At 60.5% G+C, this 57,671-nt stretch carries 55 protein-coding genes, 1 tRNA gene and 1 CRISPR repeat array (1 of these 57 running past the window's edge); of the genes, 20 read left to right on the forward strand and 36 right to left on the reverse strand.

The features are described from left to right. On the reverse strand, positions 1–338 hold a 338-nt coding region (locus DWQ09_06420), incomplete at its 3' end, for a transposase (GenBank protein KAA3628926.1). Positions 339–719: 381 nt separating this feature from the next. Here DWQ09_06420 and DWQ09_06425 point away from each other — a divergent pair. Both DWQ09_06425 and DWQ09_06430 read left to right on the forward strand, forming a co-directional pair. Next, positions 720–1,760: a protease SohB gene (locus tag DWQ09_06425; protein ID KAA3628850.1), complete on the forward strand. Its 1,041-nt coding sequence runs from the start codon at positions 720–722 to the stop codon at positions 1,758–1,760. Between the two features lie 19 nt (positions 1,761–1,779). Then, a complete protein-coding gene (locus DWQ09_06430) occupies positions 1,780–2,199 on the forward strand; it encodes an SgcJ/EcaC family oxidoreductase (protein ID KAA3628851.1) in 420 nt (139 codons plus the stop codon). A 16-nt stretch (positions 2,200–2,215) separates the two neighbouring features. Here the strand turns inward: DWQ09_06430 and DWQ09_06435 are convergent, their stop codons facing one another. Further along, on the reverse strand, positions 2,216–3,304 hold the full coding sequence (locus tag DWQ09_06435) for a DUF1207 domain-containing protein (GenBank protein ID KAA3628852.1): 1,089 nt from the start codon (positions 3,302–3,304) through the stop codon (positions 2,216–2,218). 464 nt (positions 3,305–3,768) lie between these two features. On the opposite strand from DWQ09_06435, the gene DWQ09_06440 reads away from it, so the two are divergent. After that, complete coding sequence (locus DWQ09_06440) at positions 3,769–7,848, forward strand: PAS domain S-box protein (GenBank protein KAA3628853.1); 4,080 nt, start codon at positions 3,769–3,771, stop codon at positions 7,846–7,848. A 123-nt stretch (positions 7,849–7,971) separates the two neighbouring features. Here DWQ09_06440 and DWQ09_06445 read toward each other — a convergent pair whose 3' ends face one another. The 5 genes from DWQ09_06445 to DWQ09_06465 all read right to left on the reverse strand — a co-directional run bounded on the left by DWQ09_06445 (position 7,972) and on the right by DWQ09_06465 (position 12,122). Beyond that, positions 7,972–9,204, reverse strand: a complete 1,233-nt coding sequence (locus DWQ09_06445) for an HD-GYP domain-containing protein (GenBank protein ID KAA3628854.1) — start codon at positions 9,202–9,204, stop codon at positions 7,972–7,974. A 148-nt stretch (positions 9,205–9,352) separates the two neighbouring features. Next, a tRNA-Thr gene (locus DWQ09_06450) sits at positions 9,353–9,428 on the reverse strand. Between the two features lie 98 nt (positions 9,429–9,526). Then, entirely contained in the window at positions 9,527–10,381 is an 855-nt protein-coding gene (locus DWQ09_06455) for a hypothetical protein (protein KAA3628855.1), read from the reverse strand. Continuing rightward, entirely contained in the window at positions 10,378–11,145 is a 768-nt protein-coding gene (locus DWQ09_06460) for a type III pantothenate kinase (protein ID KAA3628856.1), read from the reverse strand. Before DWQ09_06460 ends, DWQ09_06455 begins: the two co-directional genes overlap by 4 nt. Then, the gene (locus DWQ09_06465; GenBank protein ID KAA3628857.1) at positions 11,142–12,122 is read right to left on the reverse strand and encodes a bifunctional biotin--[acetyl-CoA-carboxylase] ligase/biotin operon repressor BirA; all 981 of its coding nucleotides are present in this window, start codon (positions 12,120–12,122) and stop codon (positions 11,142–11,144) included. The genes DWQ09_06460 and DWQ09_06465 overlap by 4 nt, the downstream gene beginning before the upstream one ends. A gap of 171 nt (positions 12,123–12,293) precedes the next feature. Between DWQ09_06465 and DWQ09_06470 the strand changes: the two genes are divergently transcribed. After that, positions 12,294–12,881: a TIGR04211 family SH3 domain-containing protein gene (locus DWQ09_06470; protein KAA3628858.1), complete on the forward strand. Its 588-nt coding sequence runs from the start codon at positions 12,294–12,296 to the stop codon at positions 12,879–12,881. Between the two features lie 4 nt (positions 12,882–12,885). On the opposite strand, the gene DWQ09_06475 is transcribed toward DWQ09_06470, so the two are convergent. Continuing rightward, positions 12,886–15,399, reverse strand: a complete 2,514-nt coding sequence (locus tag DWQ09_06475; GenBank protein ID KAA3628859.1) for a hypothetical protein — start codon at positions 15,397–15,399, stop codon at positions 12,886–12,888. On the opposite strand from DWQ09_06475, the gene DWQ09_06480 reads away from it, so the two are divergent. The 6 genes from DWQ09_06480 (at position 15,076) to DWQ09_06505 (ending at position 18,023) form a co-directional block, all read left to right on the forward strand. Then, positions 15,076–15,645 (forward strand): hypothetical protein, encoded by a 570-nt coding sequence (locus DWQ09_06480; GenBank protein ID KAA3628927.1) that lies wholly within the window; start codon positions 15,076–15,078, stop codon positions 15,643–15,645. The two genes, DWQ09_06475 and DWQ09_06480, sit on opposite strands and share 324 nt — an antisense overlap. 10 nt (positions 15,646–15,655) lie before the next feature. Further along, positions 15,656–16,147 (forward strand): hypothetical protein, encoded by a 492-nt coding sequence (locus DWQ09_06485; GenBank protein ID KAA3628860.1) that lies wholly within the window; start codon positions 15,656–15,658, stop codon positions 16,145–16,147. Between the two features lie 3 nt (positions 16,148–16,150). Continuing rightward, a complete protein-coding gene (locus DWQ09_06490) occupies positions 16,151–16,501 on the forward strand; it encodes a nucleotide pyrophosphohydrolase (protein ID KAA3628861.1) in 351 nt (116 codons plus the stop codon). 155 nt (positions 16,502–16,656) lie between these two features. Further along, positions 16,657–16,845, forward strand: coding sequence for a 23S rRNA (adenine(2030)-N(6))-methyltransferase RlmJ (locus DWQ09_06495; protein KAA3628862.1), 189 nt, complete (start codon positions 16,657–16,659; stop codon positions 16,843–16,845). Between the two features lie 250 nt (positions 16,846–17,095). Then, entirely contained in the window at positions 17,096–17,452 is a 357-nt protein-coding gene (locus tag DWQ09_06500; protein ID KAA3628863.1) for a hypothetical protein, read from the forward strand. A 196-nt stretch (positions 17,453–17,648) separates the two neighbouring features. Continuing rightward, complete coding sequence (locus DWQ09_06505; protein ID KAA3628864.1) at positions 17,649–18,023, forward strand: hypothetical protein; 375 nt, start codon at positions 17,649–17,651, stop codon at positions 18,021–18,023. An 80-nt stretch (positions 18,024–18,103) separates the two neighbouring features. Next, positions 18,104–21,280: direct repeats of the CRISPR family, unit length 37 nt; unit sequence GTTTCAATCCGCACCCGCTCGTGAGAGCGGGTGATGC. Positions 21,281–21,458: 178 nt separating this feature from the next. Here the strand turns inward: DWQ09_06505 and cas2 are convergent. Further along, positions 21,459–21,749: a CRISPR-associated endonuclease Cas2 gene (cas2, locus tag DWQ09_06510; GenBank protein KAA3628865.1), complete on the reverse strand. Its 291-nt coding sequence runs from the start codon at positions 21,747–21,749 to the stop codon at positions 21,459–21,461. A gap of 9 nt (positions 21,750–21,758) precedes the next feature. After that, a complete protein-coding gene (cas1c, locus tag DWQ09_06515) occupies positions 21,759–22,793 on the reverse strand; it encodes a type I-C CRISPR-associated endonuclease Cas1 (protein KAA3628866.1) in 1,035 nt (344 codons plus the stop codon). A 35-nt stretch (positions 22,794–22,828) separates the two neighbouring features. Here cas1c and DWQ09_06520 point away from each other — a divergent pair, with 35 nt between their 5' ends. Then, entirely contained in the window at positions 22,829–23,140 is a 312-nt protein-coding gene (locus DWQ09_06520; GenBank protein ID KAA3628867.1) for a type II toxin-antitoxin system prevent-host-death family antitoxin, read from the forward strand. After that, a complete protein-coding gene (locus DWQ09_06525; GenBank protein KAA3628868.1) occupies positions 23,073–23,525 on the forward strand; it encodes a putative toxin-antitoxin system toxin component, PIN family in 453 nt (150 codons plus the stop codon). Before DWQ09_06520 ends, DWQ09_06525 begins: the two co-directional genes overlap by 68 nt. Here the strand turns inward: DWQ09_06525 and cas4 are convergent. From cas4 to DWQ09_06630, 21 genes are all read right to left on the reverse strand, one after another. Then, a complete protein-coding gene (gene cas4 / locus DWQ09_06530) occupies positions 23,515–24,153 on the reverse strand; it encodes a CRISPR-associated protein Cas4 (protein KAA3628869.1) in 639 nt (212 codons plus the stop codon). The genes DWQ09_06525 and cas4 overlap by 11 nt on opposite strands. A 2-nt stretch (positions 24,154–24,155) precedes the next feature. After that, positions 24,156–25,040: a type I-C CRISPR-associated protein Cas7/Csd2 gene (gene cas7c / locus DWQ09_06535; GenBank protein ID KAA3628870.1), complete on the reverse strand. Its 885-nt coding sequence runs from the start codon at positions 25,038–25,040 to the stop codon at positions 24,156–24,158. Continuing rightward, positions 25,037–26,785: a type I-C CRISPR-associated protein Cas8c/Csd1 gene (gene cas8c, locus DWQ09_06540; protein ID KAA3628871.1), complete on the reverse strand. Its 1,749-nt coding sequence runs from the start codon at positions 26,783–26,785 to the stop codon at positions 25,037–25,039. The genes cas7c and cas8c overlap by 4 nt, the downstream gene beginning before the upstream one ends. Further along, positions 26,782–27,447 carry a type I-C CRISPR-associated protein Cas5 gene (gene cas5c / locus DWQ09_06545; protein ID KAA3628872.1) on the reverse strand — a complete coding sequence of 222 codons (666 nt, stop codon included), beginning with the start codon at positions 27,445–27,447 and terminating at the stop codon, positions 26,782–26,784. Before cas5c ends, cas8c begins: the two co-directional genes overlap by 4 nt. Before the next feature lie 9 nt (positions 27,448–27,456). Continuing rightward, entirely contained in the window at positions 27,457–29,739 is a 2,283-nt protein-coding gene (locus DWQ09_06550; GenBank protein KAA3628873.1) for a CRISPR-associated endonuclease Cas3'', read from the reverse strand. 2 nt (positions 29,740–29,741) lie between these two features. Continuing rightward, complete coding sequence (locus DWQ09_06555; protein ID KAA3628874.1) at positions 29,742–29,963, reverse strand: hypothetical protein; 222 nt, start codon at positions 29,961–29,963, stop codon at positions 29,742–29,744. Between the two features lie 193 nt (positions 29,964–30,156). Continuing rightward, the gene (locus DWQ09_06560; GenBank protein ID KAA3628928.1) at positions 30,157–31,122 is read right to left on the reverse strand and encodes a hypothetical protein; all 966 of its coding nucleotides are present in this window, start codon (positions 31,120–31,122) and stop codon (positions 30,157–30,159) included. Positions 31,123–31,790: 668 nt separating this feature from the next. Further along, positions 31,791–32,762: a WYL domain-containing protein gene (locus tag DWQ09_06565; protein KAA3628875.1), complete on the reverse strand. Its 972-nt coding sequence runs from the start codon at positions 32,760–32,762 to the stop codon at positions 31,791–31,793. 65 nt (positions 32,763–32,827) lie between these two features. Continuing rightward, positions 32,828–33,232, reverse strand: a complete 405-nt coding sequence (locus DWQ09_06570) for a phosphatidylglycerophosphatase A (GenBank protein ID KAA3628929.1) — start codon at positions 33,230–33,232, stop codon at positions 32,828–32,830. A 74-nt stretch (positions 33,233–33,306) separates the two neighbouring features. Then, positions 33,307–34,287 carry a thiamine-phosphate kinase gene (gene thiL, locus DWQ09_06575; protein ID KAA3628876.1) on the reverse strand — a complete coding sequence of 327 codons (981 nt, stop codon included), beginning with the start codon at positions 34,285–34,287 and terminating at the stop codon, positions 33,307–33,309. A 131-nt stretch (positions 34,288–34,418) separates the two neighbouring features. Continuing rightward, on the reverse strand, positions 34,419–34,850 hold the full coding sequence (locus DWQ09_06580; GenBank protein KAA3628877.1) for a transcription antitermination factor NusB: 432 nt from the start codon (positions 34,848–34,850) through the stop codon (positions 34,419–34,421). Next, positions 34,847–35,320 (reverse strand): 6,7-dimethyl-8-ribityllumazine synthase, encoded by a 474-nt coding sequence (locus DWQ09_06585; GenBank protein ID KAA3628878.1) that lies wholly within the window; start codon positions 35,318–35,320, stop codon positions 34,847–34,849. Before DWQ09_06585 ends, DWQ09_06580 begins: the two co-directional genes overlap by 4 nt. 228 nt (positions 35,321–35,548) lie before the next feature. Beyond that, complete coding sequence (ribB, locus tag DWQ09_06590) at positions 35,549–36,667, reverse strand: 3,4-dihydroxy-2-butanone-4-phosphate synthase (GenBank protein ID KAA3628879.1); 1,119 nt, start codon at positions 36,665–36,667, stop codon at positions 35,549–35,551. Between the two features lie 55 nt (positions 36,668–36,722). Next, complete coding sequence (locus DWQ09_06595; protein ID KAA3628880.1) at positions 36,723–37,385, reverse strand: riboflavin synthase; 663 nt, start codon at positions 37,383–37,385, stop codon at positions 36,723–36,725. Positions 37,386–37,417: 32 nt separating this feature from the next. Continuing rightward, entirely contained in the window at positions 37,418–38,521 is a 1,104-nt protein-coding gene (gene ribD / locus DWQ09_06600) for a bifunctional diaminohydroxyphosphoribosylaminopyrimidine deaminase/5-amino-6-(5-phosphoribosylamino)uracil reductase RibD (GenBank protein ID KAA3628881.1), read from the reverse strand. Then, entirely contained in the window at positions 38,518–39,030 is a 513-nt protein-coding gene (gene nrdR, locus DWQ09_06605) for a transcriptional regulator NrdR (protein KAA3628882.1), read from the reverse strand. Before nrdR ends, ribD begins: the two co-directional genes overlap by 4 nt. A gap of 64 nt (positions 39,031–39,094) precedes the next feature. Then, a complete protein-coding gene (locus DWQ09_06610; GenBank protein ID KAA3628883.1) occupies positions 39,095–40,348 on the reverse strand; it encodes a serine hydroxymethyltransferase in 1,254 nt (417 codons plus the stop codon). 163 nt (positions 40,349–40,511) lie between these two features. Continuing rightward, positions 40,512–41,468, reverse strand: coding sequence for an acetoin utilization protein AcuC (locus DWQ09_06615; GenBank protein ID KAA3628884.1), 957 nt, complete (start codon positions 41,466–41,468; stop codon positions 40,512–40,514). Between the two features lie 161 nt (positions 41,469–41,629). Further along, positions 41,630–42,259, reverse strand: a complete 630-nt coding sequence (locus tag DWQ09_06620; GenBank protein ID KAA3628885.1) for a hypothetical protein — start codon at positions 42,257–42,259, stop codon at positions 41,630–41,632. A 60-nt stretch (positions 42,260–42,319) separates the two neighbouring features. After that, positions 42,320–42,547 (reverse strand): hypothetical protein, encoded by a 228-nt coding sequence (locus DWQ09_06625; protein ID KAA3628886.1) that lies wholly within the window; start codon positions 42,545–42,547, stop codon positions 42,320–42,322. Then, on the reverse strand, positions 42,544–43,500 hold the full coding sequence (locus DWQ09_06630; GenBank protein ID KAA3628887.1) for a cation transporter: 957 nt from the start codon (positions 43,498–43,500) through the stop codon (positions 42,544–42,546). The genes DWQ09_06625 and DWQ09_06630 overlap by 4 nt, the downstream gene beginning before the upstream one ends. A gap of 339 nt (positions 43,501–43,839) precedes the next feature. Between DWQ09_06630 and DWQ09_06635 the strand changes: the two genes are divergently transcribed. Further along, a complete protein-coding gene (locus tag DWQ09_06635) occupies positions 43,840–45,357 on the forward strand; it encodes an AAA family ATPase (protein ID KAA3628888.1) in 1,518 nt (505 codons plus the stop codon). Between the two features lie 168 nt (positions 45,358–45,525). Here the strand turns inward: DWQ09_06635 and DWQ09_06640 are convergent, their stop codons facing one another. Further along, a complete protein-coding gene (locus tag DWQ09_06640) occupies positions 45,526–46,458 on the reverse strand; it encodes an EamA family transporter (protein KAA3628889.1) in 933 nt (310 codons plus the stop codon). Beyond that, complete coding sequence (locus DWQ09_06645; protein ID KAA3628890.1) at positions 46,455–47,273, reverse strand: alpha/beta fold hydrolase; 819 nt, start codon at positions 47,271–47,273, stop codon at positions 46,455–46,457. The genes DWQ09_06640 and DWQ09_06645 overlap by 4 nt, the downstream gene beginning before the upstream one ends. An 823-nt stretch (positions 47,274–48,096) precedes the next feature. On the opposite strand from DWQ09_06645, the gene DWQ09_06650 reads away from it, so the two are divergent. The 7 genes from DWQ09_06650 (at position 48,097) to recQ (ending at position 55,023) form a co-directional block, all read left to right on the forward strand. Continuing rightward, positions 48,097–48,924 carry a hypothetical protein gene (locus DWQ09_06650; protein KAA3628891.1) on the forward strand — a complete coding sequence of 276 codons (828 nt, stop codon included), beginning with the start codon at positions 48,097–48,099 and terminating at the stop codon, positions 48,922–48,924. 226 nt (positions 48,925–49,150) lie between these two features. Next, the gene (locus DWQ09_06655; protein ID KAA3628892.1) at positions 49,151–49,573 is read left to right on the forward strand and encodes an SseB family protein; all 423 of its coding nucleotides are present in this window, start codon (positions 49,151–49,153) and stop codon (positions 49,571–49,573) included. Positions 49,574–49,748: 175 nt separating this feature from the next. Then, complete coding sequence (locus DWQ09_06660) at positions 49,749–50,699, forward strand: alpha/beta hydrolase (protein ID KAA3628893.1); 951 nt, start codon at positions 49,749–49,751, stop codon at positions 50,697–50,699. 350 nt (positions 50,700–51,049) lie between these two features. Further along, a complete protein-coding gene (locus tag DWQ09_06665; protein KAA3628930.1) occupies positions 51,050–51,511 on the forward strand; it encodes a polymer-forming cytoskeletal protein in 462 nt (153 codons plus the stop codon). A gap of 123 nt (positions 51,512–51,634) precedes the next feature. Next, on the forward strand, positions 51,635–52,276 hold the full coding sequence (locus DWQ09_06670) for a hypothetical protein (protein ID KAA3628894.1): 642 nt from the start codon (positions 51,635–51,637) through the stop codon (positions 52,274–52,276). 191 nt (positions 52,277–52,467) lie between these two features. After that, positions 52,468–52,674, forward strand: a complete 207-nt coding sequence (locus DWQ09_06675; protein ID KAA3628895.1) for a LapA family protein — start codon at positions 52,468–52,470, stop codon at positions 52,672–52,674. A gap of 228 nt (positions 52,675–52,902) precedes the next feature. Continuing rightward, entirely contained in the window at positions 52,903–55,023 is a 2,121-nt protein-coding gene (recQ, locus tag DWQ09_06680; protein KAA3628896.1) for a DNA helicase RecQ, read from the forward strand. Positions 55,024–55,123: 100 nt separating this feature from the next. On the opposite strand, the gene DWQ09_06685 is transcribed toward recQ, so the two are convergent. The 3 genes from DWQ09_06685 to DWQ09_06695 all read right to left on the reverse strand — a co-directional run. Next, positions 55,124–56,104 carry a DMSO reductase gene (locus tag DWQ09_06685; GenBank protein ID KAA3628897.1) on the reverse strand — a complete coding sequence of 327 codons (981 nt, stop codon included), beginning with the start codon at positions 56,102–56,104 and terminating at the stop codon, positions 55,124–55,126. A 279-nt stretch (positions 56,105–56,383) separates the two neighbouring features. Continuing rightward, entirely contained in the window at positions 56,384–57,115 is a 732-nt protein-coding gene (locus DWQ09_06690) for a 4Fe-4S dicluster domain-containing protein (GenBank protein ID KAA3628898.1), read from the reverse strand. A gap of 382 nt (positions 57,116–57,497) precedes the next feature. Continuing rightward, positions 57,498–57,671, reverse strand: the end of a protein-coding gene (locus tag DWQ09_06695; protein ID KAA3628899.1) for a formate dehydrogenase. 2,697 nt of this gene lie beyond the right edge of the window; the window shows 174 of its 2,871 coding nt (coding positions 2,698–2,871); its start codon lies beyond the right edge, outside the window; its stop codon occupies positions 57,498–57,500.

Consider the following 57,671-nt stretch of genomic DNA (forward strand, 5'->3'; position numbering starts at 1 on the left):
TCCAGCAGATGACGAAAATTGAGAATCGTCGTCTCGTCGGGAACCGGCTCACGCCCAAGGTCAATGCCGGCGAAAAGACACATGGAGCGAGATTCATACAACGCTTCCTCGGCGCCTGGATCCGACAGGTTGAACCAGTGTTGGAGGAAGTAGATGCGCAACATCCGTTCCAGTTCAATGGGTGGGCGCCCGTTTCCCGCTTTGGGGTAGTGGGGTTTGATGAGCTCACAAAGCTGATCCCATGGAACCACAGCATCCATCTCCGAGAGAAATTTCTCTCGCCGGGTTGGTTTTCGAAATTGCTCAAATTCCCCCGCGGCAAACGTTTGCTGCTTCATCGTTTTCTACCGGTTCCAAATAATGCGTGTATTGTCGCAAACTTTGGGACTTAATCAGAGATGCCCTATCTCAGAATCCCGCGCGAGCTGTGCCGGTCGCTCGTGGTTTCAGCGCCAGGCGCGGCGAGCGTGGTTGGGTCATTCCCAATGAGCGAGCCGCAACACCGCGCTGGAGCCACGAGTGGCCGGCCCTTCGGGTTGGCCCCAGAGGTGCGCTGGCGGTGTTCTCGACTTGCCAATAGCGGTTGCTATTGGCTGCGCCTTCGGGCCTACCCAGCGCACCTCTGGGGCTCAACACAGCACGCGGGGGATTCTGAGATAGGTTCTAGGGAGACAGGGAGTACTGATAAACTGCCACCTTCGACTCAATGGAGCTATTGAATGGAGTTTTTAAGCGAGTACGGAATGTTCCTGGCCAAGGCGGTGACGATACTGGCGGTAGTACTCGCCGCCACCGCCGGCGTTGTGGCGCTGTCCAGTCGGGGCGCGCCCGGTCGCGCCAAGGAACACCTCGAGGTCAAAAGCTTGAACGACAAGTACCGGGAGACTGCACAAGCCCTGCGCTCGGCGATGCTGCCACCCCCATTGGCCAAGAGGGCGGCCAAGGAGGAGAAGAAGCGACTCAAGGCGGAGGCGAAGCAGCTCAAACACCAGCCCGAAACGGGGCGCCATCGGCTCTTTGTACTCGACTTCCACGGTGATATTCGCGCTTCCGCGGTCAATGCCCTGCGCGAAGAGATTTCCGCGGTTCTGGCCGTGGCGACCGCGGAGGATGAAGTTCTGGTCCGCCTGGAAAGCGCAGGCGGGATGGTACATGCCTATGGTCTGGCCGCGTCGCAACTGCAACGCATCAGACAACGCAACATCCCGCTGACCATTGCAGTGGACAAGGTCGCGGCAAGCGGTGGCTACATGATGGCCTGTGTCGCCACACGCATACTGGCCGCACCGTTTGCCGTACTCGGCTCAATCGGTGTCATCACGCAGCTGCCGAACTTCCATCGCCTGCTGAAAAAGAACAATATCGATTTTGAGCAGATCACCGCCGGCGATTTCAAGCGCACCTTGACCCTCTTCGGTGAGAATACGGAGGTGGCCCGGCAGAAACTTCGCGACGAGGTCGAGGATGTGCACGCTCTGTTCAAGGCTTACGTCATCGAAAATCGTCCGCAACTCGATATTGAGCGGGTTGCCACCGGCGAGCATTGGCATGGCATTCGCGCTCTGGACCTCAAGCTGATCGATGAGCTGCGCACCAGCGATGACTACTTGATGAATGCCAGCGGAGAACGCGATCTTTTCGAGGTTCGCTTCGTCGCCAAGAAGCCGCTGCTGACCCGGCTCCTGGCCGCCGGTACGCAGCTAAGACAATCGAGCACGCGCTTCTGGCAATCCGATCAAGAGCCGCCTTCACTGATGTAGCCCGAGGAGATTGGACGCGATGTATCCGACAGCGAACGATGCCGAGCAGGCCTTCTATGAAGCCTTTGAAACCGGCAATCTGGAAGTGATGATGCAGGTCTGGGCGGCAGATGAGACGATTGCCTGCATCCACCCGCTCCAGCGTCCCTTGAGCGGTGTCGATGAAATCCGCACCGGCTGGGAGCAGATTTTCGCTGGAGAACCGCCCATGGAGTTTCGTGTCAGTCGCCTGCACCGCACCCAGAGCGAAGATGTGGCCATCCATATCGTCGAAGAGAATATCCTGGTCGGCAAGGAGCGCGAACCCCACGCACCGGTGCTGGCCACCAACATCTATCGTCGCGAAGAGGACGGCTGGCGGCTGATGCTTCACCACTCATCGCCGGCACCGCGTACGACAACCCCACCGCTACCCGATATGAGCAGTCGCTTGCACTGACGATCGGTTCTCACGCCTAAAAACCGAGATAGATACCGGTACCGAAGTAACGGAGGCGATTGTTGTAGAACTGGCCATGGGGCGAAAAGCCGTTGTACGCCTCCCATAGCCAGCGCAGATTACGGCGTCCCGGGCCGCCCTTGCCGAACTCCCAGCCCACCTTGAGACTGGTGCTGACCGACCAGTCATGCTCCTCGTAGCTCTTCATATCCAAGCCACCGATCCAGCGGCCCGAACCCAGGACAGGCTTCACTCCACGATACTCAGCACCGAGATGCAGCATGGCGGGTTCCAGATCGGCAGGCTCGCGATGCACCAGATACTCACCGCCGGCGTAGCCCCGCCACTGGTTCCAATCGTAGGAGAACACTGCTTCCAGCGCTTCGTAGCTGAGATTCACCCGATCGGGGTTGGTATTGAGCAAAAACTCATCGCCCAGATGCGAACTCTGGTGATAGAGCCGCAGGCGCATCGAGAAATCTCCGCGCCGGTAGGTGATGGGCAGACCGATCATGTAATCGGCGTTGATCAAATCAAACGACGGAGCGTCGAGATTGAACTGTGCCAATAGCCCACCCGCCACGCTCACCTGCAGCGCATCGCCGCGCCGTATGCCCTCCTTGCGGTAGAGGCCAAAGCTCTCGCCGTAGCCCACGGCCGCGATATTGACCGTATCGGCGCGTGTCGTGTAGCGCCGCACACTGACAAAAAACCGGGGTTCTTTCGGATCGGCGATCAACGGCCAGAAGGGGTCACCGGCCGGCAGCGCCACAGACTCGGGGCCCACACCCAGCGTCTCCGCCACGGTGACCTCGGCCTGACTCGGCGCCGCGGGCGATCGCGCAATGTTGAGTCCCTCCATGCCGGGCAAATCGCGCAGTACGCGTTCAGCTTCGCGCTGTTTTGCATCATCACCGCGGTATAGGTGCAGCGTCACCAGGCCCCTTTGCACCTGAACATCGAAATCGCTGCGCACCCACCCGAGTTCACGCTCCAGGATGGCACCGATGTAGCCCTGGAGATACAGATCATCGCGTTCGGCCGCCTGGAGTGGATACACCACCGTCATCAACACCACCCAGACAAAACTCCGTAACTTGATCACAACTGGTCCTCATAAGCTCTGTACAATCGTTACCCGCGCAAATTGCGCAGCGGCTGGTCCGGCAGTATAGAACAGGCGCGCCTTTTCCCGTGCCAACCCCGCTAGACCCCGGGATTCTACCGCTCTGCGCAGATAATGCGATGCTTCGCTGGTTTCACGGTCAGCGGAACTCGGTATGGTTTGCCGGACGGGCCAGCTTATGCTGGTGCGCGTAACGATAAAAATAGAAGGACGAGTCCCTGTTCCTGGCCTCTCCCGAAGCGAGTAACGTCAGCGGTCATGCACTGGCCATCGAAGGTGGCTATCTTGCTGCAGGGGTCCAAAGTGCGGCACCCGTCCCGAAAGACCCTGAACCCAGTGTCGAGCCTCGGACATCCCCTTTTGCACCACTTTGGATTACGAACTACTATTTGGAACAAATTATGGAGTGGAAGTCGCACGCGTTGTGCGCTTAGCTGATAACAATGCAGACATCGGTGGAACAGCAGGAGCTTCTCGCCGCGCTTCGTAATTCACGCGGTCAGTTAGGTCCGTTGCAGCGCGTTTTGGACGCCGTGCCGACACTGATCTCCTATCTCGACCGCGATCTTCACTACCGCTTTGTCAATCAAGCTTACGCCACATGGTTCCGACGCGAGCGCGACGAGATCCTCGATCGTCCGCTGCGGGAGCTCATCGGCGAGAAAACATTCACCGCAATCAAGTACCACATAGCTCGCGTTCTGAAGGGGGAAGAGGTGCGATTCGAGCAGCAGCGCACCGAGCCGGATGGCAAGCTGCATTGGCTCGACACCCATTACCTCCCGGATTTCGATACCACAGGCGGCGTCCGTGGCTACTACGCGTTGATGTCGGATATCACGCCGATCCATGAAACCGAGCAGACCCTCCACAAGGTTGCGGCAGGCCTGTCAGTGCCCACCAGCGGTGCGTTCTTCGAGGAACTGGTCCGCCACATTGCACAAGCGTTCAACCTCGACTTCGCCTATGTCGGCCGCTATCTGCCCGACACTGACGAGGTCGCAACCGAGGCTTATTGGGCGCACGGTGCAGTGGCGCCCAACTTTCGTTATCCGCTGGCAGGCACTCCCTGCCAAACCGTGGTGGGAGGTTCGCTGTGCATCTATCCGCACGATGTGCAGGCGTTGTTTCCCAATGACGATCAGTTGCGACAACTCGATATTCAAGCCTATGCCGCAATTCCGCTCAAAGACTTCAACGAGACGCCTTTGGGGCTGCTTGCGATCATGGACACGCGCCCGTTCACCAACCCGGAAGAGATCACCGATATTCTGCGGATATTCGCCAGTCGTGCCGCGGCCGAATTCGAACGTGTGGATGCCACGACCGCGCTGCGTGAAACAGAGGCAAAGCTGCAGGCGGCGACAAAGAACATACCCGGGCTGGTGGTCTTTCAACGCCTCCAGGACCCGCAGGGAAATATCCGCTACGCCTATATGAGCGAGGGCATCCGACAGATGTTCGGCATCTCTCCGGAAGAGGCGATGCGCAACAGTTCGATCATTATCGATCACATCTATCCGTACGATCGCGAGCGTTTTCTCGATTCTCTGAAGAAAGCCACCGATGAGGCCACGCACTGGCACGAAGAATTCCGCATCACCACCGTCGAAGGACGGGTCAAATGGGTCGAGGCCCAGGCACACGCCCGACGACTGGCGGATGGCTCGATACTTTGGGACGGAGTCACCATCGACATCAGTCAGCGCAAACAGCAGGAAGAACAGCTCCGCGACTACCAGCTGCGCCTCGAAAAAGCGCACGAGATCGCCGGCATCGGCAGCTGGGAGTACGACTACAGCACGAATCATGTCGAGTGGTCACAGGGTGTACGCGCCATCTACGGCGTCGATCAGAGCTACCCGGCGGGACCCGCCGAACTCCTGGCAATCACTCATCCCGATGACCGCCCGGCACTGGAAAACGCCATACAGGGCGCCATTCAGGATAAGCGATCCTACGATGTCGAATATCGCGTGCTGCATGCCAATGGTGCGATACGCCATGTGCACTCGCGCGCCGAGGTGGTGCGCGATAGCTACGGCAATGTTCAGCGTTTGATCGGTATTGCTCAGGACGTAACCCTGCAGCGCACCGCGCAGGCCGGTCTTGAGGAGAGCGAGCGTTTCCTCACCACGGTGTTTGAGAATCTGCCCGCCATGATTTTTGTTAAAGGCGCCGGCGATCTCAAGTTCGTTCACGTCAACCGCAAAAGCGAGGAGGTGATGGGCTACTCCCGCGAGCAACTGATTGGAAAGACCAATCAGGACTTATTCTCCGGCGAAGAGGCCGACTCTTTCGATGCCACCGATCGCCAGGTCGTGCAGAGCGGCGAGTTGCTCGATATTCCCGAAGAGTCTCTGGAGACGCCTCACCTGGGCAGGCGTCTGCTTCACACCAAAAAAATCCCCATACTCGACAAGGCGGGAAATCCGGAGTTCATACTGGGCATCGCCGAAGACATCACCGAGCGCAAAACCAGCGAAGCGCTGACCAGTCGCCTGGGACGTATCCTCGAGGCCTCTGCCAACGAACTCTACGTATTCGACGCTCAGTCGTTGCGTTTTCTGCTTGTCAATCGCGGCGCGCGCGACAATCTGGGTTATTCCATAGAGGAGCTGCGGGCACTAACACCCCTCGACATCAAGCCCCATTACGATAGCGAGCGCTTCGAAAAACTCATTGCACCGCTGCGTTCCGAGGAGACACGCGAAATCTTCTTCAACACCTCCCACGAGCGCAAAGACGGATCTCTCTACCCGGTGGAGATCAAGCTCCAGTTCTTCGCCAACGAGCAGCCACCGGTTTATCTCGCGGTTGTGCAGGATGCGACCGAGCGCCACCGCACCGAAGCGGAGATGCGCCTGGCCGCCAGTGTCTTCTCCAACACCACCGAAGGCATCATGATTACGGAGGCCAATGGAACCATCCTGCGCGTCAACCAGGCTTTCACCGCCATTACCGGCTTTAGCGAGGAAGAAGCCGTGGGGCGCACGCCCGCGATCCTGCAATCGCATCGGCACGACGAGAGCTTTTACCGAAATATGTGGATCTCTCTCTCAGCGCATGGCTTTTGGCGTGGCGAAATCTGGAACCGGCGCAAGGACGGTGGAGTCCATCCGGTTTGGCAAAACATTTCCGCTGTATACAACGAACAGGGCAGCGTTGAGCAGTACATCAGCGTTTTCTCCGATATCTCCGAGAAAAAGATTTCTGAAGAGCGCATCCGGCACCTGGCACATTTTGATGTACTGACCGAACTACCCAACCGATTGCTGTTCATGGAACGTTTTGAGCACACGCTAAAACGCGCCAAGCGCGACAAGTCGCGTGTTGCCTTGCTATTTCTCGACCTCGATCGTTTCAAACACATCAATGACAGCCTTGGCCATCCGATCGGAGATAGCGTGTTGCAGATTGTGGCCCGGCGGCTAAGGGATTGTTTGCGTGAAGAAGATACCGTCGCGCGTCTCGGAGGTGATGAATTCACCGTTATCCTCGAACAGATCAAGAGCCCGCGCGATGCAGGAATAGTTGCCACTAAACTCATCGAGACCTTCTCCGACCCGATCGTAGTCGATGCACACGAGCTACACATCACCACCAGTATCGGCATCAGCATCTTTCCCCAGGACGGCGAGGAGATGACCACCATGATCCGCAATGCTGATGCGGCGATGTATCGCGCCAAAGAGTTGGGGCGAAGCCACTACAACTTCTATACCAGCGACCTGACCCGCAGCGCCCACGAGAGAGTTCAGATGGAGGCCCAACTGCGCCGTGCCCTGGATAACAATGAGCTCTATCTTTGCTACCAACCCCAGTACATTCTGGCGACCGGCCAATTGATGGGCATCGAAGCGCTGCTGCGTTGGAATCACCCCGCAATGGGCATGGTGTCACCCCTGCGATTCATTCCTGTCGCCGAAGATAGCGGCCTCATAGTGCCGATCGGCGCATGGGTGTTAAACGAAGCATGCCGCCAGCTCAAGGAGTGGCATGATGCCGAAATCGCACAATGCAGCGTTTCCGTCAATCTCTCCGGCCAGCAACTGCAGCGCGGCAATCTTGCAGCCACCGTCACGGAGGTTCTAGCCGACACCGGGTTGCCTGCGCGTTTTCTCGATCTGGAGATCACTGAAACATATGTAATGAGTGAGGGCATCGATACGATCAAAGTCATCAGGGCATTGCGCGAACTCGGTGTCAGCATATCCATCGATGACTTCGGCACGGGTTACTCTTCGCTGGCCTACCTCAAGCAACTACCGATTGACCGTCTCAAGATTGATCAATCATTCGTACGCGACATTCCCAATGACACCAACGACGAAGCCATCGCCCGCGCCGTGATCGCTCTGGGCAGAAGCATGAAGCTCAAAGTACTGGCCGAGGGCGTGGAAACCGAAGCGCAACGCGAGTTTTTGGCGAACGAGGGTTGCGACGAGGTACAGGGATTTCTGTTCAGCCGGCCACTGCCCGCCGATGAGATGGCGGTGCTGCTACGCAGCCTGCGGCCATGACCGACTGACACGCTCCACTGCGTATCGCGTGGAGGATCGTGTCAGCGGAAGGTGCTCACTCCGTTCCCCCAGGGCTGTTCGGCGCCGCCGGATCGCGTTGGTTGATGGCCGGACGTGAAGCGCTCAAATCTTCGATGCCAGTATCACCCGGGTCTTGATTCCCCACTTATCCGCCTCCTCATGACCGACGATACGATCGGTTCGGGTATCGGAGGCACGCGACAGGTCGATATCCCGGGGCGTGATGAACTGCTTTTTGCGCATGTCGTATACCACTCTCACCACCGGTTGCAGCATGTTCTTGTCGCTGGCCTCCACGACGACGGCAAGCCGTCCGCTCTCTAGACGCACCACGGTCCCCACCGGATAGATACCCACGCATTGAATGAACTGTTGGGTAAGCAGTGGGTTGAAGTGATATTTGCTCCACTCCAACATGCGTCCCAGCGCGTCGGTCGGATGCATTCCCGTGTGGTAGCAGCGATCGGAGGTGATAGCATCGTAGACATCAACGATGGCGGACATCTGCCCGAACTGGCTGATCTCATCGCCTTTCAACTTGCGTGGGTAGCCGGTGCCGTCCCAGCGCTCATGGTGTTCGTAGGCAACAGCGATCGAAATCGGATCGATATCCGGAGACTCGGTAAGCAGATTGGCGGAGAGGGTCACGTGACCGCGCATCACCGCAAACTCCTCATCAGTGAGCTTGCCCGGTTTGTTGAGGATCTCCTCCGGCACTTTCATCTTGCCGATATCGTGCAGCATCGCACCGATGCCGATTCGGGTGATGGTGTCATGATCCAGGCCGATCGTTTTGGCAAATGCCACCATCAACACACACAGATTGACTGAATGTTGGAAGGTGTATTGGTCGGCTTCGCGGATCCGGCCGAGACTGATGAGCGCATCCTTGTTGCGAAAGACCGAATCCACCATCTCGCCCACAACAGGCTCGACACGGGCCACCTCGATCTGTCGGCCGAGACGCACATTCTGCATCAGATCGGTAGCCACCCGACGTGCCTCATCCTGTACTCTGGACGCTTTCTCCCGCTCTTCCGCAGCGCTGACCTTGATCGGTTTCAAGGCCGCTTTCGCAGCCTTGTCGGCCAAGCGCTCCAGGTCGGCCTGGCGTGCCTCGGCCGCTTCGCTCTCGGTGGGTGCGTGAATCAGGTCCAGGCCCTTCGAAGTGTCGATATACAATTCGTGGATGCCGATTGCGCGAACCTTCTCCACGACTTTAAGACTATCGACCTTGAACCGTTTGCTGGCAAACGGATGATCCATCCATCCGCAGTTGAGATCGTGAATGTACATCCCCGGCCGAAGCTCGCCGGCCGAAATCTTCTTGATCATGTAAGCATTCTCAGGTCGCGTTCAAATCCTAATATCAGACCGATTCAGGTCAGCGCTGCCCGACCGCGGCCCGCGACGCCAGGTCACTCTGCAATTGGCCACTACAGTGTAACGCCCGGTCAAACAAAGGGGCGATTCCAGGGGAAGTTGGTGCCGGCAGAGGGACTTGAACCCCCAACCTACTGATTACAAATCAGTTGCACTGCCAGTTGTGCTATGCCGGCATAGTTATGATTTTACCTGTCGGCGCTGCAAGTGACGATCTAAATAGTGATCATAGCCAAGCCGCCGAGGTGAGCCGAGATTCTAAGTGCTGCCCCCATCAGGGGCAAGAACGGGCCTCATATCGGGCCTCGGGATAACGCCTGGTGAGCGTGGCCGCCAGCTCCCGGGACATGCGATCGGTGTTCCTTCGACCCAGTTCCAGCCAGTGTATCGCCGACGCACGCTCCTGGCTGTAGATCTTCACGGCGTAGCCGCGTCGCTCCATCTGAGCGACCAAACGCAGTGCCGACTCCTGCTGACTGAATACGCCGAGCGAAATGGCATTGTTAAACGCGCCACCCATGATAAAGCTGTCGATGCCCTTGGCCTTCAACTCGCGCAGGCGTTCCAACGCGGCCGCCCGGGAGTCCGCGGCCGGCAGATAGGCGATGTAGCGGGCATCACGGGTCTCACCCTCCGTTGCCAAAGTGGCGTAGACATTCTGACCGGCAAGAAAACGCGCCGCAGCCCGAGCACGATCCTCGTCGCTGAAGGGGCCAAACCGGGTACATTCCGCGGTGACGGCCGGTGCGACGACAGGTTCCGGCTCAGGAGATGGCGTGGGTGCAGAAACGGGGGGAGGTGCCGGTGCCGGCGCCGGCGTTGGTTCGGGCTCGGGCTCGGGCTGCTCAGGCGGAACAGGTGCCTCTGCAACCTTCGCTGGCGTCACCTCGGGCTCAGTCGTAAGGGGTTGGCTCTCCGATTGAGGCACGGCCGGAGTTGCAGCCTCGGCAAGCTGTGCCGGCGGGCTCGTCGGTAGAGCGCGTTGCTCACCCACCAGTACCAGCGGTGCGACCCCCGCCACAGTAGCCGGCAGGGGTGCCGGCGCTCCCTGGTTCACCGCGGGCTGGGTCGAATCCCAAAGGAACAGAATCAGGTTGGCCAGCAACAGAATTCCGAATAGCCACCTCATGCGACATTGACCCCTTGCCCGGTACGCACTATCACCGCCAATCCCTCCAATACCAGATCGGGCTCCAACCGATAGTCGCCTCTCAACAATGGCCGCATGCGCACGGCATCGCCGCCGGTGAGCAAACGCAGCGAGGTGGCACCGAGTTGTTCATCGAACTGATCGCAGACGCGATCGATAAACGCCGCAAGACAGTAGTGTATGCCGTGCCCGACCGCCTGCGCCGTGTCATGGCCCAGCAGTTCCGCGGGGATGGCATCCAGCCCGGCGCCGGCATCCAGGTTGATATCGCCACCCGTCAACGAACGGTGCATGGTACCGAGACCCGGCGCGATCAATCCACCCAGGTGTTCGCCGGCACCATTGAGCGCGTCAATGGTCACCGCACTGCCGCAATCGACGATACTCACCGCACCGGGAAACCGGTCGTGAGCCGCCAGCAACGCAACCCACCGGTCCACACCCAGACGCTCGGGCCGCCGATAGCCGTTGGTCACCCCGGCCAGTTTCGCCTGTGGCGTCACAAACTCCACGCGTGTGCCCCATTGCTGCTGCGCCCATGCGTCCAGCGCGACCTGCACCTCCGAGCGCGCAACGCTTGCCGCCACGATGCGCTTCGGCAGCTCCAGCGCCGACCAGGCGTTGCGCAGTGAAGCCGAAAAATCCGCATCACGATGTGTAATGGAACCACCGGGGCAGAGTCCATCGGCCGTCAACCGCATCCACTTGAGTCGCGTATTGCCGAGGTCGAGCAGCAGGATCACGACCGCCTCCGCAAGCTCACATCACCGGCGTGAAAGGTGCGGATACCGCCCGCGTGACGCACACGCAGCGCCCCGGTCTCATCGATCCCCACCCCCTCGCCATCGATCGCGCCACCCGGCGTATGGACGGTCACCGGTTGTTCGCACAAGGCATCCAGGCGCCGCCAGGGCTGCAGATAGGACTGCAGCCCGGTTTGACCGAAGGCGTCGAGACCGCACAACAGCGTATCGATCATGGTGGCTGCCAGCAGGTTGCGTGAAACCGTCGCGCCACAACCGGCGCTATGGAGATCGGTCCACGCCTGATCGATGGGCGCCCCCGCGCCGGGCGGCATACGCACATTGATGCCGATGCCCACCACCACGTAACACGGTCCTCCCGCCTCGCCAGCCATCTCGACCAGGATGCCGCCCAGTTTGGCGCCGCGCCACAGCAGATCGTTGGGCCACTTCAGTTTCACCTCGGCAACTCCCAGCGATTCCAGCACCTGCGCCGCCATGACTCCCACGGCGAGACTCAAACCCTGTGCCGCCTGCGGTCCGCCAGCAAAACGCCAGAGCACCGACAGATAGAGATTGCCGGCAAACGGCGAGACCCAGGTCCGACCGCGGCGACCGCGACCCGCCTGTTGCGCCTCCGCCAGGCAGACGCTGCCGCACGGCGCGCCCGCGGCGCCCTGCTCCATGAGAAATCGATTCGTGGAATCGGTGGCTTCGAACAGATGCAGCCCCGACAGCAGATTTCGGGCACGTTCGGAAAGTGTTTCGGTGATAAGGCGTTCATCGAGCAGTTCAAGCGGATCGGTAAGCCGGTAGCCGCGACCGGTCACGGCGTCCACAGCCACCCCCATCTCCGCAAGCCCCCGCAGCGCCTTCCACACGGCGGCGCGACTGACGCCCAGCTGTCGGCCCAGCGTTTCGCCGGAATGAAAACGGCCGTCCTGGAGAATGCGCAGAATACGGTGGCGGGTGGTCATCGCGCTATTGTAGCAAGCGAATAGCCGATACCACCTTCCCGGCGCATCGACATTGCACGCTGCGCAGGATTCAGGCCGGTTATTGTGAAGCATCTCCGAGTGCAACGACACTTGCATGCTAGTATATCGGCCGATCCCAATCCCCGATCCGAAAAGAAAACAGGGACCGAGATGAAACGCGCACTACTCCTGATAGCTTGTTGCTGGCCGCTGCTGGCACTCTCCGAAACCGTGTGGGTCAACGACATTATCTACCTCGGCATTCGACCTGAACGCGACAGCGGCAAGCCGGTAGCGGTGGTGAAATCCGGCACGGTGCTCGAAGTTCTGGAGCGCGAAAAGCGCAACCTGCGCGTTCGCACACCCGATGGCGTCGAAGGCTGGGTCAGCGTCACCTACATCAGTGACGAGATGCCGGCGCGCCAGCAATTGGCGGCGATGGAAGAGCGCTACGCCAAACTAAGCAGCGAGATGGAACGGGTCAACGGCGAGATGGGCAAGGTCAACGAGGCCAACACCACCCTGAGCGCCAATCTGATGAACCTCACCGCAGAACGCGACCAACTGCAGCAGAAGATCGCGGAGCTGACACAGGAGATCGAAGCGCTGCGACCGCAGCCTTCCGAGGCCACAGATGCCCGGCTCGAACTCTTCTACTGGGTCGGGGGAAGCGCAGCCCTGCTGCTGATCGCCTTCGGAAGTGGCGCATCCTGGTATCGTACACGGGTCATGAAACGCCTGGGCGGACTGCGTATCTAGACCATCAATTGACCGCTGACATTTCGCGACTCATACGCTGCGCCTCAACGAGCTGCGTCGGCGACATACGCCGCGCCACGATGTCGCGGTAGTTACCGGCCAGGGTATCGCCACGCGCAGCGGCAAGATTCCACCACAAATGCGCCTTGACGTAGTCGGGTTTCGTACCCAGCCCCGAAAAATAGATCCGCCCCAGTTCCTGCTGCGCGGGCTGCCAATTCTGGCGCGCAGCGCGCTCCAGCCAATTTGCCGCCATGGCGTAGTCCTGCGGGAGCCCCTGCCCGTCAAGATGGAGTTTTGCCAAACGGTATTGAGCCGCCGGATCGCTCGCTTCCGCCGCCTTTCTCAGCCAACGTGCCGCGGCAACATAGTCTCGCGCCACTCTTCCATCATCGGCATAGAGCTCGCCCAATCTGCGCTGTGCAGCCGTCGAACCGTTGCCGGCGGCACGCTCGTACCAGCGCATGGCCTCAGGAACATCCTCGGGCAGACCATCGCCACGATCATAGAGCTGCGCAAGCAGATACTGTGCCTGGACCACGCCGCGCCGGCCGGCCTCCCGATACCAGCGCGCCGCCTCGGGCGTAAAGCGTGCCACCCCATCACCGCCGGCATAAGCCTCGCCCATGCGCAGCTGCGCTTCGGCATTGCCCTGCTCCGCCGCCTGCCGATACCAGACCACCGCCTCGCGCGCATCTTGCGGCACCCCGTAACCGAGTCGATAGTAGTCGCCCAAACGACGCTGATAATCCGGTGCGCCCGCTTCCGCCATGCGCCGCACCCAACGCACCGCTTCCGCCGGATTCTGCAGCGGGCCGGAGGGTCCATAGAGTTGGATCAGTCGCTCCCGTGCGTAGGGATCGCCCGCCTCAGCCCGGCGCTCGTACCAGCGCGCCGCCTGGGCGTCATCCCGCACCGCGGTGTCCCCCATCGAAAGCAGATCGGCCAGCCGCACCTGCGCGTCCAGCAAATCGGTATCGGCAACACTCAGATACCAGCTCCGTGCCTGGGCCGCATCGCGCTCAACCCCTGACCCTTGTTCGTAGGCGCGCCCCAGGTAATATCGGGCCAGCGCTACGGACTCATCGCCCGCGGCCAGTTTGCGCAGGATCTTCAGCGCCTCATCGTAACGACCGGCATCAAAAGCCGTGATCGCCTGTTCCGTCGTTTTCGCCTGTTTCGCGGAACGTTCGGCCAGCGCATCCAGTGCCGCACGCCGCTCGGCAAGCAGATCCCGCACCGGAGTCTGCGGACTGTCGCTCCGCGCACGGCGTTGCAACTCCTGCCGCACCTCCCCGCGCAGCTCGGCGACGGCCTCGGCACGGATCTGTTCGCGCACTTCGCCGCGCACATTGACCAGGGCCTCGCGACGAATGCGCTCTTCCTCATCGCGCAGCGCCTGCGCTATGGTCGCCTTGCGTGCGGCCTCCAGTTCCTGTTTGAACTCGCGCTGGCGACGCTGCTCGCGCTCCGCGCTCTGTCGCTCCAGATTGCGCACCTCGCGCTTGCGTTCCAGTTCGCGCTTCAGCGCCACCGCCTCGGCGGTCTGCTTGGCCTGGGTGACACCCTCTTCAAATCCCTCGCGGCGCGCCTGCGCCTGAACCTTTTCGAGGACCCTGATCTGCTGCTTGGCAACCACGTCGTCAATCTCTTCCTGAAGACGTTGCAGATCCTTCTTGGCGGCCTCGCTGCCGTTGGCTGCGGCGCGGGCGTACCAGAACACCGCCTGCATCGGATTCTCTTCCAGGCCCTGCCCCTTCTCCAGGGCCTGCGCCAACCGGTACTGGGCGTCGGGTTCATTGCTCTCGGCGGCGCGGGTATACCAACCCAACGCCTGCTCGCCGTCATAAACCACGTACTGGCCCTTCTCGTACATCAGTCCCAATCGGTACTGCGACCGTGCATCGCCCAGCTTGGCGAGTCCCTCCCAGATCTCGAAAGCCTGTTTATACTCACGCCTTTCGTAGGCCGCCAAGGCATCCTCAAAGGTTGGAGGAGGCGTAGGCACGGCTGCCTGCGATGCGGGCGCGCCAGCGGCCGGCACGGCATCGGGCATGGGTGGCCGGTGTGGCTCGTCCTCAGCGGCAATCGCGCTCTGTGCTACCAACAACACTGCGAGGGCCAAGGTGAGGTTCGTACGCATCATCTTCTCGGGCGAACTTTTTAAAAGCCGCACCGCTCCAAGGAACCGGTTATGTTTACGTTTATCGGGCAAGGGGGAGAACTCTTGAGTACCACGCTGCGCCGCGCCGTGTTGGCTGTCGTATTGAGCTCGCTCGCGGGCTGCGCGAGCCCGTTGCCAAAATCCCTGCAACAGGACCTTCCCCAAGCACCCGATCTGCACACAGTGTTGCGCGTGCCCCCTGCCCATATCGGCGAGCGAGTGCGCTGGGGCGGTGTCATCATCAAGGTCGAGAATCTCGCAACAGGAAGCCAGGTCGAGATCCTGGCGCGGCCCCTCGATGCAGCGGGGCGCCCCACTGTTACGGGGGCTGCACTGGGGCGCTTTATCGCGCACACCCGCGAATTCCTCGATCCGCTGATCTACACCGCCGACAGCGAAATCACGCTCACCGGCACCTTGAGTGCTCCATCGTCACGAGAGATCGGGAACTTCCTCTACACCTATCCGGTAGTGGCAACCGAGGCGCTGCATCTGTGGAGCCCACGCCCGATCCGCCGCGACCCGCCCTACTGGGATGACCCATGGTATCCTTGGGGCTACCCCTATCCGTGGTGGCGGCATCCGTATCACCCCTACTGACGAGTAACCCATAGTGAGCGCGCGTCCCCTTTCCCTGCTGTTGGCCGGCCTGCTGATTACCGCCTGTGCGGCTACGCCCAAACTCGATACCCAGGGCATCGACAAGAGCTTGTCGCCCGATCTCGCCACCGAGACCCTGGATCTCTCCAGCGGCAGACGCGTGCACTGGGGGGGTGTGATCGTCAGCAGTCGCAATCAGGCGGACGAGTCGGTGGTGGAACTGCTCGCCTACCCGCTCGGTGACAGCGGCCGACCCAATACCGACAGTGCACCGCTCGGGCGGATTCTCGCGGTCAAAAAGGGCTACCTGGAGACGCTCGACTACAGCGCCGGTAAAATCGCCAGCTTCGTCGGCACGGTTCAGCCCTCGCGCAGCGGCCGCGTCGGCGCTACGGAGTACCGCTATCCGGTGCTGCAGATCGAACAGAGCGCGCTGTGGCCGCCCAGCGACTACGGTAAACCGCAGTTTCGCATCGGTATTGGCATCGGCATTTCACGCTAGGTCATGGATATCGAAGCCCTGCAACGACAGCTTCGCACCTTTGTGCGCGAGCGCGACTGGGAACGGTTCCAGAGTCCCAAGAACCTGGCCATGGCACTCACCGCCGAGGCCGGTGAACTGCTCGAGCTCTTCCAGTGGCTGAGTGAAGAGCAGTCCCGCACCCTCGATCCGCACGGCAAAGACCTCGAAATGGCACGCCAGGAGATCGCCGATGTCCAGATCTACCTGCTCCGCCTCGCCGATCAGCTGGGGATAGACCTCGATCGCGCGGTACGGGACAAACTGCGCATCAATGCCGAAAAGTATCCGGTCGATCTGGCCCGCGGCAACGCCACCAAGTACAACCGCCGCTAGCCCCGCACCCTGCTCAGCTATCTGCCTGGCCTACACGCCGGCAATGGTGCCGATGTGCACAGGCACGTGGTGCTGACGCACCCCCTGCGGCTACTCACCCACAGGGAGTCGCACTCGCTTATCTCGACACCGTATGGCACAGCGGTCAACGAACAGTGCTGCGCGCGGAGTCGAGTCTGCCTGATGGGGCGCACCGTCCCGGTATGCTCGGTTCGAGCCTCCTCCTGATCGCCCATCCACCCTGGAAATTCGAAGAGATGCTCAGCGAAGCCGTTGCTGAACTCGCCATGCTGCTGGGCGATCCTGCCTGCGGTCACGAATGGGAATGGCTGCTGGCGGAGTAGCCACGCATGGGCTCCACGGCCGGTTCAACAGCGCCCTCCGGCCGCCTGCAGTGACGCTCAATGTCACTTTTCAACATTTGTCGTCAGAAACCCCTGGTGCCGTTGTAAAACCCGGCACCACTTATCTGATTGTTTAATCATTAACATTCGAGAAATTTGATTGATTGGCGTGTACCTTGCATCTCTACAGGCTACCTGCGGCGCAAAAGATGCCTGGATCGTCACACGATAACCCGGCAAGGAGATCAGAATGAATGTTGAGCGGAATTTCAGTCTGTTGGCAGTAGGCATCGGCCAGATCGAACGCCGTCTGCTGAATGGGATTGTCACGCTTTCCACCGCACGCGACCGCGCCCGCCACTACACCTGGTTCGATCCTGCCGACCAGGGTCTGCCCGATATGGTGGTCGCGATGGCCAACAACGAAGAAGCCCTGACCGAGATCCGGAATAACTACTGCGATGAGAGGGGCAATCCTCTTCTGCCGGTCATAGTCCTCGGCATGGCAAGGGTGGCCAACGACTCTTTTCACCACATTCGAGGACCATTGGTGACCACACGGGTGCTCGACGAACTCGATCGCACCCCCGCTCATTTTCACGCCTGAACTTCTCGACCAGCCGACCCGCATGCGCCCCATAGATCAGGGCGGCGGGTCAACACCCCATTCCCGCCGTTGCCGCCCCTCGCGGCGACCCTTCACATTAAGCCCGGACTCGCCTTGACCCGCCGCCGATCCCGAACTAGCTTCTGATCAAGGCACGCCTCCGCAGCACTCCTCTTCTCAACCCGGTGACCCGCGCATGGAACCTGCCCACTCCATCGCCAAGCTCGGCTTTCGCCGCTGGTACGAGCGGCAATTGTTGTACAGCTTTGCCTGGCTGACGACCTGCCTGCTGTGCGGACTGATCATCGTCGCGATTCTGGAGTTCGTCGGGTTCAGTGCGCCTGGGATCACACCTTACATCACGCTGGCAGCGCTCTATTTCATCGGGCTGATGGGATTTCATTCATGGATGACATTCACCAAAAAGATCATGTCGGCGCAACGCTATGCCAACCACTCGACCTGCGGGAAATGCGGGTGTTACGGTCGCTACGACGTCCTGTCCAATACCGCGCGGTTTCTGGTGAAATGCCGTCGTTGCGCGCACGAGTGGACGATCGAGCCGCAATAGGGGTGAGTGGACTTGCAGGTCAAAACTTCGAACACGGGGATCACTCGTCTAGTGGTGTGCCACCCCTGAGAATGTCCATTGATAAGTGCTTGACCCGCTCGTGAGAGCGGGTGATGCGTCGCTGCCGGGTTTGATATGTCGTGGGCAACCGGTTTCAATCCGCACCCGCTCGTGAGAGCGGGTGATGCCAATGTATTTTGGGTCATGCCCCCGAAACCGTTGGTTTCAATCCGCACCCGCTCGTGAGAGCGGGTGATGCCGTCCGGCGGCAGCGGATTTAACGCTGTACTCAGGGTTTCAATCCGCACCCGCTCGTGAGAGCGGGTGATGCTTATCAGCAGCAAAAAGTGTTCAAGACGCAACTCGTTTCAATCCGCACCCGCTCGTGAGAGCGGGTGATGCACAACCTGGAACTCGTATCGCGCGGCGAACTCATGTTTCAATCCGCACCCGCTCGTGAGAGCGGGTGATGCAGGCGGCTATCTATCTTGATCGTTGGGTGCAGATGTTTCAATCCGCACCCGCTCGTGAGAGCGGGTGATGCGACAAAGCTCGGCTACCCCTACGCCGATACGATGGTTTCAATCCGCACCCGCTCGTGAGAGCGGGTGATGCCCACGCTGTACGTCACCGCTACCGCCACCGACTCGTTTCAATCCGCACCCGCTCGTGAGAGCGGGTGATGCCTTCGCGCTTCGTTCGTTCCGTTCTGGTCCAAGACGTTTCAATCCGCACCCGCTCGTGAGAGCGGGTGATGCCCGACATCACCCACACGCCGCAGGCGATGCCGAGGTTTCAATCCGCACCCGCTCGTGAGAGCGGGTGATGCGTCGCTAATCGCGCGAATATTGCTGGGTTTACCGCGTTTCAATCCGCACCCGCTCGTGAGAGCGGGTGATGCATGACGGACGATGCTACCTCGCAGATCAATCAGCGGTTTCAATCCGCACCCGCTCGTGAGAGCGGGTGATGCGTGAGCGATCACCGTTGTTGATGAGCAGGAAAATGTTTCAATCCGCACCCGCTCGTGAGAGCGGGTGATGCTGGATTTGCCCAGCACTTCGCCGTCTGATCGTTGGTTTCAATCCGCACCCGCTCGTGAGAGCGGGTGATGCATAGTCCGTATACGTCCCGCTCGATGTCCCATAGTGTTTCAATCCGCACCCGCTCGTGAGAGCGGGTGATGCGGCACCCAAAGCGCCCGCGCCAACCGCACCCGCAGTTTCAATCCGCACCCGCTCGTGAGAGCGGGTGATGCACAGGTAATACTGGAGGATCAGCTGCGCAAATAGGTTTCAATCCGCACCCGCTCGTGAGAGCGGGTGATGCAGGCCGACCTCCGAGCATGCGCCACCGATGTTTGTGTTTCAATCCGCACCCGCTCGTGAGAGCGGGTGATGCTTTGCGCGTCGCCGTTGTGTGCGGAGTGAATCACGTTTCAATCCGCACCCGCTCGTGAGAGCGGGTGATGCTGACGGGGCGGCCGGCGTCATCCCATTCCCGCCAGTTTCAATCCGCACCCGCTCGTGAGAGCGGGTGATGCGTGCGGTTGATTACCGCCGGAGCGACGGCTTTAGAGTTTCAATCCGCACCCGCTCGTGAGAGCGGGTGATGCCCGCCCAGTCTCGGCTCGCGAGGGCGCCGATGACTGTTTCAATCCGCACCCGCTCGTGAGAGCGGGTGATGCGGCACCCAAAGCGCCCGCGCCAACCGCACCCGCAGTTTCAATCCGCACCCGCTCGTGAGAGCGGGTGATGCACAGGTAATACTGGAGGATCAGCTGCGCAAATAGGTTTCAATCCGCACCCGCTCGTGAGAGCGGGTGATGCGGTAAGTGGACATGGGTGCAGCCATGCGTTGTCGGGTTTCAATCCGCACCCGCTCGTGAGAGCGGGTGATGCTGTTCGATGCCGTCGAACGGCGCCTGGTGCACAAGTTTCAATCCGCACCCGCTCGTGAGAGCGGGTGATGCAGGCGCCGCTGGTGGCGCCCATCACGGATCTCGATGTTTCAATCCGCACCCGCTCGTGAGAGCGGGTGATGCTTGGTCGTTGATCCAGTTCACCGACACCACGCCGGTTTCAATCCGCACCCGCTCGTGAGAGCGGGTGATGCAGGCGAATGGTCGGGATCTTCCGGGTGGGAATTAGTTTCAATCCGCACCCGCTCGTGAGAGCGGGTGATGCATCACCGACGACAATCAGGTAAGCCTGGGATCACCTGTTTCAATCCGCACCCGCTCGTGAGAGCGGGTGATGCTCTTGCCGGTCTGGCGCGCGAACATACCCGCCTTGTTTCAATCCGCACCCGCTCGTGAGAGCGGGTGATGCCTTCGAGCTTGCGGTTTTCGGCGATCATCTCTTTGTTTCAATCCGCACCCGCTCGTGAGAGCGGGTGATGCGATCGGGCAACTCGTCGCAGCGGCAGGGCTTCCAGTTTCAATCCGCACCCGCTCGTGAGAGCGGGTGATGCCTGGGAGGCGGAACTGCTCCTCGAGCGCGAGGTGTTTCAATCCGCACCCGCTCGTGAGAGCGGGTGATGCCTCTGTGCGCACGATGGTGATGGCGCGTGAGCGCGTTTCAATCCGCACCCGCTCGTGAGAGCGGGTGATGCGCGGTACCGAGGACGTCACGCTTGAGATGATCAAGTTTCAATCCGCACCCGCTCGTGAGAGCGGGTGATGCGATCAGGCTGTCGTTGTCGACATAGAGATCGGCTTGTTTCAATCCGCACCCGCTCGTGAGAGCGGGTGATGCGCATGGCCCCAAGGTAGGGGCCATGCGGGAGGGGGTTTCAATCCGCACCCGCTCGTGAGAGCGGGTGATGCGACAGATCAGCCGCTGCGACTACAGAGACAGTTTGTTTCAATCCGCACCCGCTCGTGAGAGCGGGTGATGCGTTGACGCTGGTAGCGGGGCTTCTTGATCTTCTGGTTTCAATCCGCACCCGCTCGTGAGAGCGGGTGATGCCCATCGACGATCATGTATTCACCAAAGATCATAACGTTTCAATCCGCACCCGCTCGTGAGAGCGGGTGATGCACCTTGGTTTCGGGATGAACGTCGTAAATCCCCGAGTTTCAATCCGCACCCGCTCGTGAGAGCGGGTGATGCAGGTGTTGACCTTCACGTAATCATCGGCACCATCTGTTTCAATCCGCACCCGCTCGTGAGAGCGGGTGATGCAATGTCGCCGCTGAATATGGCGATGGAGATTGGCAGTTTCAATCCGCACCCGCTCGTGAGAGCGGGTGATGCTCCGTTTTCGCAACCTCTGGCTGCGAATACAGAAATACACCTGAATGCGCGAACCTCGACAGATGGTGACGAAGTAATCGTGCGTTTCGGCGTTCAAGAACTGCCAAATTGTTAAAGAACAATAGGTTCGCGTATCCGCGAACCTCCCCGCAATCTAGCGATACTGAGGGTTCGCGCGTCATACAACGAGCGTTCCTTCGAAGTCGACCGATCGGAAATTCCCGTACTCCCTAACTCGCAATTCTGTTGGTTCAGTGATGCGGTAGAAGCGCAAGTTGTCCTCCGACTCGTCGATCTCTACGAGAAGCGACCGTTCCAGTTCCTCGAATTGCATTTCATTGACCTGGCACTCGAAGACCGATTTCTGAACTCGTTGTCCGACAGATTCACACACCTTGGCGACACGGCGCAGGCGACGGCGCCCTGCCCGCGTTTCCGTCGACACATCATAGGTTACGATAATTAGCACTATGGATTCCTATTTGGCCAGGTAGGGCACATAGCCTTCCATCTCGCCTCGCACGGTGCGTGCCATGAAGCGCGCTTGCATCAACGGCAACAACACGATGGGCATGCTGGTTTCCAATATCGGGTGCGTTACCTCGTCCTGTCGGCGCTCCTGCCAAGCGGTCACGACCTTGCGACGACCCTGCTCGTTGAGCATCACCGCGCCACCCTCACGTTCGTCAAAGTCGCCAACCGTAACCTGACCCCGATTAATCAACGTCAGTGCCAAACGATCGGCAATAACCGAACGAAACTCCTCTTGCAGATCCAGTGCGAAGGCAGCGCGACCGGGGCGTACGGCATGCAGGAAACCCAGTTGCGGATCCAAGCCCGCCACCTCTAACGCCGAACGACAACTATTCATTAGCATGGAGTAGAGAAATGAAAGCAACGCGTTGAAACGATCTCGCGGTGGCCGGCGGGTTCGCCCGTTGAGCACAAAATACTCACGTGCGTTGGGTTTGATAACCAGGTTTAGCGCTTCGAAATAACCTCGGGCCGCCTCCCCTTCAATGCCGCGCAGGGTGTCCAGGTCCGGGGCTTCCTTGGTGGCTCGCAAGGAAGCAGCGAGGTTTTGGGCTTTGCGAGTTAAGGTTTCCGCCTCTTTCAGCGTCGATGCCTCGCGAGCTCCCCGCAAAACCACGGATCGGCTGTTCTTCAGTTTGCCCGCCACCACGGCACGAGAGACTTTCACGACAAAGGCGCGGTCACCGGCCGCCCGGTGTTGGGCCTGGCGCAGCAGTATGTTGCCCGAAACCGGCCCTTCCAAGCGAGCCTTGAATCTCCCAGAATCTTCCAATAGAACCAACGACTTACCTTCATCCGCCAAGCGATGGATGAGAAAAGGCGACACCATGACGTTGCCAAAGCAGACCAATCCCTCCAGATGGTGCAGCGGTACTTGCAGGCGCTTTTCCTTTTCCACATCTATGCGCACGGTATTGTTCTCCAAGTGCGCATAGGCGCCCGGGGTCATGACATATAAAGTGTTGAGAATGGTGTGCATTAGGTCTATTTTGTGTACACAAATGTGTACCGGAGATGGTTATGGACTTCATTACTGCACGAGAATTGCGCGCCGAATCGGCCAAGGTGTGGGAGAAGCTGGAAGCCGGCGAGGAGATCGTCGTTACCCGTAACGGTAAGCCGTTTGCCGTGATTGTCCACACCGATCCGCAAGAACTGGAGAGTACGCTGCGCGCCTTGCGCTGGGCGAGGTTCGACCGCCTGCTGGCGGAACAGCACAAGCGGGCCGCTGAATTGGGACTCGACAAAATGACCATGGATGAGATCGACGCCGAAATCGCGGCGGCACGCAAGGAAAGGCGCGAGCGCGATGCGGGTAATCGTTGATACCAGCGTCTGGGTTTCGGCCTTCCTCACCCCCCACGGCACCCCCGGCAAGCTGCTGCACGAGGTTGAACAGAAACGACTGATCCTGGTATACGACATAACCATCGAAGCCGAGTATCGGGACGTGCTGAGCCGCCCGCGGTTCAACATCGCCCCGGTGCTGGTGGCCGAGTTTCTGGCGCGACTGCGTGAAGATGGACAGCGAATCGCACCACCACCTGTAGCGCCACTCCGCCTGCCAGACCCTGATGACGCCCCTTTCATCGCTGCCGCCTTGGCGGCGACCTGTCCTATCATCACCGGCAACAGGCGCCACTTCCCGCCTGAATGCGGCGTGGAAGTGCTGAGCCCCGCACAATGCCTTTCCCGCCTGTTCACGGAGTGATCTCCGTGTCATCAACCTCGAAAAGCTCCTTTGCCGCATGCTGCTGCCGCCCCCGCATGGCCACAGCCTCTGGCTGACAGATCTCCTTCAACGAACACTCCCGGCAACGGCTGTCATTGACTGGTGGCGGCAAATTTCCTGAAGCCAACATGGTACGAATGGCTGCAGCCATCTCCCCGACCAGCCGGACCAAATCCACCGTCACCTCCACCTCGCGCCGCCGCCGGCTGCTGGCGTGGTAAATAGCGCCGCGGTCTACCGGTCGACCCATCATCTCCGCAAGACATAGTGCTTGCGCGGCGAGTTGAAGATCATCATGCACCGCCCGCCGCTTGCGGCCATGCTTGAACTCCACTGGGTAAACCGTCCCGTCGGGATGGAACTCCACCACGTCGGCCTTGCCGATGAGACCCAACTGCTCCGACCAAATCGGCAAGGCCCGCTCAATCCGCACCCCAGCCCGCACCTCGTAACCCGGAGTATCCACCAAATGGTGCACCGCCTGCCCCCGCGCCGTGTGGATGTTCTCCGCGAACGCCTGTTCGAGATGAATCAACCCACACTGGCGCGGACAATAGGCCCAGTGTTGGAGGGCGGAGATGGGGACGGCATCATCCTCCCCCGCCATCGCTACCCGATACGCCGGATCAGGTTGACACCCGCTGGTAAGCTGGCCTCGGCTACGGCAACCTCATAGTCGGTGAAGTTGCGCGGCACCGTCACGCCGCCCCTGATCTGTAGCTTTATACGCTCAAACAACGCGTGGGCCGGAGCGTTGCCCAGTTCTGAGTCATGTTTGAACACATAGAGGCCACGCGTGCTCATCTCCCCACGGGCAGCGGAACGATCGTGTTCGAACATCTGCTCCAGCGCCTGCCACAGCAGTTCCAGATCCTCTTCGGAAAATCCGGTCTGCTTGGCGAGGAAGCTGGAAACGAAACCGTGCGCCAAGTAGAGGCCGTAAGGCACCGTGTGCTTGCGACCCATGGTGCGATTGTCGCCTTCCTGTTTCTCCGCCTCGGCCTCGGTCGCCACCGCCATACGGGTAATGGAATGCTCTTGGGCAACGATGGGATCGATGGAGCGTGCGAAAGTGAGCTGTACTGGACCGCGTACCTGACCGCAATTGACTCCGGTGGACATAACAGCGCCAAAGGTACGCACGTCGAAGAAGTTGCGACACATCCACGCTTTGGCCTCATCAGCGGCCTCGCCTCCTTTGCGTTTCTTATCATCACCAGCCAACAAGTCTTCGCGGCCAATACCGACATAGGCGCGCTTGTGCTGGTTGTTTAAAACCGCTTTCTCCTTTACGTAGATCTCGAACGGCGGCAGCTCTCCCTTTACCAGACCGACAAAGTTGCGCACCTTGCGTTTGAGCGATACGTCGGTGACCAAACCAAATCCGGTTTCGGCGTCCAGGCGCGGCAGGTTGCCGGCGTCCGGATCGCCGTTGGGATTGCCGTCTTTCACGTCAAACAACAGCACAAAGTCGTAGCGATTGGTCAGGCTCATTGGGTTCCCTCCTGGTATTTAGTGGCTTCAGATTTAGTAAAAAAGGCTTGGCGTTGGTGGTAATAACCGAGTGCGAAACGGCCCTGCTCCGGCAATGGCAAGTGCCGGGGAAAATCGTCCAGCCCGTCAATGATCTCGCCTAGCAGTTTTTCCATTTGCACGGCGCGCCCCAGGCTAAGCTTGCCGATATGGTGGTTCTTCAATCGCAGCAAGGTTGTGAATACCGCCACCGGCGTGCTGGAGGCCGCGCCATAGTAGCGGTCGCGAATGGTGGCATTGAGACCGGGGCTGGCCTCTTCCTGTATCTTCTCCAGCGCGGCGAACAGGCGGCCCAGACGGTAGGCTGGGTTGGGATTTTCGATGTCGAGCATGATCTTGAACTCCCTCTCTTCTTGGTTTCGGGTGCGGTTTGCATATCGAATGTTTCGATTCAGGCACGCCTTGATGGCCGCCGCCCGCGGATAGGTCACCTTCTGTTCCGCCCGACAGCGCTGCACCGCGGCGTTGAGCAGTGTCGCCGGATAGGGCAGATCCTCCAGGATGGCGCGCATGACTTCGCCGCCGAGTTTAGGCGGGATGTTATCGGCCTTGCCTAGCACCGCACAGGCCGTCAGCAGACGGAACAGCGAGAGATGTTCCGGATCGTGGAGTGCTCGGGCAACGCGGATGTCGTCAAAATGACGACGCAGCCGTCGCGCCAGATTAAGCGCCGGGGCCGTCTCCCAGAAGCGGATGCTGATTCGCGCGGCATTGGGCGCCAGACCCAGCACATGGAAACGGGTATCGGCGTCACCCAAGGAGAAGTTGCCAGAATCGACCGACTTGTAGAGTGCCTTCAAAGCCGTCACGCCACGATCCGGATCGTCCTTGGGCGGTTCTCCGAACAGGTCCGGGACCATGGATTCCAGATCGTGAGGTTCCTCGGCCCAGAACACCGTGGAGGCATCACCTACCTGGACACGCTGACGAGACTCCTTTGCCAGCAGATGGTTCAACGCCGTGGTGTAGGCAAATACGGCAGACCTTCCGATAGGAGCGTTTTCGCCCTGGGCCTTGCCGTATGAGCGGAAGGCATTCAGGTTGAAGGAAACGATATTCGCGCCAGAGGTCTGGGCGCCCCATACACCTTTGATGGCCGGGTGAAGCCGCTCGATGGCGCCTTCCCCGCCCGTTACCAGACAAACGCAGTGCGCATCATCCGCATCAGAGGCGGTATCTGTGGCGGCAACCACTGCCGAACGTTGGCATATCAGCCCCACATCGCTGTTGAGGCGGAATGTCATCAGTGGAGTGCCCACGCGCACCTCTTCCCAGATTGGCAACGGCTCGAAGTGCTCCAGATCAAGCGTATTCAGAAAGGCTTGGACGGCCTTTATCCCGGCATCGCTGCGCACCGCCTCCGGCAATGCCTCTATACGCGCGAGAAAGGCCGCATGCTGCTCGGCGACGCGTTCCGGCTTGCCACGGGTATCGACACCCAGCACATACTCGGCCGTATCCCACAACAGATTGGCCGCTACACCGGAGGTCTTCTTCACTCCTTGCGGCACCAGGAAGCGCTGCGCCGTCCTCTTCTTGCCGTCGCCCGAACGGGTATCGGCAATGTTTACCAACCGACCCTGCACATCGATTTCGATGATAAATGGAATTTCCTTCTCCTCCAGTCCGAAAGCCGGTAGACGGTTCTTTGGATCGGAGTCGGCTTGCTTGCGCCGGTAGTAATCGTTGAGCGCTTGCAGGATCATCCGCGCACCTCCTCGCTATCCCAGGCGGGAACGTTGACCCCCCCATTCTCCAGATGAGCACGGAAGAAGCGCGGCGCCGGGTCTGCCGGATCAGTGAAGTCCATGTCATAAAGCATGAAGCCGAGATCGCGACTCTCAGTGATCGGTGCAGGTTCGCCATCAACGCTCTTCATCAAGCGAAAACCGGCAGCGAACTCCCGGCACCCCAGGTAGGGCTGGTTGATGCACTGCCCCTTGCCCGCACGCCGCTCGAACATCTCGTGGTACTTGGCGGCGTTGAATTGTGGATCACGCCCGGCAATGAACTCCAGATCGGCATGGAGCCGGTAGGCCACGTCACGCAGGAACAGTCCGGCGCGCTGCTGGCGGTCCTCCTCGATATAGAGCGCCAGATCGCCCGTGCCGGTCTTCATCGTCGTCTCCACGTTGCGAGTGGAGACGACACTGGCCACCTCGTTGCGCCGCAGGCTGATCCAGCGGATCGGCTTGAGCACTTCGATCCTGCGCAGGTGCCAACGGATGGCCGGCTTCCACAGGATCGCCTCGAACATCGCCCGCGCAGCAGAGGGCGTGATGACGTCGTAGCTCACCCGCTCCACCTTCATTTCCGGGCGGGTGAAGCAGGCGAAGTCACCGGAGACTTCAAGACAGTAAGTTTTCATATCCCTCCCTCATAAAACGAGTCCAGCCGCAGCGGCTGATATCTCCTCCGTTTGCAGACCAACTACCGAATCGTAAAGTAGCGAATTTACTTGGACGAACAACCCGGGCATCAACTCTTCGATGTCACCTTGATTCACGAGGCGCTGCGCGTCGCGCATCCGGACATTGACCGTATAGCGCTGCAGCTTCCGCATTAGCCAGCGTTGAGGTCCCTCCTTGTGCAGGGTGCCAATCAGGGTATCTATGGTGCCGTCCTTGCCATCACGCCCACGGTAGAGCACAAGGACCGGCACGGTGTCGCCGTCCTTGATGAGCCGGAAGCGTTCGGCGGCGGTGCGGAAATTGACGGCCAGCTTTCCGCCGTCCACCTCCAGCAGCTTACCGATACCCTCTGCATCCAGCTCGCAGTCGTGATATAGGCGCTCGAAATAGCGACTGAACAGCGCGCGGTCCAGCACATCACCCGAATAGCCGTGAAGTACCGATTTGCAGGCATCCTCACCGGTGCGCAACATTCCCAGCGGTGCTGGCTGCGGCGGCACAAAAACTTTGACGACCCCCATCCTTCCCTCGGCGTTCAACCACCCTTCGCGGTTGCAGCGGCCCGCCGCCTGGGCTATGGAGTCGAGACCGGCCAGGGCACGATAGACCACCGGAAAATCGAGATCGACGCCGGCCTCGACCAGCTGCGTACTCACCACTCGCGTCGGTGCACCCGTCTTGAGGCTGGCCTTGATGTCGTCGATGACCGCTGAGCGGTGAGCGCCGCACATCAGGGCGGAGAGGTGCAGCGTGCCCGGCAGCATGAATCGGTGCAGTTCCCTGGCGTGTTTACGTGTATTGACGATAGCTAGCACGCTGTCGTGGGCCGCCATCTCTCTGGCCAGCACCTCCCATGCCGCAGGTGTATTCAAATCGCTCGGCAGGTTCACTTCGACGCGCTTCAAGTCACGGTAAAGGGTATCGGGATCGGTGATGATTTCGCGCACGTTGTCCAAGCCGCGCCGGCTTTTCGCCGGGTCGAAGTATTCGCGTGTACTCAAGGCCGGCTGGGTCGCAGTGGACAGCACGACCGACACGCCGTAGTGATCGGTGAGCAGCCTGAGCGTGTCGAGAATGGGCTGAAGAAAGTGCGGGTCGAGCAATTGCGCCTCATCCAGCACCACGACGCTATCAACGATATTGTGCAACTTGCGGCAACGGGAAGTGCGCGCTGCGAACAGCGATTCGAAGAACTGGACGTTCGTGGTGACAACGATAGGCGCGTCCCAGTTTTCACACGCCAGGCGCGACTTGTGACTCTCCCGCTCAGGATCGGATTCCGCATTGCTGTGATGCTCGATTACCGCGTCGCCGAAGATCGAACGATAGATATCCGCCGTCTGCTCAATGATGCTTGTATACGGTATGACGTAGATCACGCGGCGCTTGCTGTGACGTTTAGCGTGTTCCAGCGAGAAGGCCAGACTGGAGAGCGTCTTGCCGCCGCCGGTCGGCACCGTAAGGGAAAATAGACCGGGCGGCTCGGCAGCCTTGGCGCGACATTGAACCAGTATCTCGGCACGGAGTTTGTTAACCAGTGTGTTTGGGGCGTCCGCGGTAAACATGGCCATGTGATGGTCTAACATGTCGAGCAGTTGCGGAATCTCCGGCCAGTCACCGCGCAGACTACCCTTTTCCGAATTCATGTAGGCTTCGGTATCGAGAAAATCGGCGTCCACCAGGCAGGAAAAGAGCATCCGGATCCACAACGCGAATCCCTCTTTTCCACCTGGAACGGCACGCAGATCCGCGGAGAATGTACCGGGGTCGAGAATGGTATCGGGAGGAGACTCGACCAGCGCCTCGTTCAGCTCAGCGCGGCTGTCATCCAACTCCAGACGGTGCTGCAGGCTGGAATTCTCCGAGTGCCAATCAGACAGCCCTGCGTGGTGGCCGGCAATCAGGTAGGCAAGCACCCGCCCTTTCTCACCAAATCTATCGCATGCCAGCAGCGCCCCCGCCGTGGAGTGCGGCGCTTTACCCGCTTGTCCCTCTATATGGGCATCGGCTTCGAAGCCGCTGACGGTGCGGATATAGCGTTGAAAGCGCGCTCGAAACTTTCCCAGATCGTGCCATAAACCTGCCACGTGCGCCCACTCCTTCGCCCCGAAGCTTTCACCGTAAGCTGCGGCCAGCTCAGCCACTCCTAACAGATGTGCTTCCAGGTCATGCGGTTCGCGCCAGATGCCGTTGGCGTCCTTAGTAGCATGCGCAATTGGTTTAGGGCGTCCTTCCAAAGAAAGCTCCATGGTCACCCTCCGACTATCCATCCCAAGAGAAATGCCAATAACACCAGTTGCCGACCTTCCTTGCCCGCCTTCTCCAACTCCTTCACGAGCTGTTCTTCTTCGTCCACCTCAACCCAGCCGGCAGGCCCGTACAGTCCATCACCGAACGCGGCGAGTAGCTCACTGAAATCACCCTCGAAACTGATCTCCACGGTCGGGTGTTTTGATTCCTTGTCAGACACCACTGAGCACCTTCACCCGGTTTCGAAAGATGCGCGACTTTCTTGGTCGCCCAACGCGGGTGGTGCTGTAACGGCAACGGTTCATGACGTGTTCCTTTTATTTTGCTGTGAACTTCCCTATTTACCAGCCGGGAGCCTCAATTGATGAGGCCGGCGCTGGTCTTACCTGATTTTTCTGTATCAGCCGCACCCACACCTAATGCAAACAACACTTCTTGTACTTCTTGCCACTACCACAGGGGCAGGGATCGTTACGGCCAATCTTCGGTGTTTCGCGCACATAGGGTGCAGCCCAGTCCTGGAAAGGCAAAACCTCTCCTTGCTGCTCGTTTTCAGGCCTTCGCGCCTCTTCTTCGGCCCAGCGTTCCTGGCGGGCTCTAATCACATCGGGGTCGTGGAACGCCCATGGATTGGTGAAGCGTTCCCACTCCGGTGCGTCTACGCCCCGGGCGTAGGAGTCTTCGATATCACGTGCTTCGAAGTGTTTACCGAGACCCGTTTGTCGTGAGGCGAGCATTTCGAGCAACAGCCGGTGACGGGGACGGGGCGAATCGAGCAACTCACCGCCCAGGTTCAGGCGAAGCGTCCATTCCTCCTGCTCGTCGGCAGCCATCGCAGCGGCCCAATCGAGCGCCGTTTCGAACACACTTTCACCGCCGCGTTGGGCGAGGGCGAGATAGGTCTCGGCGGCGTTGATGCGGATGTACCAGTCGTGCGCGCGATCTTCCGCCAAGCGCCGCAGCTCGGGCGCCAGGGAAACCGGTTTATTAGTGTAAAGCGCCGGCCAATTCCCAGCCAACCAATCCTGCGTGTTGTCGTCATCCTCCCTGTCCAGCCGACGCATCAGCGCCACCAACTCCCGACCTGCGTTTTCGGTGTCGATCAGACCGAGGATCATGGCGGCGTGCTGGCGCAGCCACCAGTTGCCATCGTCGATATCGTCGCTCCAAAAGGCCGGTGCGGAGAGCACGCTTGCCAGGGCCTGCACCATGGCATCACCGCGTGCGGCGCAAGCATCGATCAGATTGCGTGGAGCGCGATCGCCCGAGCGGCGCAAGATATCGATCAATGCCGGTTCATCGAGGGTGGCAAGTTCGGCGTCGGTAAGCAGTTCCACGGGTGAAAATCCGATGAGTTCGTCCGCTTCGGCTTCTTCCAGCATCGCGTTGACCTCCTGCAGATCGAAGGCATCGGGATCGAAGTCGTTGCCCAGCCAGTCGCGGGTCTCTTCGTGCTCTTCGTCATCCAAATCAGCCAGAATTCGGAGCAACCGTTCGTAGCTCGGGATACCGCCGCAGTCCTCGGGCGGGCAAGCGCGCTCACCGGCAAGACAGCGCGGGTAGCGGTCGCCCGGATCGAGCGGACGCACCTTTTCGATCTTGAGTTCGTGATCCCAGCCGTCTCCGAAATCGTACTCGTAATAGACGGTTTCGCCTTCGGCAGCAACACCGTTGAGACGCACACCCGCCTCGTCTCGCAGACCGTCGAAATATTCGGAATCGCGCCCACTGTAGACGACCCCTCCTACGCGAAAGGCGTGTAGATGGCTGTCGGTCCAGCCCATCGCAATCTGCAGGATGACATGCAGTTCTTCGAGCGTGGTGTTGGCTTCCACTTCGATGCGCCGCCAGATGGGAGGCGCGCTCCCGGTGAGGGTGACTTTGATTCGGTAGATCATGGGTTGTGACATGGCGTGGCGCTCGTTGAGTTTCCAATCGATACCATGAGATCAATAATCGTGTCCCTAACCCCCACCCTCTCGACTCGTGTTCCAGACTCCGTTTACCTCCTCCATCCCTGGAGTCGTCCCAACCCGGGAGGGGGTGTGCTTCACACGCTTTTATAAACAGCGAGCGCTGATAGTAGGCGTTTTACCACCTCGCGCCGCAACTTCGCCGGACGCAGCACTTCGACATCCGCGCCATACTTGAGAATATCCATGATCAGCTCGCGCGGATCGCTGTAGGGGATGCGCAGCTCCACAGCGCCGTCTTCCAAGACTTTCGATTCCTGCTGCGGGTGCCACTGCTCGTCGGCCACCCAGCGCGCGGCGGCGCTGGTGAAACGCAGTACGGCGGTGTGCTTGGGTTCGCCGGCAAAGATGCCATAGGCGGAGGCGAAGTGGCGATCGAGCCGCTTTTCGTCGATCTCTTTTGCGGTGCCCTCAACCGCGACGATATGCAAACGGTCGAGCGAAAAACTGCGCAGCGCCCGGCGCAGGTGACACCACGCGTCGAGATACCAGTTGGCACGGTAGTGCACCAGCCGCTGCGGGGAGAGCCAGCGCTCGGTGATCGCGTCGCGTGCGCGTCCATGATAGAGCACCTTGAAACGAGCGCGCTCGACTGTGGCGGTGGCGACCTTGCGAAACACGTCCATATCCACCGGGCGCGGCGCCATTTGCAAAATACGCACGCGTTCGAGCAGTTCGCGGTTACCCGCCTTGCGATGTGCAAGCAAGTGCTCGATACGTTGTCGTAACGGAATAAGCTCGTCTTCGAGCAGGCTGGGCTGCGTCGGTGTCAACAACCGGTGAGCGGCAAGCAGGGCATGAAGTTCGGACGGGTTAAACCACAATCCCGGCAGCTCAAACAGCGCACCGGCGTTGTCATCGAGTCGATAGCCGTTGTATTCGCGGTCGTATTGGACGGGCGCCCCGAGATAGGTGCGGAGATCGTCGATGGCCCGCTGGACCGTGGCGCGCGAGCACTCCAGTTTTTCCTGTAACGTCTCACGCGAAATGGGCGTGCGGCGACTGCTCAGGATCTTGTGCAGTGCATAGATGCGATCGAACCGGTCCATGGCAGAGCCTTTTCGAGATGTGGCAGTATCCCGATCCTCTCACAGCAGTGGTGATCGGCATCGCCTTAACGCAGCAAAATGGAAATGCCAAACAAGATTACTGCAGAGTATATCCCGGCGAGAAAATCATCAATCATGATACCGACGCCGCCCGTCACGCCACGATCGAGGCTGCGGATGGGCCAGGGTTTGAGGATGTCGAAGAGACGAAACAGCAGGAATCCCGCCACGATCCATTGCCAGCCGCTGGGTGCCAGGCTCATGGTGACCAGGTAGCCGACGATCTCGTCCCAGACGATACCGCCATGATCGTGCACACCGAAATCACGGGCGGTGGTTTCGCACAGTCCGATGCCGACCAGAAAAAGCAGCGCGGTGACCGCCAGATAGGTCCACAGGGCGAGCGGTTCCAACAGCAGATAGATGGGGATCGCGACCAGCGTGCCGAAGGTGCCTGGCGCTACCGGCATGGCGCCGCTGCCGAAGCCGCAGGCCAGAAAATGCACCGGATTGCGCCAGACGCTGGGCGGCACGCGGTTGCGTTTCACTCGCCCGCACCCGTGAAGTGCTGGTATCCCAGGGTGCGCGGATCGATGATCTCGCCGTCTGCGATGATGCAACGCAGACCGGGTCGCTCGTCGATGCGGCCAATGGCGGTGCACCGCGTGCCGAGTCGGGCAAAGCGCGCTTCGATCGCCCCCCGCGCCGACTCCGGCGCCGTGAAACAGAGCTCGTAGTCGTCACCCCCGCCCAACGGCAGCGCCCAATTGCCGCTGGTGCCAAGATGCCGTTCCATGGCCGCAGACAACGGGAGCCGCGTGGCGTGGATGGTCGCACCGACACCGCTGGCGTCAAGCAGGTGGCCGAGATCGGCACCCAGGCCATCGGAGATATCGATGGCCGCATGCGCCAGACCGCGCAGGGCGCAGCCCTCGGCGATCCGCGGAATCGGACGATCGAGCCGCGCTCCCAGCGTGCTGCGATCGGTGACAGCAACCTCCGCCCGGCCCTGCAGGCCGGCCAGCGCCAGCGCGGCATCACCCAGGGTACCGGTCACCCATACCTGATCGCCGGGTCGCGCACCGTGACGGCGCAACGCACTGCCTTGCGGCACATGCCCCGCCACCTGCACCGAGATGGTCATTGGGCCGCGCGTCGTATCGCCGCCGATCAACGCCACCCCGGTGCTATCGGCCAGGGCGAAAAACCCGGAGGCAAAGGCGTGGACCCATTGTTCGTCCGGTTCGGGCAGCGTGAGCGCCAGCGTCGCCCAGGCGGGTTCGGCACCCATTGCGGCGAGGTCGCTCAGATTGACGGCCAGCGCTTTGTGGCCGATATCCCGCGGCGCGATGTCGCGAGGAAAATGAACGCCGGCCACCAGCGTATCGATGGCGACCGCCAGTTCCTGTCCGGCAGGGAGGCGCACCACTGCGGCATCGTCGCCGATGCCCAGTACCACATCGTCGCGCTTGGTGTAATCACGCTTGAAGTAGCGGTCGATGAGTTGAAATTCGCCTAGGGACATGCCCTCACCCTACCCTCTCCCGCGAGAAGAGGGAACGCAGGACAACGAGCGATCGGCGCTCGGTGGATTCAGTGCCATGGTGCGGGAGCGCTGTAGCCAGCTTCAATAAAGGGGATGTTGGCAGCGCGATCTCAGGCTGCCGGCCCGCGCACCTCGACCGCGCGAACATGTTGCGCCACCTTGTCGAGGACGCTGTTGACATACTTGTGCCCCTGGTCGGCGCCAAAGCGCTTGGCCAGCTCAATGGCTTCATTGATGACCACGCGGTAGGGCACCTCCGGGTGGGCCACCAACTCGTAGGCACCGAGGCGCAGGATGGCGCGCTCGACCGGATCGAGCTCGGCGACCTTACGATCGAGCAGCGGTGCGAGATGCTCATCGAGCTCCTGCACCTGCCCCACCACCCCGCGGAACAGCTCCTCGAAATAATCGGCATCGGCCTGCGCCATATCCTGGTCTGCCGGAAACGTCGCCTGCAGATTGCCGGGTGTCTCGCCTGTCACCTGCCACTGATAGATGGCCTGGGCGGCACAGCGTCGTGACCAGGTGCGCTTGCGGCTCATCCGCCAATCGATCGCAACAGATTGACCATTTCGATGGCCGAGACCGCCGCTTCGGCACCCTTGTTGCCGGCCTTGGTTCCGGCCCGTTCGATGGCCTGCTCGATGGTGTCAGTGGTCAGCACGCCGAAGGCGATGGGCAGTCCGTGTTGCAGCGAGACTTGCGCGATCCCTTTCGTGCACTCACCCGCAACATAGTCGAAATGGGGCGTACCGCCGCGGATCACCGCACCCAGGGCAATAATGGCATCGTACTTGCCGGCCTTCGCCAACTGCTGGGCGACCAGCGGCATCTCGAAGGCGCCAGGCGCACGCACCACATGCAGGTCGGCCTCTTTGGCACCGTGGCGGCGCAGCGTGTCGAGTGCGCCTTCCAGCAGGCTCTCGGTAATGAAGCTGTTGAAACGTGTCACCACGATGGCAAAGTGCGCGCCACGGATAGTGAGATCCCCTTCGATGGTCTTGGTGGTCATGGTTTGGTTCCTGTCAGTTGAATCCTAGGGTGCGTGTAGTAACGGCGAAAGCCGCGAATGGATTGAATGTTGTCTCGCGCAAAGACGCGAAGACACAAGGTTCGCAAAGAAAACAGGAGCATCACTTCGCGGTTCCCGGCGCTCTTGGCGCCTTCGCGCCTTTGCGTTGAAAGGATTCGATGCAGACATTCTCGGCGTTCGCCGTTCCTGCCCGCATGCCCGACATGGCTATTCGCACGCCACGTACTCCACCACCTCCAGGTCGAACCCGGAGAGAGCGTGAACCCTTTTCGGCGTATGGACGATAACGCGCATCTTGCGCACACCCAGATCGGCCAGTATCTGCGCCCCGATGCCGTGGGTGCGCAGATCATTGACCGGTTCCTGACGCGGCCACTTGCCGCCCTGATCTTCCAGATCATAGGCACGGATGCGGCGCACCAGATCCTGCGCATTCTCCTCCATGTGCAGCACCACAATCACGCCACTGCCCGCACGGGTAATCTGCTGCATGGCGCGGCGCAGCGAATAGCTGGCCTCGCCACCACGCTGCGGTTCGAACAGATCGTCCAGGGTGCTGCGCATCTGCACGCGCACCAAGGTCGGTTCGTCGGCGCGCACCTCACCCAACGTCAGCGCGAAGTGCAACTCGCTGGTGATGATGTCGCGGTAAGCGTTGAGACGAAAAGCGCCGTACTCGTTGGGCATGGCGCAACTGGCGACACGCTCGACCGTGGTCTCGTTGATGAGGCGGTATTGGATCAGATCGGCGATAGTGCCGATTTTGAGATTGTGTTGTTCGGCGAAACTTTCCAGGTCGGGCCGCCGCGCCATGCTGCCGTCTTCATTGAGGATCTCGACGATCACCGCTGCGGGTTCGAACCCCGCCAGGCGCGCGAAATCGCACCCTGCCTCGGTGTGGCCAGCGCGGGTCAATACTCCACCGGGCTGCGCCATCAGCGGAAAGATGTGCCCGGGTTGAACGATATCCTCGGCCTTGGCGTCCTGCGCCACCGCGGCGCGCACCGTCACCGCGCGATCGGCGGCGGAGATGCCCGTGGTGACCCCTCTGGCCGCCTCGATCGACACGGTAAAGTTGGTGGAGTGCTTGGCGTTGTTGTCGCTCACCATCAGCGGCAATCGCAGCTGCTGGCAGCGCTCCTGCATCAGCGTGAGACAGATCAGGCCGCGGCCGTATTTGGCCATGAAGTTGATATCCTCCGGCCGCACCTGGGAAGCGGCCATCAGCAGATCCCCCTCGTTCTCGCGATCCTCATCGTCCATGATGATGACCATGCGCCCGAGGCGCAGGTCGTCGATGATCTCTTCAATACTGTTCAAAGGCATAACGACAATTCTATCTGCATGAGCGGCACCAGCCGCGAACTTTCGTGCCGCGCTCCTACGGCTTGAGGAATCCATGCTCGGCGAGAAACGCCAGCGTCACACCGCCGCTGCCGGGTTCCGCGGCGCGCTCGCCGAGCAGCAGGCGCTCGAGATAGCGGGCGATCAGGTCCACCTCCAGATTCACCGTCGTACCCACGGCGTAATCCCCCATGATGGTCTCTTTTATGGTGTGCGGCACGATGTTGAGATCGAACACCGCCCCATCGACAGCATTGACGGTGAGGCTGATGCCATCCACCGTAATCGATCCCTTCTCGGCAATGTACCTGGCCAACTCCCTGGGCGCCTCGATGCGAAACCGTTCCGAACGGCCGTCGGGACGACGCTCGATCACCTTACCCACGCCGTCGACGTGCCCGCTCACCAGATGGCCGCCGAGATGGGTGGTTGGCGTGAGCGCTTTCTCCAGATTCACGCGGCTGCCGATACGCAATCCGCCGAGCGTGGTGCGCGCCAGACTCTCGCCCGAGACGTCGGCCCAAAAACCGTCGCCCGGCAGTTCGATGGCGGTCAGGCAGACGCCGTTGACCGCGATGCTGTCGCCCAGCCCCGTCGCCGCCATCGGCAGTTTCCCGGTCTGGATACGCAGCCGCGAATCGGCCCCTTGCGGTTGCAGGGCGGCGATGGTGCCGACCGCCTGAATGATACCTGTGAACATTTACTCTTCTCCTCGGCCGGGATGCGCCCGACCTACCGATTCTTTCCCTGCACCAGTGCCGTGATGCGCCAATCCTTGCCTACGGCGCGGATATCCTGAATCTCCAGCGCGATACGCTCCTCCATGGTTTCCATCCCGGGCAGATGAAAGAGCCCGCGCGCCTGATCGCCCATCAGATGCGGTGCCAGGTAGACGATCAACTCATCGATCAGGCCGGCGCGCAACACGGCACCGCTCAGCACCGCACCGGTCTCCACCAGCACCTCGTTGATCTCGCGTTGACCCAGCAGATCCATCAACCCCGGCAGATCGATGGTCCCCGGGCGCCCCGGCAGACAGACCACCTCGGCTCCCGCTGCGCGAAGCTCGGCTGCGGCATCCGCCTCTTCCTGGGAGCAGACGATCAGCGTGAGACCCGGCTCCTTCAGTAGCTGCGCGGTGGTTGGCGTGCTGAGATAAGGGTCCAGCAACACGCGCAGCGGTTGCAACACCGGCCCGTCATCGATGCGCGCGGTCAGCGCAGGATTGTCGGCCAACACGGTTCCGATCCCGGTGAGCATCGCCGAGCTACGCGCGCGCAAACGATGGACATCGGCCCGTGCCGCAGCACCGGTTATCCATTTACTCTCGCCCGAGGCCATGGCGGTGCGACCATCAAGGCTCATCGCCAATTTGCACCGCACATAGGGGCGGCCCCGGCGCATGCGACTGATGAACCCGGGATTGAGCGCCGCGGCCTGCTCCGCAAGCACACCGCTCTGCACCTGAATGGCCGCCGCCCGCAGGCGCTGCAAGCCCTCGCCCGCCACCTGCAGACTGGGATCTTCCATGGCCGCAACCACCCGCGTAATACCCGCTGCGATCAGCGCATCGGCGCACGGCGGGGTGCGGCCATGGTGGCTGCACGGTTCCAGCGTCACGTACGCGGCCGCTCCCCTGGCACGCTCGCCGGCGTCCTGCAGCGCATTGATCTCGGCGTGGGGTTCACCGGCACGCACATGCCAGCCCTCGCCCACGATCTCGCCATCGCGCACCAACACACAACCGACCCGCGGATTGGGATCGGTGGTGTAGAGCCCCCGTTGCGCGAGCTGCAGCGCGCGGGCCATATAGCGGCGGTCGGCGGTGCTGCTCATCGCTTCTTGTGATCCCCCGGCAGCAACGACAACTGACTGCGCTTCAACTCCACAGACGGTTCGCTCTCGAGTCGTTCGATCTCTTCGCGAAACTCGCTCACATCGCGAAAGTTCCGGTAGACCGAAGCGAATCGCACGAACGCCACCTGATCCAGATCGCGCAGCTCACCCATCACCCATGCACCGATCTGTTCCGAATTCACCTCGCGCTCGCCAAGGGTGATGAGGTTGTGGTGAATGCGCTCGATGGCGGCTTCCACCAGATCGGTCGCTACCGGGCGGCGCTCCAGCGCGCGCAGCATACCGCCGCGTAGTTTATCCTCATCGAAAGGGACGCGGCTGCCGTCACGCTTTACCACCCGTGGCATCAGCAATTCGGCGGTCTCGAAGGTGGTGAAACGCTCGTTGCACTTCAGGCACTCGCGACGGCGGCGCACCTGGGCGCCCTCGCTCGCCAACCGCGAGTCCACCACCTTGGTTTCATCGGCTCCGCAAAAAGGGCAGCGCATAATTCAATGGTAGGAGCGGCTTCGGGCGCGATGATCGCGGCTGAAACCGCTCCTACAGGGTACCTTACCCATACACTGGGTAGCGCGCGCAGATCGCCAGCGCCTTTGCCTTGACCGCCGCGATCACGGTGGCATCGCCACGGCTGTCGATCACATCGCACATCCATCCCGCCAGCTCGCTGGCCTCCTGCCCGGTGAATCCCCGGGTGGTGATGGCGGGCGTGCCGATGCGGATGCCGCTGGTGACAAAGGGTGACTGCGGATCGTTAGGCACGGTATTCATGTTGACGGTGATGTTGGCGCTGCCGAGCCAGGCATCGACATCCTTGCCGGTGAGGCCGGCCTTGATGAAGCTCACCAGAAACAGATGATCGTCCGTGCCCTTGGAAACCACGTCGTAACCTCGATCCATGAACACCTTGGCCATGGCGCGGGCGCTGGTCACCACCTGCTGCTGATAGGCCTTGAATTCGGGTTGCAACGCCTCCTTGAAGGCCACCGCCTTGGCGGCGATGACATGCATCAACGGCCCGCCCTGGGTGCCGGGAAAGACCATGGAGCGCAGCTTCTTCTCGATCTCCTCGTTTTCGCGCGCCAGGATCAGACCGCCGCGCGGGCCGCGCAGGGTTTTGTGGGTGGTGGTAGTGGTGACATCGGCAATAGCGGTCGGATTCGGGTAGACGCCCGCCGCGACCAAGCCGGCAACGTGGGCCATGTCGACAAACAGCAATGCGCCCACCGCATCGGCGATGTCGCGAAAGCGCTGCCAGTCCAACACGCGCGAATAGGCCGAAAAACCGGCTATGATCATCTTCGGCCGGTGCTCTTTGGCAAGACGCTCCACCTCGTCGTAATCGACCTCGCCGGTCGCGGGATCGAGACCGTACTGCACCGCATTGAAAATCTTGCCGGAGAAGTTCACCTTGGCGCCGTGGGTGAGGTGCCCGCCATGGGCGAGACTCATGCCAAGGATGGTGTCGCCCGGTCTCAGCAGCGCGAAGTAGACCGCGGCATTGGCCTGCGAACCCGAGTGAGGCTGGACGTTGGCGTAGGCGGCTCCGAATAGCTGTTTGGCGCGATCGATGGCGAGTTGCTCGGCGATGTCCACATACTCACAGCCGCCGTAGTAGCGTTTGCCGGGGTAGCCTTCGGCGTACTTGTTGGTGAGTACCGAGCCCTGGGCCTCCAGCACGCGGGGGCTGGCGTAGTTCTCCGAGGCGATCAACTCGATATGCTCTTCCTGGCGCCGCTCTTCGTTCTGAATGGCTGCCCACAGTTCATCGTCAAAACCCGCAATCTTCATCTCTTTCCCGAACATACGGCTCTCCAGAAATGCGAGCGGGCCCGCACGGCCCGCTGTGTGGTGCTTTCCGCCCGGGAATCGACTCGCTGACCCCGGTTGGAAAAAGGGCTAAAGGATACCCGAATCGGTAGGTCTTTGCATGGCTTGAGCGCTGAGCGACAGACCTGGTCGACTCCGATCACGCCGCATCGAGAAGTGAACGCACCACCGCCGTCCAGGCCAGCGCGATGTTCTGATGGTTGTACCCTCCACCGCCGAGCGCCAGCAGCCGACCGTCGCAGAACTCATTCGCGATCCCGGCCAGGCGGGTCGCCGCGTGGGCGTGAGCGGCGGGGGTATAACACATGTGGGTGATGGGATCGCCGCGCACGCTGTCGGCGCCGCATTGCAGAATGATGAACTCGGGCCTGCCCGCCCGCAGGTAGTCCTCAACCCGCTGCCAGGCGACCAGAAACTGATCGTCATCCGCCCCCGGCGGCATGGGGATATTGAGCTTGGTCCCTTTGGCGAGCCCGCGCCCGGACTCATCGGCGGCGCCGGTCCCCGGGTAGAGGTAGCGTCCATCTTCGTGGATATCGGCAAACAACAGATCGGGATCCTCTTCAAAGCCGTAGAAGACGCCATCACCGTGATGCGCGTCGATATCGACGTAGGCAACGCGCTTCAGGCCGTATTCGCTGCGCAACATCTCGATGACCACGCCGCAATCGTTGAAGACGCAGAACCCTCCCGCCACGTTGCGTCGCGCGTGGTGCAGGCCCGCGATAGGTATAAAGGTGTGCCGGCACTGCTGATCCATCAGTTGACGCGCGGCGTCCACCGCGCTGCCGACCACATGGGCCGCCGCTTCGTAGACACCGGGAAACGCCGGCGTATCGCCGTAATCGAGATAACCGGTGCCGCTCTCGGATTGGCGGATCACCTTGTCGACATACTCGGGGGTGTGGAAGCGTTCGATATCCGCGCGCTCCGCACAAACGGGGTCGTGCACAGCGACCACCGCGTCGAGACCCTGGCTGATCATGCGATCCCAAAAGACCCCCATGCGCTCCGGGCCGAACGGATGTTCGTCGCCGAAGCCATAGCGCCCGAGCGCCTCACCCACGTACACGCAAACCGAATGCCCCTTGGCCATCAAAACCACCTGATCCCAGTGTCGAGTTGCCTACACTAAATCGCTAATGCAACGATATTGCAAGGCAGGGTATGGGGACCCCCCACTTTCATGCCCCCCAAAAAAGCAGGATCCGGGGCAGGCCCCGGATCATCGTGCAACCGCAACCCCTGAACTTGCATCTAGGCGGGGACAATGTGGTAAGCGCAGCTCGACGCCCCATTGCGCAGGCAGCACTGCCTCTCGACTCGGAACATGGGAAGATCTTTCACACCCTTGGGCAGACCCTCGAGCGTGCCGTGGAAAAACCGGCTGTGCAACTCGCTCGGTGCGCCGCGATCGAGATTCCGGGCGTAGCTCTCCACCGAGATCGCTTCGCCTAAAACAGTGGCGGTGGCGAGGGGCTGTATGCCGGGCATGACCACCTTCTCCAGGGCAGTCTGCAAATCGAACGCCTCCTCCCTCACCTCGAGGTTGGAGACCAGGTTCTGCCCGAAACCGCGGCCCAGCTGGTAGAACCGGTTCGGCTGGTCCTCGGCGGGAATGGAGCCTTTAAGCTCCAGCAGACGATTGGCAATGTTGGGGTAACGGCTCAGCAGCGAAAAGAACAGCATCCGGTCGCGGATCTCGATTTCCCCGGCCTCCGATTCAACACTCTGGAAGCGCTTTTCATCTTCGCTCAGCTCCGGCGCGGCCAACGGCACGACATTGCTGACCTTGAGCGCTGCACGCACGCCTTCGATGCCATTGACGACGCTCCTGACGTCATCCTCATCGACCGCCTCATCGCCCTCGACTTCGATCGCCAGCAACCTTCCGCCGTTGGGCGCGTCGTTGATGACGTGATTGACCCGGAGGCTCCTTCTTGTAGCTCAATCGCCTCCGCCACCGTCGCCACCGCCTAAATCGCCGAAACCACCGTCGCCCCCCGATCCGCCCCCGCGCAGACGATAAAACCGGCTCAGGATCACAAACAACAGATAGCCAATGAACAGCAGGTCGACCAGCGGCAAAAGAGCACCATAAAAGTACGACTTGCTTTCCAGGTCGGTATGGAACAGTGCAACAACCCCCACTCCGATCACCAGCAGATGTTTCACGCCTGCGGCCCCGGATCAACGGCCTGTTGTTGAGCCTGCTGCAGGTAGTAGCGGCGCGCTTCGCCTTCGATGAAGACGCGTTTGACCCGCAGGTAACGTTCTTTGATGGCCCTGTCCATGCGCGCGACGGCTTCCTCGACCTCCGTGGCGCTGGCCGTATAGTGAAAATCGACACTCACATTGACCAGCACGAAATCCGGCCCCATGTGCATGGAGAGTACCTCATTGACGTGGCTGACCTGCGGATGGTTACCCACCAGTTCGCGTATTCCTTCGACCACCACGTCATGCGCACTCTCGCCGATCAGCAGACTCTTGGTCTCATAGGCCAGCCATACAGCGGTTCCGCCGAGAATCAGGCCGATGACGACGGAGGCGGTACCGTCGAGGTAGGGATTGCCGGTCACCTGCCCCACCCAGATGCCGAGAAAGGCGACGATCAAGCCCAGCATCGCGGCCGAATCCTCGAACAGCACCACGAACAAGGTGGGATCCTTGCCCCTCTGCACCGCCTCGACGTAACTCCACTTGCCCTTGGCCCGCGTGAACTCGCGAAAGGCGAAATACCAGGCCGCGCCTTCGAAGAGCATGGCCGCGCCCAGCACCAGATAGTTGACGAACGGGTCTTCGATAGGCTGTGGATCGAGAATGTGCAGGATGCCTTCGTAGATCGAGACACCGGCACCCACGGCGAAGATGAGGATGGCCACCACGAAGCTCCAGAAATAGATCTCCTTGCCATGGCCGAACGGAAACTGCGCATCAGGCGGCTTCTGTGCCCGTTTCATTCCATAAAGCAACAACACCTGATTGCCGGTATCGACCAGCGAGTGGATCCCTTCCGAGAGCATCGCCGAACTGCCGGTCCATGCGGCGGCGAAGAACTTGGTGATGGCGATCAGCGCATTGCCCAGCAGGGCGGCGATGATCACCTTTTTCGAGGATGAGGCCATGAAGCTGTCTCTAGTAACGACGTCTCAGCGTGAGGTAACACAGGCACACCGATCTTTGCGGTAGTCTATGCAGCAAATCCCATGATGCCTTCTCCGCAGCGAAGCTGGCGATGGGCATGCCACAACTCCTTCTCCCTCAGGGAGAAGGCGGGGATGAGGGTGGTTAACCATTTCTGCCCTCACCCTGACCCTCTCCCATGAGGCGAGGGGAAAAGCCCGCGCATGATCGGTAGCCGTTAAAGGTGCGCACTTGTGAACCACTCTGTGCTCAACACCAGCGACTGCAGTGGTACCATGAGCGCGCGACGCTCATAACCATACAACATCAACCGCATACGCATGAACACCGACCTGCACGAACTCGAACTGCTGCTGCGCTCGCGCTTCCCCATCGTGGTGATCGAAACTCACGAAGAGCTGCGCGTGCTGGAACTGTTTCGCCGCCTCACCCCGCAGCTCGGCAAGGCCGTGCTCCACTGGAGCGCCACTGAAGGGCTGGTGTGGAGTGCCGCGAGCCCACGACTGGAAATCGATAACGGAAACTCGCATAACGCCCAGCACATGGAGCCCGACAAGGTGCTCAAGCACATCAAAGGCGTGCGCCAGGGCAGCATCTTTATCCTCAAGGATTTTCACCCCTATCTCGACGAACCGCTCAATGTGCGCCTGCTGCGCGAGATCGCGCTGGCGCACGAAGCCAACCAGCACACCGTGGTGCTGCTCAGTCCGAGCATCAAATTGCCCGAAGAGCTGAAACGCCTCTGTGCGCGATTCGCTCTGTCACTGCCCACGTACGAGAAACTGCGCTCACTCGTTGAAGCCGAGGCGCGCACCTGGAGCAAGGAGATTGGCGGTAAGGTAAAAGCCGACAAACAGGCACTGGAGCAGTTGGTGCGCAATCTCCAGGGCCTCACCACCGAAGATGCGCGCCGCCTCGCGCGCAGCGCGATCTATAACGACGGCGCCATCACGCACAGCGACATCGCCGAAGTTCAGCAGGCCAAGTACCGGCTGCTCGACATGGACGGACTGCTCAGCTTCGAGTACGAAACCGCACAGTTCGGCGAGGTGGGCGGCCTGCACAATCTCAAACACTGGCTTGGCAGCCGCAAAAAGCCCTTCATCGAACCCGACAACCGCTACGGCCTAAAACCACCCAAGGGTATCCTGCTGCTCGGCGTGCAGGGTGGCGGCAAGAGCCTCGCCGCCAAGGCCGTCGCCGGCGCTTGGGGCGTGCCGCTGCTACGGCTCGATTTCGCCGCGCTCTACAACAAGTTCTTCGGCGAGACCGAACGCAACCTGCGCGACTCGCTGAAGATGGCCGAGGTGATGGCCCCCTGCGTGCTGTGGATCGACGAGATCGAAAAGGGCATCGCCACCGACACCCACGACAGCGGCACCTCGCGGCGCGTGCTCGGCACCCTGCTCACCTGGATGGCCGAACGCCGCGATCGCGTCTTCCTGGTCGCCACCGCCAACGACATCCAGTCGCTGCCGCCGGAGCTGATCCGCAAGGGACGTATGGACGAGATCTTCTTCGTCGATCTGCCAGAAACAACCGAACGCGAAGAGATCTTCCGCATCCACGTCGAAAAGCGCAAGCAGCCGGTGTCGAACTTCAACTTTGCTGAACTGGCGCGCGCCGCCGCAGGCTTCTCCGGCAGCGAGATCGAACAGGCAGTGGTCGCCGGACTCTACGCGGCGCTGGCCGACGACCGGCCACTGGACAATGCTTTGATACTCCATGAGATCGGCAAGACCCAACCGTTGTCGGTGGTGATGGCGGAAAAACTCCGGGCGCTGCGCGAGTGGGCGGCGAACCGGACGGTGCCGGCGCAGGGTGAGCGGTCTGCATAGTGACCTCACCAGCCGTCATTCCGGTGAGTGCGATAAGGGGTCAGAGCCCTTAATCTCGATCACCAGCCAGCCACCCGGCTTCAATACTGCACACGCAAACAACAAGGTGCGCAAATTGAGCGTGATCGAATGTAGGCCGTCATCGATTTAGTGATCACGGAAATGCTGTTATTTTTTCATTTGACCCACCAGCATCTCGGAAAACACCGATGCGGTTATAACCACGATGGCGATAAGCTGGGTGAGCGTGAGACTTTGATCGAGTATCGACACTGCCAACAGCGCGGCGATAACCGGTTTGAGAAAGAACAAATAGCTACCACGAGTGATGTCGGGAACAGCGGCCAATCCACCGATCCAGAGAAATTGAGTAATGGTCGTGTTGAAAATCGCCAGGGCAGCGAGAGCGGTCAAAGCCTGCTGATCCAGCCCTGTCAGGCGTTGTGGCGCGACCCAGATGCCAAAAAATACGCCCACCACCAGCCACAGCCCGATGGCACCGATGAACATCGTGATAGCGGTGATGCGCAGCGCCCCGTATTGGGTAATAATGGGTTTGACCAGGACCGAATAAGCAGCGACCGCGGCCGCACAGGTAATGGCCATTAAAATGCCGGTCAGGTTCTCTGCGGAACCGGCAAGCTGCAGCAGGTAACCGTCGGTAATCAGCAGGGCGATGCCAAGCAGTGCGCAGAAGCCGCTAAGGATCTTCGCCATGGGCATAGGCGCGCGATTGATCAGCAGATTCGATACACCAACAAAAATGGGAATGGTCGTCACCAGCGTCGCCACCTGAACCACCGAGGCAAAATCCAGAGACCAGTGAAAGAACAGGTAAGCGAAGGTCACGCCGAGAATGGATAATGCCACCAACCTCACGCCGTGTGTTTTCAAAGGCGTCAGCAAATCTCGACTGCCCGGAATTATCAGGGCCAGAATCACAAGTCCGGCGCCGCCGAGAAGGAAGCGCCAGACAGAAAGTTCGGGACCGGCCACACCCGAGAGTACGGAAACGAATTCCGACGAGGCGTGACCCAGCACGCCAACGAATACAGCGAGGTAGGCGAGCCCGCTGTGCCGATGCCAGAGCCCCGTTGTCACAGCGCTTTACCGAAGTCGACCAATACCGTGGCTAACGCAGCCGGTTGCTCGGCGGGCAGCAAATGTGCTGCATCGGGCATATCGATACGCCGCGCATTGGGCAAACGAGCGTAAAGCGACACAACATCATCCAGGTCGAGAAATACCCGATCCTGCAAGCCAGTAACTACCAGCACTGGCAGGACCAGCTCTTCGTATGGCACATTCCAATTTACCGCGCCCGCATTGCGCAACAGGTTGGCGTGGCCGGAATCACTCGGAAGCGGCGCATAGGGTGTATCTTGCAGAAAGTTTCGCCGGTTTTCAGCTAACCATGCTTCGTTGAATAACAAGGGAGCAAACAGATCACGGAACAACCCCAGACCGCCCACCCGGGCACAACGCACCAGCGCATCGTTGATCCACTGCAAGCGCGGGCCATCGCAGCGAAGCGTATTAATCAGCACTAGCCCGCAGACAGCAACACCTTTGATACCGCCAAGCCAGGTTTTGGCAGCGAACAAGCCGCCGATGGAAAGCCCCACCAGGATGACATTGGATGGCTGTAGGTGTTGCAATAGACGCCGCGCATCTTCGACGATCAGCGACTCGTCAAGATCGAGTTCGCGACTGAAGGGGCTGTCTTTCTGGCCGCGAAAATTAAAACTCAGCGTGCCATGCCCGGCCGCCCGCAACGTTTCACCGATCACCCCTTCCCACATGCCGGTATCGCCGGTTAGCGCGTTGAAAAAAACGTAGGTTTTTCCATGCTCATCTCTCGGCGGCGTGTAGATGTAAAACAGGCCGTTGCCATCGCTTAGTTCCAGAATATGCATAGTGTTATTTCACTTTGATTATTAAATCACCTGGCGCCCAGGTAGTTTAATATTTGCCAGTATCGAAAACGATGTACCGAGTTTCTCCGTTTGCCGGCATTTAGCAACCGGAGCGGCAACGCAAGTGCGTTACAGCCTGGATCGATACATTGTTATCGAGCTCCCATGCCAGAGCGCCATCGTTGGCTCTTTAAACAATCGGAAACCTCAGGGTCCGTCCCCGGTTATTCAGTTTGGTGATTTACAGCCTACCACTGGACCGATTTTTCTCGTAGTTAACCCAGATGCTTGCGCTTAACTGAGTGCCATTCGGCACTGACCCCTTTAACTCTGTCAGAAAGTGAAATTGGGACCTGTCGAAATTCCTGAGTCCCTGAGTCCGGCGAATCAGAGCGACCGCCCATCGGTTCGCCCTGGAATGTCTATACTGAAAAGCCAACACCATTTCGACACAGAGGCTCAGGCCATGAAAAAGTGTCAATCTGCAGCATTAGCCGCTGGTTTCGCACTTATCACTATATTAGCGCTCAGCCCGATCCCCGCAATATCATCGGCAGCGCCAGGAACAACGGTGCGCAACATCTTTGGCCCTGACATCGGCCTGAGTGCCAACCAGTGTCGGGGGGCCTGTGGTGGTGGCTGCCCGAAGAGCTGTTCGATCGAGGTGTCCTATGAGTGCATGGGCTCGGCCCAGTTACGTCGGGTCGAGGCCTTCACCTGTGGCACGCATAAGGGTTGCCGGGAACACGATGACTGTCTGGATACCTGCATGCGGAACAATCCGGACTCCGGGGATTGCCAATCTCAATGTGACGCCACGGTAATGCAACTTTATGGCTTTGAGAACTCGGCATCATGGGCGCTGGGCAAGGGCCCCTATGACGGCGAGACTACCTTTGAGTACACCCGCCACAAGCCCGCCGAACTCGAACCCGCCTACCGCTGCCCGGAGGGGACCAAACGCCAGTGCGGCGACAGTGGTGGATGCATCGCTGCGAACGGCAGCCCCGTAGACCCGGTGTTCGACACCTATCCCGCCGCAAATAGCGGCGGCATGCGCATCTCCGGATTGCGCAGGGGCCCCCTGTGTGCCATTGGCACCGACAAGGTGTGTGAGCAATCCGCGAATATTCGCATGACAGGCACAGACGCCTGCCCCGGCGGCGGTTGCACCCGCTTCGGGATGGAGTTCGACTATGTGAATGCCGATCCCTCAGCCCCGCTGGAGTGCGCCACCTCCACGCGCGGCGGGGAAGACGATTTCATCGGCGACCTGGTCAAACTGGGCGGGGATGCGATGGCGACCCGCAGCGGCAGCGCCGATGGCGAAGAGGGTGACGGTATGAGGCAGCTGCTGGGGATGCTCGGCAAGGTGATCGCCAGTGCTGATTCACCGGAGGATATCCAGATCACCATAACGCCCTTTGATGAAAACGGTAAGCCAATTGCGTCCCAAAGCGTTGGTAGCGAGCCTGTCAACGGACCGGCACCGATTCCGCGCAGCGTCGACCTGCCCACAGCGAATGGTCACCTGTTCGTGCCCATGTACCAGTTGGCCGCCAGATTGCAACCCGGTGTGGTCAAGGAGCGCCGGGTCACCTGCACACATAAGGGCCAGCCCGTATTGGAGACGATATTCGTACTACAATGAAAACCAGAATCAGGGGAGCCTCAGAGCCCTTTACATGTTCCGGATACTTGCCTTCGCTTTGGTCGCTGTCTTCATTACGCGGCGGATAGGCGCGTTCATCTTTGGGATGCAGACGCCGATAATCGCCTGGTTCGCTACCTTTAGTCACGCAAGCCTTCTTTGCCGTATCGATAACCACAACGCGCTTTACGCAACCCGTTTCTTCTACTGAAGAAAGGTTCGTCCGATGAACGAGGACAATCCCGCACGCAACGAACTGGAAGCCCTGCTGCTGGATTTCCACGCCGAGAGCATCGCCCCCGAGGAATTTGCCCGGCGCCTGCTCGACGCGCAGATTTTCATGCCGGTGAAGGATGAGAAGCAGGGCATAGCCGGTTTCCAGTCCGCGACACAGGCCGAGCCTCTGCTGGTGGAGGATGCGACAGGCCACCGCATCCTGGTGGTGTTCTCCGCGCCGGATCGCGCCAAATCATTCCTCGCCGCGCATCCCGGTTACGGTGGTGGCCTGCTTACCGAGTTCTCCTGGATCCTGTGCCGCATGGGCGCGGGTGTCGCCATCTCCATCAATCCCGACCAGACGCCGGGCTTCGATCTCGATCCGGAGATGGTGGCGATGGTCGCCGCTCTGTTACCCGAGGAATTGCCGTAGAATCCGCCCAAAGTCCGTGCAATCAGATTCTGGCCGCCAGACGCCTTGTGCGTTGTGGCAACGGGAAAAGGGCGTCACCACCCTCTGGCCTGGAATAGATCGCGCACTTGGGGAGCCTCTTACATGGACCCCGCCCGTGAATTCGGGCCAGAGGCCAATTCGGGAACGGAAAACAATGCTCAGAGTGACTGCCGGCTGGATCGCCTTGGCGCTCGTCGCGGTGCTGATTGCGGCCGCAGCCGTCTATCTATGGGATATGAATCTTGCCTATGAGCGCGTGCGCGCCAGGGGCACGGTCATTCCGTCACCCTACGGGGATATCGAGTACACCGCAGCCGGATCAGGCGCGCCGGTTCTGGTGATTCACGGCAGCGGCGGCGGTTACGATCAGGGCGAACTGATCGCGCAGGCTGTGATCGGCGACGAATTGCGCTGGATCGTGCCTTCACGCTTTGGCTATCTGCGCTCGACGTTTCGTGATGGCGCCACCTTCGATGATCAGGCGCACGCCTACGCGCACCTGCTCGACCATCTCGGTGTGAAAAAGGTCGCCGTCGTCGCGCTCTCGCACGGAGGGCCTTCGGCGCTGCTCTTTGCGCTCCTCTACCCTGAGCGCGTTTCTTCGCTCACGCTCATCTCATGCGGTGCTGCCTCTTCCACGGAGCTCGAACAGGCGGATGCCAACGAGAAGGGCGACACGCTGACGACGATTTTCCAATACGATCCGCTCTATTGGGGTATCAGCAAGCTGTTCAAGCAGTCTTTGATGAAGCTGTTGGGGGCAAACGATACGGTCATCGCCAGCCTTGCGCCGGAACAGCATCTGCTCGTGGATCGGTTGATCGACTACATGAACCCGGTCGCGCCGCGATCTGCCGGCGTCGCCTTCGACAACACGGCCGCCATGCCCAACGAGCGGATCGCCGCAATCCACGTCCCTACCCTGATCTTCCACGCCAGGGACGACGGTCTGCAGCTCTATCACAATGCCGAGTTCGCCGCCGCGAACATTCCCGGTGCGATACTGCGCGCTTTCGACAAAGGGGGGCACCTGTTGCTCGCCGTGGAACAGCCGGCGATTCGCGCCGCCGCCCAGCGATTCATTCTCGCCAATATCGACGAATAGCGACGCGCGGGAAAGGCAACAGACCTATTTTCGCACTCTGCAGCACAGGTATTGTGACACGAGCTGTGGTGCGGGCCTGGGCTCTCCGATTCACTGCGACACGGTACAGATCCCCTGCCCGATGAGATCCAATCCCCTTTTTCTTTCCTGATCCTGCGCTAATCTCTTCATTTAATCGTGCCGTTCCGGCGTAACATTGGAATGAGCATCAATCCGGCGACACAGGAGGTAGCACAGCCATGTTCGACAGAACCAAACGCGACGCCAAAGAAGAGAGCAACTATCCCGCTTTCGATTCTCGGGAACCCGCGGCTCCATCCGATTCCCGAACCCGCTCCCGCGAAGCCGCGGTGATCGGCCCTTCGATCCAGATCAACGGTGATCTGAGCGGCGAGGAAGACCTGATCATCCAGGGTAAAGTGCAGGGCACTATCCAGCTCAAGGAGAAGAGTCTTACCGTGGGGAATAAAGGCAAGGTGGACGCCAACGTGCTGGCCCATGTCATCATCGTCGAGGGCCAGGTAACCGGCGATCTCTACGGATCGGAGAGCGTCGCCATCCGCAAAACCGGCAACGTGAACGGCAACATCGTCTCCCCCAAGGTGGCACTCGAAGAGGGCTGCCGCTTCAAAGGCAGCATCGACATGGACGAAGCGGCGGTGAGCAAAGCCTTCGGTAAGAGTGCATCGGCAGCGACCAGCAAACCGGATCTGGCGCCACCCAAGCCAAAAGGGCCGGAGATATCCGGGCAGACCAAGACCGAAATCGCCGGCGCGAGCAGTGCCGAGTTCAAAAGCGGTTCGGCCGCTTGAACGCCTGGGATCGCGGTGGCATGGTGCCAACAGAAGTGAGGGGCGCGGCCCCCGACAGTCGACGGCGTGGAAACTAGCGTTCAGGCCACGGCGTCGACGACGCTGGACCGCCCAGCCCCCGCGGTGCCACAGGGTGCCGACAAACCGTTTGCCTCACCGCTGTTTCAGGAAGTGGCGACCCGCATCGATCGCACCACCCGCCGCGTGATTCTGGAGCCGGGCCCGACCAGTACAGGCACATTGCAATTGTTGCAGGGCAAGCGTTGTCGATTGCTGGTGGCCGATGCGGCGCTGGCATTGAGCGCACTCAGCGAACAAACCCTGAGCGCCGGGCAATTGGAACAGAAGCTCAAAATGCTGATCTTCGACGCCGGCGCGGAACAGGTGGACACGGTGTTGTGCTGGGATCTGCTCAACTATCTCAGCCCACCCCTGCTGACAGCCTTCGCCGCGCGGTTGATCGACATTATGACACCGACGGGCGTGATGCACGCTTATATCCATTCGGCCCACGCCACCATGCCGCAACACCCGCAGCGTTACTCCGCAGTGGGCACCGATCTGGTGACACGCCTGGATCGCGACAACGCCGCACGCAAGGCGCCTCGCTACAGCGCCTGGGATCTGGAGAAACACGGCATCGGCCTGCGCGTGGAACGCTCGATGCTGTTGCGCAACGGCATGCAGGAGTACCTGTTGCGCGCGGACTCGACACACGCCGGACCGCGCGATGTGAAGCCGCTCTATCGCAAGCGGCAACGCTAACGTCGTCGAACTTCGGCGCAAGCTCAAATACAGGCGCAGGGATGCGCCGAGATAGCGCAACCCGTATCGACCAGGGGCTGGCGTGAGGCGCTCGACCGTTGACGAAAACGCCTCGGTAATCGGTTTGAGTAAAACAAATGGCCTATTATTCACCTACCGACACCCTTTCAGGGGTTAGAGGGAAGTAGCCTATGAACTTCAAACTGATCTTTGCTCTGGTCCTCATCGGCCTTGTCGTTCTGTTCGTTGCGCAAAACGTCGCTATCGTCGAAATCAGATTTCTCATCTGGTCCATCGAGATGTCCCGATCCCTGCTGATGTTCGCCGTGCTTGCTATCGGCATCACGCTGGGCTGGCTGTTGCACAGCCATTCTGATCACCGCAGAAGCAAACAGTGACAGGAATACAGTGGCGGCTGAACCAGACGCCATAGCCGCAACCGGTACACAGGCAGGTTTCCTTGGCCTAACTGGAATCTATCTCGAAATCCCCTGCTAGCTGTGCCGGTCGCTCGTGGTTCTAGCACCTTGGCGAGAGCAATAGACACCCAATCATCAGGCATCACGCACTTGCCCTCGATCTCTCCGCCCGGCACAATCACTCACCTCACGGATCGAGGAACCCCGATGACTCCCAAGTCCCTGGACATCCTGCGCGATGTCTTTGGCTACAACACCTTTCGCCCGCCCCAGGAACAGGTGATCGACCGCCTGATCGCCGGCGGCGATGCCCTGGTGGTAATGCCCACCGGCGGCGGCAAATCGCTCTGTTATCAGATCCCGGCACTGGCGCGACCCGGTGTCGGAATCGTGGTCTCGCCACTGATCGCGTTGATGCAGGATCAGGTGACAGCGCTGCGTCAGTACGGCGTGAAGGCGGCGTTTCTCAACTCCACCCTGTCCGCGGAGGCTACACGCGAGGTGGAGGATGCGGTTCAGAAAGGCGCGTTTGATATGGTCTACATCGCGCCGGAACGCCTGATGCTGCCGCGCACGCTCGATCTGCTGGCGCGTTCGCCGCTGGCGCTCTTTGCCATCGACGAGGCGCACTGCGTCTCGCAGTGGGGACACGATTTCCGTCCCGAGTATCTGCAGCTCTCCGTGCTGCACGAACGCTTCCCAGACGTGCCGCGCATCGCACTCACCGCCACCGCCGATGCACCCACGCGCCGCGAGATCATCGAGCGATTGCAACTGGAACGCGCCGAACAGTTCATCTGCGGATTCGACCGCCCCAATATTCGCTACCGCATCGCCCAGCATCGCGGCAATGCACGCCAGCAGTTGCTGCGGTTTCTGAAACTCGAACACCCCGGTGAGGCCGGCATCGTCTACTGCCTGTCGCGCAAGAAGGTGGAGACCACCGCCGAGTGGCTCACCGCACAGGGCTACACGGCACTGCCCTACCACGCCGGTCTCGCGGCACAACTGCGCGAACATCATCAGAACCGCTTTCTGCGCGAGGACGGCGTCATCATCGTCGCCACCATCGCCTTCGGCATGGGCATCGACAAGCCCGACGTGCGCTTCGTCGCGCATCTCAATCTGCCCAAGAGCCTCGAAGCCTACTATCAGGAGACCGGACGCGCGGGCCGCGACGGGTTGCCCGCCGATGCCTGGATGAGCTACGGCCTGCAGGATGTGATCACGCTGCGGCAGATGATGGAGAGTTCCGAGGCCGACGAGCAGCATAAACGCGTCGAACGCCATAAACTCGATGCCATGCTGGGTTTCTGCGAACTCACCACCTGCCGGCGCCAGGCGCTGCTCGCCTATTTCGGTGACCACCTGGACCAGCCCTGCGGAAACTGCGATACCTGCCTTGAACCCGTCGCAACCTGGGATGCCACCGTCGCCGCACAGAAGGCGCTGTCGGTCGTGCATCGCACCGGCCAGCGCTTTGGCGTCAACTATCTGGTGGATGTGCTGCTCGGCAAGAGTGATGAGCGCATCCAACGTTTTGGACACGACCAGCAAAGCACCTTCGGCGTGGGAGCCGAACTGGACTCCAATCAGTGGCGCGGCGTGTTTCGTCAACTGATCGCGCGCGGCCTGCTGACCGTGGACCTGGAGGGCCACGGCGGGCTGCATCTTACCGACCGCTGCCGTCCGGTGCTGCGCGGTGAAGAGCAGTTGATGCTGCGCCAGGAGGTCAAACCCGAAAAGCGCAAGAAACGCGACCGCAAGGCCGAGCGCTATGTCAGCGATGCTGATCGCACACTGTGGGAAGCGCTACGCGAAAAACGCCGCGCGCTGGCCGAGGAACAGGGCGTGCCGCCCTACGTCATCTTCCACGATGCCACGCTGGCGGAGATGATCAGCTACCGGCCGGAGACGTTGGAGCAGTTATCGCGCATCAACGGCGTGGGTGAGCGTAAACTGGAGGCCTATGGTGAGGCCTTTCTCGCAGTCATTCACCGCCATGAGGAGGAGGCATCGGTACCTGCTATCGATCCGGCTACGGAGACGCTGCGACTCTTCAATCTCGGCATGGACGTCCCCGCCATCGCGCGCCAACGTGGTATGGCTGCCAGCGCGGTTTTCACGCATCTGGCAAAAGCAATCGAGCGCGGCGAGATCGCCCTCACCGAGGTTGTGCCACTTGGCGCGCAGGAGATCGCACGCGTTCAGGACGCACTGCTGCAGTTCGGAGATGGTGCCGCCGCGATCAAAAAAGCACGCAAGCAGTTGGAAGAAGACTACGACCTCGGAACGCTGCGTTGTGTGCAAGCGAGTTTGAATCGCTGAGAAAAATGCGCCCCCCGAACGGAAAAGCCGCTCTCTCCTCGCGGGAGAGGGGTTGGAGAGAGGGTGGTGTGTTCCTTAAAGCGGCTGCCTTATCCAGATATCAACTGACGTACTGATAGTAGAGATTCTGCGGGTGCCTGGCCTCGGCGAAGAAGTACCAGCGTTCGGCGATCAATCCCAGGTACTGCAGCACGAACGCCAGTACCGGCAATGTCGCGGATGATGTGAGGTAGGCGAGCAGCAGCAGTACCACCGGCACTGGGAACACCAGCACCAGAAACGCAATCCGGATGCCCCTGGTCACCTGCCTGGGACGTCGGTGGAAAAACTCGCGTGTATTGAAGGAGCCGCCGGTCGCGCCCTGCGCCATCTGTACGATGTGGTTATGGCGCACGCCGATTGCGGTCTGCAGGTTCGACTTGTGGCGTAGACGCCGGTTACGCAGCAGCGATGCGCCGCGCGTGACAAACGCCGCGAGGGTGAGAATCGCCGCCCACGCGCCGTAGAATCCCACCAGCCCCACACCCTGCCATGCCGAAAACGCCGCCGCCAGCATGAACCCCGATGCGCTTCCCAGCAGCAGATAGTTCACCACAGTCAGCCAACTGTGCCACTCCTGCAGGAATTTGAGGCACGCATAGATCATCGCTGTACAGACGAAGAGCAACAGAACCGCAATCATCGCAAGCCCGCCCGCGACCAGCGTGGCGTCGACAGGCAAGACGCCGGCCACGGTAAACCACGGTCCCGTCCAGCCGATGAAGTGCAACCCGCTGTAGAGCGCGATCGACACCACCGTTATCGGAAGCACAATCACCTCCCGCGACAGCCACGACGTACGCCACTGACTGGCGGAGCGCCAGGCGCGTTCCGGACGCCCCAAGTGAAAGAACGAGGCTATCAGTCCGCCGATCAGAAACGCCACGGCTATTACACCGCCGAACGCATAAAACGAGCGACTGTCCTGTGGCGGCAGCAGATTGGCGAGGGAGTAGAGCTGCCCCGTGTAGAGAGCCAGAAACAGTCCCTGGCCGACGCCGATCAGGGTGGTGAGAAAAATGACCGAGAATGCTGGGTGCATAGTTGTTCAACCAGATATTGTCGTAGGAGCGGCTTCAGCCGCGATCAGCGTTGCAGCAAGCACAAAACTCCTATCGCGACTGAAGTCGCTCCTACCAGCCGTCGTTACCAAAGAGACCAACTTGTGTTGAGAAACATCTTTTCCTCTCGCCAAGACGTCAAGGGCGCGAGAAACCACACAGGGATGCTGTTGCTCTCTTTGCGTCCTCCGCATCTCAGCGTCTTTGCATTGGAACAATTCGATGCCGTTCGCGGCTTCCGCCGCTCCTACCCACAATCATTACCAACTCGAAATTTCATCGAGCGTCTGGGCATCCGCGGGCAGTGCGGGTAACTCGCCCTCTTTCTTCAACGGATTGTCGGCACGCTGCAACTCGTCCTTGTGGATGGTCATGCGCACCTTGCGCCGCGGCAGGTAGTGGTTGGCCGGGCGCGTTCCCCATTCGGGCATCAGCTGGTAACCGCCGCTCTCGCGGATCGCCATCGATACCTCGGAGTGTGGATCGTGCACATCGCCGAACAGGCGCGCGCTGGTGGGGCAGGCCATGACGCACGCGGGTTTGCGCTCGCTTTCGGGCAGCGACTCGTCGTGGATACGATCGACGCACAGCGTGCACTTCTTCATCACCTTCTGTTTCTCGTCGATCTCGCGCGCACCGTAGGGGCAGGCCCACGAGCAGTACTTGCAGCCGATGCACTTGTCGTAGTCGACCAGTACGATGCCGTCTTCCTTGCGCTTGTAGCTGGCGCCGGTGGGACAGACCGGTACGCACGGCGGCTCCTCACAGTGCAGGCAGCTCTTGGGAAAATGCACGGTTTCGGTGATCGGGTACTCGCCCACTTCATACGTCTGCACACGATTGAAAAAGGTGCCGGTGGGGTTGGCCCCGCGGGTATTGAAATCGGTCATGGGACCCGCTTCGCCGTAGCTGTTCCACTCCTTGCAGCTGGTGACGCAGGCGTGACAGCCGACGCAGACGTTGAGGTCGATGACCAGGGCAAGCTGCGTCACTTTGAAACTCCCTTTCTCGCGCAAAGACGCCAAGACGCAAAGAGCGCCAGACAATTGACTACCGCGATCGAAGCATGCTCCTCTCGTAAGACACCTGTAGGAGCGGCTTCAGCCGCGAAAATATCTGTGGTTTGGCTCATTGCCCCTTCGCGGCTGAAGCCGCTCCTACAATCGGTCATTACCAGAGAGATCATCATGCGCCTAGAAGAATCTTTTCCTCGCGCAAAGACGCCAGGGGCGCCGCGAGCTGCGCATGGTTTCATTCGATCTTGCTTTCTTTGCGAACTTGGCGTCTTAGCGTCTGTGCGCGAAACACGGTTCGATAAACATTCGCGGCTGAAGCCGCTCCTACAAGTCTGTGTCGTGTGACCAAGCGCGCTCATCAGCGCCCCAGCCACCGTCTGATACGCGCCATCCCGCCGGTGCCCGTCATCCCCGGCGGCTCGCCCGGTGAAGCGAACTGCGGCTCGGTATGCTCGGGCTCGTTGGGTTGCGCCGGGTAGATGCGCACGCGCAGGTCGTACCACGCCGCCTGCCCGGTGACGGGATCGGAGTT

The organism is Pseudomonadota bacterium (assembly GCA_008501635.1).
GTDB lineage: Bacteria > Pseudomonadota > Gammaproteobacteria > QQUJ01 > QQUJ01 > QQUJ01.

Excerpts from the sequence above, each read along its gene's own strand:
- DWQ09_06615 (KAA3628884.1), bottom strand. The coding sequence starts at position 41,468 with ATGGCCAAGGGGCATTCGGTTTGCGTGTACGTGGGTGAGGCGCTCGGG.
- cas4 (KAA3628869.1), bottom strand. The coding sequence starts at position 24,153 with ATGGCGGGGGAGGATGATGCCGTCCCCATCTCCGCCCTCCAACACTGG.
- DWQ09_06455 (KAA3628855.1), bottom strand. The coding sequence starts at position 10,381 with ATGAGGTGGCTATTCGGAATTCTGTTGCTGGCCAACCTGATTCTGTTC.
- DWQ09_06490 (KAA3628861.1), top strand. The coding sequence starts at position 16,151 with ATGGATATCGAAGCCCTGCAACGACAGCTTCGCACCTTTGTGCGCGAG.
- DWQ09_06650 (KAA3628891.1), top strand. The coding sequence starts at position 48,097 with ATGCAACTTTATGGCTTTGAGAACTCGGCATCATGGGCGCTGGGCAAG.
- DWQ09_06560 (KAA3628928.1), bottom strand. The coding sequence starts at position 31,122 with ATGCTGGAAGAAGCCGAAGCGGACGAACTCATCGGATTTTCACCCGTG.
- DWQ09_06550 (KAA3628873.1), bottom strand. The coding sequence starts at position 29,739 with ATGGAGCTTTCTTTGGAAGGACGCCCTAAACCAATTGCGCATGCTACT.
- ribB (KAA3628879.1), bottom strand. The coding sequence starts at position 36,667 with ATGCCTTTGAACAGTATTGAAGAGATCATCGACGACCTGCGCCTCGGG.
- ribD (KAA3628881.1), bottom strand. The coding sequence starts at position 38,521 with ATGAGCAGCACCGCCGACCGCCGCTATATGGCCCGCGCGCTGCAGCTC.
- DWQ09_06480 (KAA3628927.1), top strand. The coding sequence starts at position 15,076 with ATGTTTACGTTTATCGGGCAAGGGGGAGAACTCTTGAGTACCACGCTG.
- DWQ09_06500 (KAA3628863.1), top strand. The coding sequence starts at position 17,096 with ATGAATGTTGAGCGGAATTTCAGTCTGTTGGCAGTAGGCATCGGCCAG.
- DWQ09_06520 (KAA3628867.1), top strand. The coding sequence starts at position 22,829 with ATGGTTATGGACTTCATTACTGCACGAGAATTGCGCGCCGAATCGGCC.
- DWQ09_06655 (KAA3628892.1), top strand. The coding sequence starts at position 49,151 with ATGAACGAGGACAATCCCGCACGCAACGAACTGGAAGCCCTGCTGCTG.
- DWQ09_06635 (KAA3628888.1), top strand. The coding sequence starts at position 43,840 with ATGAACACCGACCTGCACGAACTCGAACTGCTGCTGCGCTCGCGCTTC.
- DWQ09_06565 (KAA3628875.1), bottom strand. The coding sequence starts at position 32,762 with ATGGACCGGTTCGATCGCATCTATGCACTGCACAAGATCCTGAGCAGT.
- DWQ09_06675 (KAA3628895.1), top strand. The coding sequence starts at position 52,468 with ATGAACTTCAAACTGATCTTTGCTCTGGTCCTCATCGGCCTTGTCGTT.
- DWQ09_06505 (KAA3628864.1), top strand. The coding sequence starts at position 17,649 with ATGGAACCTGCCCACTCCATCGCCAAGCTCGGCTTTCGCCGCTGGTAC.
- nrdR (KAA3628882.1), bottom strand. The coding sequence starts at position 39,030 with ATGCGCTGCCCTTTTTGCGGAGCCGATGAAACCAAGGTGGTGGACTCG.
- DWQ09_06595 (KAA3628880.1), bottom strand. The coding sequence starts at position 37,385 with ATGTTCACAGGTATCATTCAGGCGGTCGGCACCATCGCCGCCCTGCAA.
- DWQ09_06425 (KAA3628850.1), top strand. The coding sequence starts at position 720 with ATGGAGTTTTTAAGCGAGTACGGAATGTTCCTGGCCAAGGCGGTGACG.
- DWQ09_06525 (KAA3628868.1), top strand. The coding sequence starts at position 23,073 with ATGAGATCGACGCCGAAATCGCGGCGGCACGCAAGGAAAGGCGCGAGC.
- recQ (KAA3628896.1), top strand. The coding sequence starts at position 52,903 with ATGACTCCCAAGTCCCTGGACATCCTGCGCGATGTCTTTGGCTACAAC.
- DWQ09_06445 (KAA3628854.1), bottom strand. The coding sequence starts at position 9,204 with ATGATCAAGAAGATTTCGGCCGGCGAGCTTCGGCCGGGGATGTACATT.
- DWQ09_06440 (KAA3628853.1), top strand. The coding sequence starts at position 3,769 with ATGCAGACATCGGTGGAACAGCAGGAGCTTCTCGCCGCGCTTCGTAAT.
- DWQ09_06430 (KAA3628851.1), top strand. The coding sequence starts at position 1,780 with ATGTATCCGACAGCGAACGATGCCGAGCAGGCCTTCTATGAAGCCTTT.
- DWQ09_06585 (KAA3628878.1), bottom strand. The coding sequence starts at position 35,320 with ATGACCACCAAGACCATCGAAGGGGATCTCACTATCCGTGGCGCGCAC.
- thiL (KAA3628876.1), bottom strand. The coding sequence starts at position 34,287 with ATGTCCCTAGGCGAATTTCAACTCATCGACCGCTACTTCAAGCGTGAT.
- DWQ09_06465 (KAA3628857.1), bottom strand. The coding sequence starts at position 12,122 with ATGACCACCCGCCACCGTATTCTGCGCATTCTCCAGGACGGCCGTTTT.
- DWQ09_06645 (KAA3628890.1), bottom strand. The coding sequence starts at position 47,273 with ATGCATATTCTGGAACTAAGCGATGGCAACGGCCTGTTTTACATCTAC.
- DWQ09_06630 (KAA3628887.1), bottom strand. The coding sequence starts at position 43,500 with ATGGCCTCATCCTCGAAAAAGGTGATCATCGCCGCCCTGCTGGGCAAT.
- DWQ09_06580 (KAA3628877.1), bottom strand. The coding sequence starts at position 34,850 with ATGAGCCGCAAGCGCACCTGGTCACGACGCTGTGCCGCCCAGGCCATC.
- DWQ09_06610 (KAA3628883.1), bottom strand. The coding sequence starts at position 40,348 with ATGTTCGGGAAAGAGATGAAGATTGCGGGTTTTGACGATGAACTGTGG.
- cas8c (KAA3628871.1), bottom strand. The coding sequence starts at position 26,785 with ATGATCCTGCAAGCGCTCAACGATTACTACCGGCGCAAGCAAGCCGAC.
- DWQ09_06570 (KAA3628929.1), bottom strand. The coding sequence starts at position 33,232 with ATGCCGGTAGCGCCAGGCACCTTCGGCACGCTGGTCGCGATCCCCATC.
- cas5c (KAA3628872.1), bottom strand. The coding sequence starts at position 27,447 with ATGAAAACTTACTGTCTTGAAGTCTCCGGTGACTTCGCCTGCTTCACC.
- DWQ09_06685 (KAA3628897.1), bottom strand. The coding sequence starts at position 56,104 with ATGCACCCAGCATTCTCGGTCATTTTTCTCACCACCCTGATCGGCGTC.
- cas7c (KAA3628870.1), bottom strand. The coding sequence starts at position 25,040 with ATGAGCCTGACCAATCGCTACGACTTTGTGCTGTTGTTTGACGTGAAA.
- DWQ09_06660 (KAA3628893.1), top strand. The coding sequence starts at position 49,749 with ATGCTCAGAGTGACTGCCGGCTGGATCGCCTTGGCGCTCGTCGCGGTG.
- DWQ09_06470 (KAA3628858.1), top strand. The coding sequence starts at position 12,294 with ATGAAACGCGCACTACTCCTGATAGCTTGTTGCTGGCCGCTGCTGGCA.
- cas1c (KAA3628866.1), bottom strand. The coding sequence starts at position 22,793 with ATGCACACCATTCTCAACACTTTATATGTCATGACCCCGGGCGCCTAT.